Annotated in this window: 56 protein-coding genes and 3 pseudogenes (1 of these 59 running past the window's edge); 6 read left to right on the forward strand and 53 right to left on the reverse strand. The window is 58.4% G+C overall.

Annotated features, from left to right (window positions below):
* On the reverse strand, positions 1-684 hold the 5' end (the start) of the coding sequence (gene eccB / locus AB1Z34_RS01020; RefSeq protein WP_049190399.1) for a type VII secretion protein EccB. Its footprint begins 759 nt before the window's first position; only the first 684 of its 1,443 coding nucleotides appear in the window; its start codon is at positions 682-684; the stop codon falls past the left edge of the window.
* A 114-nt stretch (positions 685-798) separates the two neighbouring features.
* Between eccB and AB1Z34_RS01025 the strand changes: the two genes are divergently transcribed.
* Entirely contained in the window at positions 799-1,953 is a 1,155-nt protein-coding gene (locus tag AB1Z34_RS01025; protein WP_258225644.1) for a hypothetical protein, read from the forward strand.
* 589 nt (positions 1,954-2,542) lie between these two features.
* On the opposite strand, the gene AB1Z34_RS01030 is transcribed toward AB1Z34_RS01025, so the two are convergent.
* The 9 genes from AB1Z34_RS01030 to map all read right to left on the reverse strand — a co-directional run bounded on the left by AB1Z34_RS01030 (position 2,543) and on the right by map (position 10,543).
* Positions 2,543-4,684, reverse strand: a complete 2,142-nt coding sequence (locus AB1Z34_RS01030; RefSeq protein WP_284837547.1) for a DUF6541 family protein — start codon at positions 4,682-4,684, stop codon at positions 2,543-2,545.
* 59 nt (positions 4,685-4,743) lie between these two features.
* Complete coding sequence (locus tag AB1Z34_RS01035) at positions 4,744-5,634, reverse strand: tRNA pseudouridine(38-40) synthase TruA (protein ID WP_367157782.1); 891 nt, start codon at positions 5,632-5,634, stop codon at positions 4,744-4,746.
* Between the two features lie 292 nt (positions 5,635-5,926).
* Positions 5,927-6,397 (reverse strand): 50S ribosomal protein L17, encoded by a 471-nt coding sequence (gene rplQ, locus AB1Z34_RS01040; protein WP_016422080.1) that lies wholly within the window; start codon positions 6,395-6,397, stop codon positions 5,927-5,929.
* 37 nt (positions 6,398-6,434) lie between these two features.
* On the reverse strand, positions 6,435-7,460 hold the full coding sequence (locus tag AB1Z34_RS01045) for a DNA-directed RNA polymerase subunit alpha (RefSeq protein ID WP_016422079.1): 1,026 nt from the start codon (positions 7,458-7,460) through the stop codon (positions 6,435-6,437).
* A gap of 73 nt (positions 7,461-7,533) precedes the next feature.
* Complete coding sequence (gene rpsD / locus AB1Z34_RS01050) at positions 7,534-8,139, reverse strand: 30S ribosomal protein S4 (RefSeq protein ID WP_005509964.1); 606 nt, start codon at positions 8,137-8,139, stop codon at positions 7,534-7,536.
* 24 nt (positions 8,140-8,163) lie between these two features.
* Positions 8,164-8,568 carry a 30S ribosomal protein S11 gene (gene rpsK, locus AB1Z34_RS01055; protein ID WP_016422078.1) on the reverse strand — a complete coding sequence of 135 codons (405 nt, stop codon included), beginning with the start codon at positions 8,566-8,568 and terminating at the stop codon, positions 8,164-8,166.
* Between the two features lie 3 nt (positions 8,569-8,571).
* Positions 8,572-8,940 carry a 30S ribosomal protein S13 gene (rpsM, locus tag AB1Z34_RS01060; protein ID WP_005509836.1) on the reverse strand — a complete coding sequence of 123 codons (369 nt, stop codon included), beginning with the start codon at positions 8,938-8,940 and terminating at the stop codon, positions 8,572-8,574.
* 296 nt (positions 8,941-9,236) lie between these two features.
* Positions 9,237-9,458: a translation initiation factor IF-1 gene (infA, locus tag AB1Z34_RS01065; RefSeq protein ID WP_016422077.1), complete on the reverse strand. Its 222-nt coding sequence runs from the start codon at positions 9,456-9,458 to the stop codon at positions 9,237-9,239.
* Positions 9,459-9,742: 284 nt separating this feature from the next.
* Positions 9,743-10,543 (reverse strand): type I methionyl aminopeptidase, encoded by an 801-nt coding sequence (gene map, locus AB1Z34_RS01070; RefSeq protein ID WP_049190406.1) that lies wholly within the window; start codon positions 10,541-10,543, stop codon positions 9,743-9,745.
* A 137-nt stretch (positions 10,544-10,680) separates the two neighbouring features.
* On the opposite strand from map, the gene AB1Z34_RS01075 reads away from it, so the two are divergent.
* Entirely contained in the window at positions 10,681-11,262 is a 582-nt protein-coding gene (locus AB1Z34_RS01075; RefSeq protein ID WP_367157773.1) for a hypothetical protein, read from the forward strand.
* Positions 11,263-11,438: 176 nt separating this feature from the next.
* Here the strand turns inward: AB1Z34_RS01075 and AB1Z34_RS01080 are convergent, their stop codons facing one another.
* Entirely contained in the window at positions 11,439-11,990 is a 552-nt protein-coding gene (locus AB1Z34_RS01080; RefSeq protein ID WP_005509947.1) for an adenylate kinase, read from the reverse strand.
* Positions 11,990-13,321 (reverse strand): preprotein translocase subunit SecY, encoded by a 1,332-nt coding sequence (secY, locus tag AB1Z34_RS01085; RefSeq protein ID WP_088611995.1) that lies wholly within the window; start codon positions 13,319-13,321, stop codon positions 11,990-11,992. The genes AB1Z34_RS01080 and secY overlap by 1 nt, the downstream gene beginning before the upstream one ends.
* Before the next feature lie 333 nt (positions 13,322-13,654).
* Between secY and AB1Z34_RS01090 the strand changes: the two genes are divergently transcribed.
* Positions 13,655-15,535 carry a 6-carboxyhexanoate--CoA ligase gene (locus AB1Z34_RS01090; RefSeq protein ID WP_367157774.1) on the forward strand — a complete coding sequence of 627 codons (1,881 nt, stop codon included), beginning with the start codon at positions 13,655-13,657 and terminating at the stop codon, positions 15,533-15,535.
* A gap of 103 nt (positions 15,536-15,638) precedes the next feature.
* On the opposite strand, the gene rplO is transcribed toward AB1Z34_RS01090, so the two are convergent.
* The 10 genes from rplO to rplN form a co-directional block, all read right to left on the reverse strand.
* Positions 15,639-16,085, reverse strand: a complete 447-nt coding sequence (rplO, locus tag AB1Z34_RS01095) for a 50S ribosomal protein L15 (protein WP_016422071.1) — start codon at positions 16,083-16,085, stop codon at positions 15,639-15,641.
* Between the two features lie 7 nt (positions 16,086-16,092).
* Positions 16,093-16,278, reverse strand: a complete 186-nt coding sequence (rpmD, locus tag AB1Z34_RS01100) for a 50S ribosomal protein L30 (RefSeq protein WP_005509843.1) — start codon at positions 16,276-16,278, stop codon at positions 16,093-16,095.
* Positions 16,279-16,283: 5 nt separating this feature from the next.
* Positions 16,284-16,901, reverse strand: coding sequence for a 30S ribosomal protein S5 (rpsE, locus tag AB1Z34_RS01105; RefSeq protein WP_005510059.1), 618 nt, complete (start codon positions 16,899-16,901; stop codon positions 16,284-16,286).
* Positions 16,902-16,935: 34 nt separating this feature from the next.
* Positions 16,936-17,334 carry a 50S ribosomal protein L18 gene (gene rplR / locus AB1Z34_RS01110; protein ID WP_005510009.1) on the reverse strand — a complete coding sequence of 133 codons (399 nt, stop codon included), beginning with the start codon at positions 17,332-17,334 and terminating at the stop codon, positions 16,936-16,938.
* Positions 17,334-17,870, reverse strand: coding sequence for a 50S ribosomal protein L6 (gene rplF / locus AB1Z34_RS01115; protein WP_005509895.1), 537 nt, complete (start codon positions 17,868-17,870; stop codon positions 17,334-17,336). Before rplF ends, rplR begins: the two co-directional genes overlap by 1 nt.
* A 15-nt stretch (positions 17,871-17,885) precedes the next feature.
* Positions 17,886-18,284, reverse strand: a complete 399-nt coding sequence (gene rpsH / locus AB1Z34_RS01120) for a 30S ribosomal protein S8 (RefSeq protein ID WP_005509822.1) — start codon at positions 18,282-18,284, stop codon at positions 17,886-17,888.
* A gap of 403 nt (positions 18,285-18,687) precedes the next feature.
* On the reverse strand, positions 18,688-19,584 hold the full coding sequence (locus AB1Z34_RS01125) for a GDSL-type esterase/lipase family protein (protein WP_367157775.1): 897 nt from the start codon (positions 19,582-19,584) through the stop codon (positions 18,688-18,690).
* A 382-nt stretch (positions 19,585-19,966) separates the two neighbouring features.
* The gene (gene rplE, locus AB1Z34_RS01130) at positions 19,967-20,521 is read right to left on the reverse strand and encodes a 50S ribosomal protein L5 (protein WP_005509901.1); all 555 of its coding nucleotides are present in this window, start codon (positions 20,519-20,521) and stop codon (positions 19,967-19,969) included.
* Between the two features lie 2 nt (positions 20,522-20,523).
* Complete coding sequence (gene rplX / locus AB1Z34_RS01135) at positions 20,524-20,838, reverse strand: 50S ribosomal protein L24 (protein ID WP_367157776.1); 315 nt, start codon at positions 20,836-20,838, stop codon at positions 20,524-20,526.
* On the reverse strand, positions 20,839-21,207 hold the full coding sequence (rplN, locus tag AB1Z34_RS01140; RefSeq protein ID WP_016422069.1) for a 50S ribosomal protein L14: 369 nt from the start codon (positions 21,205-21,207) through the stop codon (positions 20,839-20,841).
* A gap of 281 nt (positions 21,208-21,488) precedes the next feature.
* Between rplN and AB1Z34_RS01145 the strand changes: the two genes are divergently transcribed.
* Positions 21,489-22,730 (forward strand): multidrug effflux MFS transporter, encoded by a 1,242-nt coding sequence (locus AB1Z34_RS01145; protein ID WP_367157777.1) that lies wholly within the window; start codon positions 21,489-21,491, stop codon positions 22,728-22,730.
* A 51-nt stretch (positions 22,731-22,781) separates the two neighbouring features.
* On the opposite strand, the gene AB1Z34_RS01150 is transcribed toward AB1Z34_RS01145, so the two are convergent.
* From AB1Z34_RS01150 to AB1Z34_RS01160, 3 genes and pseudogenes are all read right to left on the reverse strand, one after another.
* A complete protein-coding gene (locus AB1Z34_RS01150; RefSeq protein ID WP_070438090.1) occupies positions 22,782-23,564 on the reverse strand; it encodes a formate/nitrite transporter family protein in 783 nt (260 codons plus the stop codon).
* 233 nt (positions 23,565-23,797) lie between these two features.
* A pseudogene (locus AB1Z34_RS01155) lies at positions 23,798-24,322 on the reverse strand (PTS transporter subunit EIIC); the annotation flags it as partial.
* Positions 24,321-24,694, reverse strand: a pseudogene (locus AB1Z34_RS01160) (glycoside hydrolase family 32 protein); the annotation flags it as partial. The pseudogenes AB1Z34_RS01160 and AB1Z34_RS01155, both read right to left, overlap by 2 nt.
* A gap of 27 nt (positions 24,695-24,721) precedes the next feature.
* Between AB1Z34_RS01160 and AB1Z34_RS01165 the strand changes: the two are divergent.
* Positions 24,722-25,618, forward strand: coding sequence for a carbohydrate kinase (locus tag AB1Z34_RS01165; protein ID WP_049193222.1), 897 nt, complete (start codon positions 24,722-24,724; stop codon positions 25,616-25,618).
* A 20-nt stretch (positions 25,619-25,638) separates the two neighbouring features.
* Here the strand turns inward: AB1Z34_RS01165 and AB1Z34_RS01170 are convergent, their stop codons facing one another.
* The 17 genes from AB1Z34_RS01170 to rpsL form a co-directional block, all read right to left on the reverse strand.
* The gene (locus AB1Z34_RS01170; protein ID WP_367157778.1) at positions 25,639-26,298 is read right to left on the reverse strand and encodes a class I SAM-dependent methyltransferase; all 660 of its coding nucleotides are present in this window, start codon (positions 26,296-26,298) and stop codon (positions 25,639-25,641) included.
* 53 nt (positions 26,299-26,351) lie between these two features.
* Positions 26,352-27,701, reverse strand: coding sequence for a magnesium transporter (mgtE, locus tag AB1Z34_RS01175; RefSeq protein WP_101687731.1), 1,350 nt, complete (start codon positions 27,699-27,701; stop codon positions 26,352-26,354).
* Between the two features lie 200 nt (positions 27,702-27,901).
* The gene (gene rpsQ, locus AB1Z34_RS01180; RefSeq protein ID WP_042388398.1) at positions 27,902-28,180 is read right to left on the reverse strand and encodes a 30S ribosomal protein S17; all 279 of its coding nucleotides are present in this window, start codon (positions 28,178-28,180) and stop codon (positions 27,902-27,904) included.
* Entirely contained in the window at positions 28,177-28,413 is a 237-nt protein-coding gene (gene rpmC / locus AB1Z34_RS01185; protein ID WP_005509851.1) for a 50S ribosomal protein L29, read from the reverse strand. Before rpmC ends, rpsQ begins: the two co-directional genes overlap by 4 nt.
* Complete coding sequence (gene rplP, locus AB1Z34_RS01190; protein WP_016422059.1) at positions 28,413-28,829, reverse strand: 50S ribosomal protein L16; 417 nt, start codon at positions 28,827-28,829, stop codon at positions 28,413-28,415. Before rplP ends, rpmC begins: the two co-directional genes overlap by 1 nt.
* A 3-nt stretch (positions 28,830-28,832) precedes the next feature.
* On the reverse strand, positions 28,833-29,573 hold the full coding sequence (gene rpsC, locus AB1Z34_RS01195) for a 30S ribosomal protein S3 (protein WP_016422058.1): 741 nt from the start codon (positions 29,571-29,573) through the stop codon (positions 28,833-28,835).
* A complete protein-coding gene (gene rplV, locus AB1Z34_RS01200; protein WP_005509775.1) occupies positions 29,573-29,935 on the reverse strand; it encodes a 50S ribosomal protein L22 in 363 nt (120 codons plus the stop codon). The genes rpsC and rplV overlap by 1 nt, the downstream gene beginning before the upstream one ends.
* 3 nt (positions 29,936-29,938) lie before the next feature.
* Positions 29,939-30,217 (reverse strand): 30S ribosomal protein S19, encoded by a 279-nt coding sequence (gene rpsS, locus AB1Z34_RS01205; protein WP_005509882.1) that lies wholly within the window; start codon positions 30,215-30,217, stop codon positions 29,939-29,941.
* A 14-nt stretch (positions 30,218-30,231) separates the two neighbouring features.
* Positions 30,232-31,074, reverse strand: coding sequence for a 50S ribosomal protein L2 (gene rplB / locus AB1Z34_RS01210; protein WP_016422056.1), 843 nt, complete (start codon positions 31,072-31,074; stop codon positions 30,232-30,234).
* A 37-nt stretch (positions 31,075-31,111) separates the two neighbouring features.
* Positions 31,112-31,417, reverse strand: a complete 306-nt coding sequence (rplW, locus tag AB1Z34_RS01215) for a 50S ribosomal protein L23 (RefSeq protein ID WP_005509869.1) — start codon at positions 31,415-31,417, stop codon at positions 31,112-31,114.
* On the reverse strand, positions 31,417-32,064 hold the full coding sequence (rplD, locus tag AB1Z34_RS01220; protein WP_016422055.1) for a 50S ribosomal protein L4: 648 nt from the start codon (positions 32,062-32,064) through the stop codon (positions 31,417-31,419). Before rplD ends, rplW begins: the two co-directional genes overlap by 1 nt.
* Complete coding sequence (gene rplC, locus AB1Z34_RS01225; protein ID WP_005509762.1) at positions 32,061-32,717, reverse strand: 50S ribosomal protein L3; 657 nt, start codon at positions 32,715-32,717, stop codon at positions 32,061-32,063. Before rplC ends, rplD begins: the two co-directional genes overlap by 4 nt.
* 31 nt (positions 32,718-32,748) lie before the next feature.
* A complete protein-coding gene (gene rpsJ, locus AB1Z34_RS01230) occupies positions 32,749-33,054 on the reverse strand; it encodes a 30S ribosomal protein S10 (protein WP_003938093.1) in 306 nt (101 codons plus the stop codon).
* A 670-nt stretch (positions 33,055-33,724) separates the two neighbouring features.
* The gene (gene tuf, locus AB1Z34_RS01235; RefSeq protein WP_016422054.1) at positions 33,725-34,915 is read right to left on the reverse strand and encodes an elongation factor Tu; all 1,191 of its coding nucleotides are present in this window, start codon (positions 34,913-34,915) and stop codon (positions 33,725-33,727) included.
* 502 nt (positions 34,916-35,417) lie between these two features.
* Positions 35,418-37,550 (reverse strand): elongation factor G, encoded by a 2,133-nt coding sequence (gene fusA / locus AB1Z34_RS01240; RefSeq protein WP_076773083.1) that lies wholly within the window; start codon positions 37,548-37,550, stop codon positions 35,418-35,420.
* Positions 37,551-37,849: 299 nt separating this feature from the next.
* Complete coding sequence (gene rpsG / locus AB1Z34_RS01245; RefSeq protein WP_049193220.1) at positions 37,850-38,320, reverse strand: 30S ribosomal protein S7; 471 nt, start codon at positions 38,318-38,320, stop codon at positions 37,850-37,852.
* A gap of 3 nt (positions 38,321-38,323) precedes the next feature.
* Positions 38,324-38,695, reverse strand: a complete 372-nt coding sequence (rpsL, locus tag AB1Z34_RS01250; protein ID WP_038627636.1) for a 30S ribosomal protein S12 — start codon at positions 38,693-38,695, stop codon at positions 38,324-38,326.
* 542 nt (positions 38,696-39,237) lie between these two features.
* On the opposite strand from rpsL, the gene AB1Z34_RS01255 reads away from it, so the two are divergent.
* Positions 39,238-39,885 carry an SDR family oxidoreductase gene (locus AB1Z34_RS01255; RefSeq protein WP_049193219.1) on the forward strand — a complete coding sequence of 216 codons (648 nt, stop codon included), beginning with the start codon at positions 39,238-39,240 and terminating at the stop codon, positions 39,883-39,885.
* Positions 39,886-40,186: 301 nt separating this feature from the next.
* Here the strand turns inward: AB1Z34_RS01255 and AB1Z34_RS01260 are convergent, their stop codons facing one another.
* From AB1Z34_RS01260 to AB1Z34_RS01310, 11 genes and pseudogenes are all read right to left on the reverse strand, one after another.
* Complete coding sequence (locus AB1Z34_RS01260; RefSeq protein ID WP_367157779.1) at positions 40,187-44,158, reverse strand: DNA-directed RNA polymerase subunit beta'; 3,972 nt, start codon at positions 44,156-44,158, stop codon at positions 40,187-40,189.
* Positions 44,159-44,306: 148 nt separating this feature from the next.
* Entirely contained in the window at positions 44,307-47,795 is a 3,489-nt protein-coding gene (locus AB1Z34_RS01265) for a DNA-directed RNA polymerase subunit beta (protein ID WP_042388391.1), read from the reverse strand.
* A gap of 432 nt (positions 47,796-48,227) precedes the next feature.
* Entirely contained in the window at positions 48,228-49,193 is a 966-nt protein-coding gene (locus AB1Z34_RS01270; RefSeq protein WP_367157780.1) for a DUF3068 domain-containing protein, read from the reverse strand.
* 223 nt (positions 49,194-49,416) lie between these two features.
* Entirely contained in the window at positions 49,417-49,800 is a 384-nt protein-coding gene (gene rplL / locus AB1Z34_RS01275; protein ID WP_016422047.1) for a 50S ribosomal protein L7/L12, read from the reverse strand.
* 124 nt (positions 49,801-49,924) lie between these two features.
* Entirely contained in the window at positions 49,925-50,437 is a 513-nt protein-coding gene (gene rplJ / locus AB1Z34_RS01280; protein ID WP_016422046.1) for a 50S ribosomal protein L10, read from the reverse strand.
* A gap of 387 nt (positions 50,438-50,824) precedes the next feature.
* Positions 50,825-51,457, reverse strand: coding sequence for a hypothetical protein (locus AB1Z34_RS01285; RefSeq protein WP_069359387.1), 633 nt, complete (start codon positions 51,455-51,457; stop codon positions 50,825-50,827).
* Positions 51,458-51,711: 254 nt separating this feature from the next.
* Entirely contained in the window at positions 51,712-52,416 is a 705-nt protein-coding gene (gene rplA, locus AB1Z34_RS01290; protein WP_016422044.1) for a 50S ribosomal protein L1, read from the reverse strand.
* A 101-nt stretch (positions 52,417-52,517) separates the two neighbouring features.
* Positions 52,518-52,955, reverse strand: a complete 438-nt coding sequence (gene rplK, locus AB1Z34_RS01295) for a 50S ribosomal protein L11 (protein ID WP_016422043.1) — start codon at positions 52,953-52,955, stop codon at positions 52,518-52,520.
* Between the two features lie 338 nt (positions 52,956-53,293).
* Positions 53,294-54,163: a transcription termination/antitermination protein NusG gene (gene nusG / locus AB1Z34_RS01300; protein WP_070546900.1), complete on the reverse strand. Its 870-nt coding sequence runs from the start codon at positions 54,161-54,163 to the stop codon at positions 53,294-53,296.
* A gap of 191 nt (positions 54,164-54,354) precedes the next feature.
* Complete coding sequence (gene secE / locus AB1Z34_RS01305; RefSeq protein ID WP_049170051.1) at positions 54,355-54,663, reverse strand: preprotein translocase subunit SecE; 309 nt, start codon at positions 54,661-54,663, stop codon at positions 54,355-54,357.
* Positions 54,664-55,076: 413 nt separating this feature from the next.
* Positions 55,077-55,385: pseudogene (locus AB1Z34_RS01310) on the reverse strand (IS256 family transposase); the annotation flags it as partial.
* Positions 55,386-55,481: the final 96 nt, after the last annotated feature.

Consider the following 55,481-nt stretch of genomic DNA (forward strand, 5'->3'; position numbering starts at 1 on the left):
CTCCGGGTGGTTGACATCCAGCCGCGAGCGGTAGCCCTGCGTAATCAGCCAGAGGTTTTGGCCATCGGCAACGACGGCACTGTCCGAGTGGGTTCGGGTAAGCTGCTGCGGTTCCCCACGGACTTCTTCAAGACGCGCAAGCGACTCTGCAACAATCCACGGCTGCCCGAGGTCTTGCACCGTCCGCTCGCATAAAGACAGTGCCAACTCCGGCGCACCTGCACTGCCCCTCTTGGCAGCTCCCGAGGCACCAGAGCCTGCCGGCGCGGCCGGAACTGCCGGTGCGCCCTCAATCCCGACAGCAAAACTGATGTCCTCTTTGTCCAACTCGCTACTGCGCACCCGCTTCGGCTCAGCAGGATTGCCCAAAATTAACCGCGCCGATGCGAGATTCGCGACTGGATGCAATCGACCATTGACACGTACATGCAGGCCCTCCGACCCCGATACGACAATCAGCTGCTCATTGGAGCTCGAACCGCCCTGCGGCCGCACCAACGACAGCACCGCAGTGCCGGCGGCCAGTAAAACCACCAGCGCACAGCCGATAAACAGTGCTCGCGTACGCGTGCGCAGAGGATCGTGCAGCATTCGCGAATCCGCACGCACAAGCGCATGCTCAATCCGACGAATCAAGAATCGATGACCGCTGACCTGGCTAGGCGTAGTCGGCGTACGTGGCATGAGTTTCCCCCAAAACTATTCCCCCAAATAATCTCTACCCTGCAGAGTAAGCCAGGCCGCGCTACTGTGCGACCAGGGGAATTTTAGTGGGGAACATATTGGGGGGATTTTCACATGCCATTGTCATTGTGGCTGCTCATTACAGCAATAACCATCACTGCAGGCGCGCATGTCCCTGTGCGCGGCCGCAGCCTTCGCGACCGCCTGCGACGCACCGAACCAGGACAACTCATCGGGCTACGTCTCACGCCAGGCCTGCGCAGCCAGCTAAGCGCTGCGGATATCGTCTCGCTTGCCGACGACAGCCCAGTGACCCTGGATGCGCTGTGCTTTTATCACATTGCGCCGGAAGTCCGCGGAGAGCATGCGCACCGCTACTTCCGAGCAGCCGAGCGCTCCGGCACAGCCCCTGAACCCTGGACACATCTGGTGGCAACTCTTCCGGTGGAAGCCTCCGCTGACAAAGCCCTACGCTTCCTCATCCACCGGCTGGGAACCCTTGGTATTCGCGCACGGCGATTGACGGCACCGGAATGTGCTCTGACTGAGAGCTCTGCGGAGGTCGTGCAGCTACGCCGCACTGGACGCTCTCATCATGTGGCGGCGTTGGGACGCAAACCGCACCTGTGGTTAAGCCGACAACGTGACATCGCTATCACTAATGGTCCGGCGCAGGTCATAGGGGCCGGGAGCAGCGGACAAACCATCACAATGTGTCCCGCGAACCTCCCCCGATTGGAGGTCGACTGCGGCAATCAGGACATTTGTGAGCTGCTCATCGGAATGCTCTCGCTCGGCTATCGAGTCGGAATTCGCACGTCCCGTCCACATTTCTATACTGTGGCTCTTGATTTGGGCGCAGTACTTCTCGCTCGAGCTGGAGACGACACCGTCGATGTGGTTGTTGTCGAAGAGTATGAGCCCGACCTGTGTACTGGAATCGCCAGAATCATCGAGGTCAGTCGTGGAGGTTCCCCCACGGCAGCAGCAGCGGAAATGCCAGCTTCGTGTCCTCGACTGGTGATGGGCGAATTCACCTGGACGCTATCTACCGCCCGCACTACCGATGAACTGCAGCCACTGGCTATGCGGGCAACTAGCGGTTCAGGCCCGGAATCAACGCACCCAAATCTGGCAGACCGCCCGGCGCCTGGGAGCCGTCAGGCTCCCCCTGCCCCGCTGGGTCATTCGGAGCGCCATTTTCTTGGCCACCCGGCTGACCGCCTGCTGCAGGAGGCACATCCTCCTTCGGCATCTGTGCACCGGTGACATTGCCATTGTCGATAGTGGCAGCGCCCGCTGGTCCCGAGCACTCCAGAGTAGACGGGCCATAGGCCGCGCAGTTGTAACCGAATGCGCTCAACTGAGAATTCGCTGGCAGCGTCTTCATCTCACCCGCCGGCGGGAACGTAAGGACCTCGTAAGTAACTCCCCCCGGGTTCCAGGACACAGCATTGGCGGGAACCTTGTTTCCCGTGCCGTCATCGACCATCGGAGGATTGGCAAGATTCACCTGGCAGGCCAAGTAGGCGTCACCGCTCAGATCGTTGAGGAAGCAGCGTGTCGTGCCATCCTCCAACTGAAAGAGTCGAGTATTTGGGCCGTCCGCCGGGGTGTAATCCGCATCATTGACCTGGGTGATTGCAGGAGTTTCCGTCGGCGTCTCTGATTTTGTCGGTGTCGTCGACTCCTCAGTCGATTTCGGCGGAGTCGAGGATTTGGTCTTTGCGGAAGAACTGACGGAGCGATTCGAGACTTCCGGCTTAGCCGGCTCGTCGTCTCCACATCCGGCCAGCGCGAAAGTCATCATCACACCAGCTGCGATCGTTGCCATAAATTTATTCATCCGCATGGTGTCCTAACCTACCCGACCATCGCTCCATCCCCTAGTAGCCGAGGGAGGAATTACTTCCGGAGAACTAGCTCGCATCTCGTCGATGCGTTCTGGCGTAATCACGTCATTGAAGGCGAAGATAGTTACTTCCCTATCCCGATAAACAGGGGTTACCCCTGGAGCTACCCAGAGCCCTTCACCAGGAAACTCTAAATCCTCCTTGGAATCCCAAATACCCGGGGGTGACAAATAGATGAATCCCACGTTCAGCTTTCGGGCTGAGCGATCGACATCGTTCACCCCATCCGGCCGGTCGGGGTCTGGAAAACCGAGGTAATCAGCGTGCCAGTACAGCATTGAGGTAGCAGTCCACTTATTCGCCACTGGCCAGTCATAGTGCGGGAACACTACCGGCAAGTCATTGCGAGCGTACATCCAGCTGGACCCCTCCGGCGGATTGGTAAACGTGCGGTACTTATGTGCCTCCGGCTGCTCGGCCAACCAATCAAATGCCTTCAAGTCAGCCTTGGAAATGATTTGCCATTCCCTAGGGCTCTTGTAGGCGAAATCCGCAGCGCTAGCATTAGACGCCACTCCATAGACCACAAGTACAGCAGAGCTCACCGTCGCTAAGCTCAACCCCAGAACCCGCCCCGTCGATGGCACCTTTGACTCACTAATTCGAGCCGCCCACGCGCAGCCCCACGCAACGGCGATACCCGCAAACGCGGAATACAGGTACGCGGTGACCATCACCAACCGGTGAGGTGTCGAATAGTGAAGATCCGTATACAGCGCGAGAATATCGCCCGGCACGCCACCAAAATGATTGAGCGCGTGGGTCGTCATCAACACCGAAACAAACCAGGCCGGTACTACCCACACCCGTCGGCGCGAAGTATCTGCGAAAACCAAAAACGCCATCCCGATGAACCCAAGGATGATAATTGGCCAGAACGGCCGGAATTCCTCAGTGTGGCGAGTCAGCATTGTGGCGCCTCGATACCACGCATCGAAACGATCGAGGTCGTCTACTTCAGCACTAACCGCGCGCACATCCTCGGTCTGAGAAGTTCCCGTAAGCCACTGCGGCAGGAGAACTGCCACTGCTGGCACGAAGGCGGCTGCAATCACCGCGACGTCGTAAAGCCTGGCGCGAACCGCACCCAGTTCAGGATGCGCGGGACGCGGCAGGCGGTAGCACAACCACCAGATTGCACCGAGCATAACGACTGTAGGCACCGATGCCGGATGGAGCTCTCCGATACCGATTATCGAAAGCGCGGCGCTCAAGATGCGCTGAGGTGCGTGCGGGAGCGACGTAACAAAGGCAAAAACGGTAATCGCTAGTGCAATCGAGACCTGGTACGGCCAGGCCCCCACGAAGACCCCGACGGGCATCAATACCGGAAGCGCTGCGGAAACAAGCGCTGCAACCCCCGCGGCAACGGCGGTGGACAGCTTTCGGCGATCAATAATTCTCCAGGTGAGCGCCGCAGCCGCCGTGGGTATGGTCACGGCCGGAATGATAATGCCGAGGTAATTGACTGCCTCGGTGATTGGTAGACGGACAATCAGTATCCAAAGCGCACCGAACGCATGCCATGCGGCGGGATAGTAGGACACCGCCTGAGTTTCCACATTCTGGATCTCGCCCATCCTAGTGGCCGAGGCCATGCCGTCTTCCGTAATCGAACGGAGCACACTTGCATGCCAGAGTGTGTCCCAGCCTTGCTGGATGGTCGCCATCCCCTCGGACATTGAAGCGATGCGACCGATAGCGCTCCACGTGAGAACCGCCGCTGCGATGATGACCCCGATACTTGCGATTAGCCCATAGCCCAACTCGCGCCATCGACCTGAGGCGAGCGGCTGCGCCTCGGCCGACACCGAGCGACCGACACTACCGCGCCGCCGCCGAATCAAAGCGCTGCCGCCACTCCAGCAAAGCGCGAGAAGTAGTGTCACGGCCCAGCAGATAGACGCACTGACCAAGGTGAAGCGCACATCGATAGCGCCGAGCGCCCACCCTGCGGTGCCTGCGATACCAAACGTCACCGCAGGACCGAGGGCCAGCGCCCACGGAGTACGAACGCCGCTGGCTCTCACTACAACAGCGCCGGGGATTACGAGCAGCGCAACCAAGCTAACAATTGCCCACACCACTACCGAACACTCCTCCTACGGTCACTTTCTTCAGGGAATATTACCGAGAGCTTGTACATTTAAGCCTCGTCCACATCTGTCCGGGCATCACGACGCTCGCGGGTCTGCTCCGCCCTGGCCGCCAAATCAGCATCGCCGGGGTAATCAACACCTACCAGGCTGAGCCCACGCGCCTCTGCCACCGGGACCAATGGGGAACGCTTCTCTTCACTCAACAACTGTTCAGTGAATCCAACCGCACGTCGCCCCTCACCGACACTAAGGCAGGCCCCAACCAGTGAGCGCACCATAGACCAGCAGAACGCGTCGGCAGTCACATGGGCCTCGTACAGCTCTGGTTCTTCCCGCGTAGATACGTCGAACCACTGGAACTGCTGTAAATCTCTAGTGGTCGTCGCATGCGGCTTGTGTCGGCAAAAAGCGGCAAAGTCATTGAGCCCCAGTAGGGCATCAGCCGCCACCTGCATGCGGTTGATGTCCACTGACCGCCGCCAGTGGGCCGTATCGCGAGCACGGGTAGGAAGCGGGCCACTGACGCAACTAGTGACACGGTAGACATAGTGCCGACGTAACGCGGAAAAGCGGGCATCGAAACCCGGGGGCGCAAACGAGGTGCCCCGAAGCGTCACGTCCGCGGGCAATAGTCGCGCTACACGACGAACCAAATTACCCGGATCCCCTGCGATAGAACGTGTGTCTAAACAGGCGACAGGAACATCTGCGTGAGCCACCTGCCCGGAGGCATGGACACCAGCATCTGTACGACCGGCCACAGTCAGTTGCACTGGAGTGCGCAACACCTTCTCCAAAGTAGATTCCAACGTCGCCTGCACAGTCCGCACCGGTTCTCCCGTTGGCTTATCGCGCTGAGAAGCCCAACCGTGGAAATCTGTCCCGTCATAGGCAATGTCAAAACGCAACCGAACCAGGTCGGAGTCGGTGCTCCCCATAGCGGCACGATCGGGAGAATCGCACGGGGTATCCGGAGTCGTTGGAGTAAGTGATGTCACGGTTAACAGATTGTAGCCGGGACCCCGGATTAGAGAATCAGCAGTTTCCACCGCAGGGTCTCCGTATGGCTCTCAATGTTGGTGCGTAATCCGTCGGTGTAACCGGAGGCAGAACTGGGGACGGGCGCTATGCACCGTCGTTAAGCACAAAGAACCCCCGGGAGAGCGTTCAGATATGAACTGCTCAACGGGGGTTCAAAGCTTGACGGTCAGAAGCCGTCGGCGAGGGGAATTACTCCTCCTCTGCAGCCTCAGCCTCAGTAGCCTCGGCCTCTTCGGCCTTTGCCTCTTCAGCCTGCTTGGAAGCAGCAGCGCGAGTTGCGCGAGTTGCCTCAGCAGTTGCGGTCTCTTCCTCAACCAGGGCGATCAGAGAGATCGGGGCGTTGTCGCCCTTGCGGTTACCCAGCTTGATGATGCGGGTGTAGCCGCCGTCGCGATCAGCGAACTGCGGACCGATCTCGTCGAACAGCTTCTTAACTGCGTAGTTGTCGTTAAGCAGCTTTGCAACGTTGCGGCGATCTGCGAGAGTGCCGCGCTTTGCCTTGGTGATTAGCTTCTCAACGTACGGACGCAGCAGCTTGGCCTTGGTGTCGGTGGTCTTAATCTTGCCGTGCTCGATGAGCTGCTTCGCGAGGTTGGCCAGAATCTTCTTCTGGTGCGAAGCGGAGCCGCCGAGACGGGAACCCTGCTTAGGGGTAGGCATAGGTATCTCCTCGTTTTAATGAAGTCGCGTCGGTGAACTACTCGTCGTAGCCAGCGCTTGCGCCATCAGTCCAGTCAGCGTCATCGCCCGAGGCAGCGTCCAAATCAGCGACAGCAGCCGGGTCGAAGTTGTTCGGGGAATCCTTCAGAGCGAGGCCAAGCTCAGCGAGCTTCTCCTTGACCTCATTGATGGACTTGTCACCGAAGTTGCGGATATCCAGCAGATCCGACTCGGTACGAGCAGCGAGCTCACCGACAGTGTGGATCTCCTCACGCTTGAGGCAGTTGTAGGAGCGCATAGAGAAGTCCAGATCCTCAATCGGAGTCTGGTACGCAGCGACATCCTCAGCCTCGCGCGGGCTCGGGCCAATCTCGATGCCCTCAGCAGCCTCGTTCAGCTCACGTGCCAGACCGAACAGCTCAACCAGAGTCTTGCCTGCCGACGCCATTGCGTCGCGGGCGGTGATCGAGTTCTTGGTCTCGACATCGATGATCAGCTTGTCAAAGTCGGTGCGCTGCTCAACACGAGTAGCCTCCACCTTGTAGCTGACCTTCAGAACTGGCGAGTAAATCTGGTCCATCGGAATGCGGCCGATTTCGCCACCGGAGTTCGGGGTCGCCGGCACGTAGCCACGACCACGCTCAACGATCATCTCAATATCCAAGCGACCGGAATCATTGAGAGTAGCGATGTGGTGGTCCGGGTTATGAATCTCCACACCTGCTGGGCACTCAATGTCTGCAGCGGTCACCGCGCCTGCACCTTCGCGACGCAGGTAAACGGTAGCCGGCTCATCGAACTCGCTCGAGAGCACCAGACCCTTGATGTTCAGGATGATGTCGGAGACATCTTCCTTCACGCCCGGGATAGTGGTGAACTCGTGCAGCACACCGTCAATGCGGATGCTGGTGACTGCAGCGCCCGGAATGGACGACAGCAACGTACGACGAAGAGAGTTACCGAGGGTGTAACCGAAACCCGGCTCCAGCGGCTCAATGACGAACCGGGAGCGAGAGGAATCAATGTAGTCCTCAGTCAGCGTTGGGCGCTGGGAAATGAGCATTTTCGAAAATCCTCCAGGTGGCGACCGCTATATGACGCCATAGGGAATGAATGGATGCAAGCGAAGTTGGTTATTACTTCGAGTAGAACTCGACGATCAGCTGTTCCTGAAGCGGAATGTCGATCTGTGCGCGTTCCGGGGTCTGGTGCACGAGGATGCGCAGGGACTCAGGAACAACCTGAAGCCATGCCGGGACGACAGCGTCGACCAGGTTCTCCTGTGCCTCTTCGAACCAAATCATCTTCTGCGACTTCGGGCGCACGTCGATGATGTCGTACTGGCTTACCTGGAAGGACGGCACGTTGATCTTCTTACCGTTAACGGTGAAGTGGCCGTGGGAAACCAGCTGACGAGCCTGGCGACGGGTACGAGCCAGACCAGCGCGGTAGACAACGTTGTCGAGACGCGACTCCAGCAGGACGACGAGGTTATCGCCAGTCTTGCCCGGACGACGGTGAGCCTCGGCGTAGTAGCGACGGAACTGCTTCTCCATCACGCCGTAGGTGAAACGTGCCTTCTGCTTCTCCTGGAGCTGGAGCAGGTACTCCGACTCCTTGATACGAGCGCGGCCAGCCTGCCCCGGAGGGTAGGGACGACGCTCAAAGTTCATGTCGCCACCGACGAGGTCGACGCGGAGACGACGGGACTTACGGGTTGCGGGACCGGTATAACGGGCCATTTCTGTTCTCTCCTTACCCTATTCCTAGACGCGACGACGCTTCGGCGGACGGCAGCCGTTGTGCGGCTGAGGGGTCACATCCGAGATCGAGGACACCTCAAGGCCAGCGGCCTGGAGGGAACGGATGGCGGTTTCGCGGCCCGAACCCGGACCCTTAACGAAAACGTCAACCTTCTTCATACCGTGCTCCATGGCCTTACGAGCAGCGTTCTCGGCGGCCATCTGAGCAGCGAACGGAGTGGACTTACGAGAGCCCTTGAAACCGACGTGACCAGAGGAGGCCCACGAGATAACAGCGCCCTTCGGGTCCGTGATGGACACGATGGTGTTGTTGAAGGTGGACTTGATGTATGCGTGGCCCTGAGCCACGTTCTTCTTTACAACGCGACGGCCGGTACGACGGCCGCGTGCGGACTTCGGAGCTGCCATGTTTTACTTCTTCTTTCCGGCGATCGTCTTCTTCGGACCCTTACGCGTACGAGCGTTGGTCTTGGTGCGCTGACCACGGACTGGCAGGCCACGACGGTGGCGCAGACCCTGGTAGGAACCAATCTCAATCTTGCGGCGGATATCAGCCTGAACCTGACGGCGGAGGTCACCCTCGACCTTCCAGGTAGCTTCAATCACGTCACGCAGCGCAGCAACCTGCTCATCGGTGAGAGCGTCGGTGCGCAGATCCGGAGAGATGCCGGTCTTCTCCAGCAGCTCATTGGCACGGGCAGGGCCGATGCCATAGATGTAGGTAAGAGCGACCTCCATACGCTTGTTGCGTGGCAGGTCAACTCCAGCAAGGCGTGCCATACGGCAATTTCCTTCCGGTTGATGCGGTGGTTTACTCCACTGCCATCCTTCCCAGACCCGGCTTACTCGGTCGGACGCCGAGTCGCGCAGGTGTTATAGAAAGGCTCCAGCCACCGTTGCCGGAGGTATTCTCGCTTACTTCTGTGGAAAAGCTTTCATAAAGAACCACCGCGCCGAACTGCTGAGACACTAGGTCTCAACATCACGCGGCCGTCACCAGAAGCAGCTAGGACGGTGGAGTTTCTGTCTAGTTAGTAAATAAGCCCATAACCACTACCAACAGTGGTCAGGTCGATTTACTTGTAGCGGTAGACGATTCGCCCACGCTCGAGATCGTACGGAGAAAGCTCCACTACGACTCGGTCTTCCGGGAGAATACGGATGTAGTGCTGGCGCATCTTGCCACTGATATGGGCGAGCACCTTGTGCCCGTTGTCCAGCTCCACTCGGAACATCGCGTTCGGCAAGGGCTCGACGACGCGACCCTCAACCTCAATTGCGCCTTCCTTTTTAGCCATGTCCTCCACGTCTCTCTGGCGGATACCCGGGACAATCCCGGCACCAGTTGGGAAATCTCTACTCTGCCTGGTGTTTTAGCAGTTCCGTGCAGGGATAATCATCACTGCAGCGACACTGCGCCCACACCATCGCCCAACTTTACACGCGACCTGCGTTTTTACCAAATACGACCACTATGGGACCGGCTGCAAGCGACGGCAGGCGGATTCGCTCCACGCGCTCAGAATTCATCGCAGCCTTTATGGCAACATTCTGACCTTTCGCGTGGCCCCTCACGCACTAGTTATTCATATCGAGGAGTCAAAATACGGGGGCCGTCCGCCGTGGCGGCAACTGTGTGCTCCCAATGGGAGGCCGGCATTCTATCCGCGCTGACGACCGTCCAGCCGTCGTCAAGCTCATCACTACCCCACTCGCCGCCGAGAATGAGCATCGGTTCAATGGCCAATACGGAGCCTTCGACGATGCGGGGTCCCTTTCCTGCTTTGCCTTCGTTGGGAAGGAAGGGATCCATGTGCATCTCGCGCCCAATGCCGTGCCCGCCGTATCCATCGACGATGCCGAGTTCAATATCGTGGCGCAGTTCAGCCTCACGGGTCGCCATTTCAAGCGCATACGAAATATCGGTGAGGCGAGCGCCCGGCACCATGGCCTTAATACCTTCGGCGAGGACCTCTGATGTCGCAATGTTCAGTTTTTCGACATCGTCACTCAGCTTTCCGACGCCGAAAGTAAGTGCCGAATCGCCGTGCCAGCCATCCAGGATTGCGCCACAGTCAATTGAGACTAAATCACCATCGGCGAGAACCGTAGACGAAGACGGAATGCCGTGGACAATCACTTCGTTCACTGATGCGCAGACAGATGCCGGGAAGCCTTCATAGCCAAGGAAGGACGGCGTTGCGCCAGCATCGATAATGACCTGGTGCGCAATCTCATTGAGATCTGCCGTGGTGACCCCTGGCTTAGCGGCGTCTCGGCAGGCTAGCAATGCACGACCGACGATCTCGCCGGCCGCTTGCATCGCATCCAATTCTCCCTCGGTGCGGGCAGGAACTACTTTGCGGCGGCGTCGAAAACTCATCACGCTGGTTGAGTCTACTCTGCCCCAGAAGGGAACCACCGGCTAGCTGTACCCCGCCACCTACGAGGGCGCCGCTCGGATCGCTGCCACTTCCGAGAAATTTACACCCAAAGATGAGCTGCCCTACGATAACTGGCATGCATTCACTGTTGAAGTCCGCGCAAACTGCGGGCGTTGTTATTGCTGCCAGCTCGCTTTTCCTGATTGGCGCATGCTCAAGCAACCCCGAACCGTCGCCAGCGCCGACTGTCCCCTCCACTTCCCCTGCCGCGGAATCGCCGGAGGCCCCTGGAAGCACCTCGGGTTTCATGGGCACCTCTGCACTGCCTGAGTCGCTCCAAAACTTCACACCTGATGCAATTAAGGAGGCGATTGGCAGCTGCGTCGAGTCGGATGACTCTAAACCCGTCATTTTTGGCAGCGAGAGCGTACATGGCTTCACCTGCGTAATGGCAGTTGGCGACGGTGGCACCGCAATGCTCAGTACGGCCGAGGACCCGGCCACTGTCGAGCGCATTAACGAAAAGGCTGAGTCCGTCGAAAACTACGCACCATACGAGCTACCCGGCAAGCACGCATTTAGCGGCATCAACAAGGGGTCCCCTTTCGTAATGGTTATCGACGAGGATAACCGCATCTACCAAGAGTTCGTTTTCGCGAATATTGGCGCCGAGGCCGCACAACCGCTTATCGACGAAATCATTCAGGACTTCCAGTAGCCCTCACTATCGGCTGCCCCTGCCCCACCCCAGCCCCAACAGCCACACACAAAAGCCGCCCTTCCAAACCTCAACGGTTCGAAAGGGCGGCTTCAACAACCATCTACAACCGGCAAACCCATCGGCCCCAGCCAGCGAAAAAGCTAGAGCGTCTAGTTACCCGGTGTGCCAGGAGCCTAGTTCAGCTTCTCCAGCTCAGCCATCGTGCGCTCGTTAATCTCCTCAACGGATCCCTCAGCGGCAATCTTGATGATCTTCTCCGAGTAGTAATCCAGCAAAGGAGCGGTCTCATTGGTGTACACATGCATGCGGTTGCGGATGACCTCTTCAGTGTCGTCTGCGCGACCACGGGCCAGCATGCGCTCGACTACGACATCCTCAGAAACGTCGAACTGTACGACCGCATCCAGCTCAGTGCCGAGGTTGGACAGCAGACGCTTCAGCTCTTCTGCCTGACCAACAGTGCGTGGGAAGCCATCCAACAGGAACCCCTTGGCAGCGTCGTCCTCATTCAGACGGGACTCGACCATACGCACAGTCACGTCGTCCGGAACAAGGTTGCCGGCGTCGATGTAGGACTTCGCCTCAATGCCGAGCGGAGTGCCTTCACCGATGTTTGCGCGAAACAGGTCACCGGTGGAGATGTGCGGGACACCGAGCTTCTCCGAGAGGATAGCTGCCTGAGTGCCCTTGCCTGCACCGGGAGGACCTACAAGTACGAGTCGCATTACTTCAAGAACCCTTCGTAGTTACGTTGCATCATTTGGCTTTCAACCTGCTTGACCGTCGTCAGCGCAACACTGACCAGAATCAGCAGGGCTGTACCTCCAAACATACCGCCTGTACCGGAGTTCGCGTCGCCAAGCCCCATATCAAGAGCGACATTTGGCAGAACAGCAATCAGCGCCAGGTACAGCGAGCCGACAGTCAGCAGGCGAATCAGGACGTAGGACAGGTATTCAGCAGTCGGACGTCCCGGGCGGAAGCCCGGAATGAATCCACCGTATTTCTTCATGTTCTCCGCCTGCTCGTGCGGGTCGTACTGCACGGAGGTGTAGAAGAAGGAGAAGAAGATGATCATCAGGAAGAACAGCAGAATGTACTGCCAACTGGACGGCGCCAGCAGGTACTGAATGACATTGCGCTGCCACCAGTTGTCCATGTTCGGATTCGACTGACCGGACTGAACAATCTGGGTAATCAGAACCGGCACGTAAATCAGAGAGGACGCGAAGATGACAGGGATAACACCGGCCTGGTTCACCTTCAGCGGCAGGTAGGTGGAAGATCCGCCGTACTGGCGACGACCAACCATGCGCTTTGCGTACTGCACCGGAATACGGCGCTGTCCCTGCTCAATGAAAATAACGCCGATGATGAGAATCAGCACGGCAACAATCACGGTGGCGAACACGACACCGGTGGTGGAGCGCAGAATGTTCGCTCCCTGCGCCGGCATACCAGCGGCGATACCGGAGAAAATCAGCAGCGACATACCGTTGCCGACGCCTCGGTCAGTGATGAGCTCACCCATCCACATGACCAGCACGGCACCGGAGGTCATCACAACGACCATCACCACGAGGTCAAAGACACCCGCATCCTTAACCAGCAGCGACTGCGAGCCACCCAGCAGGGCACCTCGGTCTGCCATGGCCACAATGCCTGCAGACTGCAGCAACGCCAACGCCACTGTGAGGTAGCGGGTGTACTGGGTCATCTTTGTCTGACCCGACTGCCCTTCCTTCTTCAACTGCTCGAAGTGTGGAATCACCACCGTGAGCAGCTGGACGATAATCGAGGCCGTAATGTACGGCATAATGCCGATGCCGAAAATCGCCATCTGCAGCAGAGCGCCACCTGAGAACAGGTTAATCAGCGAGTAAACGCTGGACTGATCTTTCGAAATCTGCTCGAGCTGCGCGTTGACCAACTGGTAGTCGATACCAGGGGTTGGAATCTGCGAGCCGATTCGGTACAGAATGATCATCGTCAGAGTGAAGAAGATCTTCTTACGCAAATCGGGATCGCGCAACGCCGCAATGAGACCGGAAGCCACGTGCATCCTCCCGAGGTCAAGAAATCCGCTTCTCCCACGCTTTTCCCGAAAGACTTACCCGCTTATCCGCCAGTAGTCTCCCGTTTTAGTTAAGCAACGCGGATGACGTATTCCTCAAACCTTTAATTGACAGTATTTGACGTAGTGAGTCTACCAGCGTTTCTCCACATCGTCGCAATACACCTCCATATCACCGTTAGTACAGCGCCCCGCCAATCACCTCTTTTCGCTTGACGACGATCCCAGCGCCCCCTCCCCTCTGAGCCCACGCCCCTCACTGTGCTCCACCCAATTTTCCCAGACAAAACTTGAACAGTGTTAAAGTTTTGCTCTGTGAGTACCTACAGCATCCGCATGCGATCCAGCGCCGATGGCTGCCATATCTCTGGCGCTGAGCGTCTTGCACCGGCCGTCGAACTACCTCAGCTGGCTTCTGCAATGACTAGCCGTGCACTTCACCACGACAAGGGTCGAGCCGACACAATTCACATCACTGTGGACAAGATTGAAGAGTCAGCTATCGGCACCGTGCCCGCGTTGACTCCCTTTCTAGAGTCGAACCCCAGCCCTGAGGACGCACGCAATCTCATTGCTCAACGCCTACACGCTGCAGGCATACAGGCAGCCGACATCGCCGTCGAAATGGCCTATTCACTCACAGGTCTCCGCGGTGCCGCTCTCATCGATGCCTCCTCCGGTGAACGGCTCGACCCAAACCCTACCCGTGGTGTACGGGTTTCCACTTTTGATGCCATCTCGCACCCCAGTAAGGACTGCACCAAGGATCATTTTCACGAGGCGCTCATCCTCGCATCTAAGGTTCACAGCGCCCCGGGTATCGTCGCAGAAATCTGCCTCTCCGATGACCCCTTTTACACGCGGGGATATCTGGCGCTGGACGGAATCTTTCACCGTATCCCCAATATCAAGGACCACGGCAGCACTCTTGGTACTCGCATCTTCATCGTTGAACCCGGCACCGATATCCCCGAGCTAATCGATTACCTGGAGAACGCGCCGGTCTACGTCGAGCTCCCAGCTGACGCCAGTTCCTCGCCGGACGTGACCGCCCCCAACAGCGACCTCTCAGCAATCGCCGCCCAAAGGAACTCGGCCTGGGCCGCTGAAGGGCTTGCCCGCACACTGCGCACTTTCGAAACCGGACAACTGCCACACAGCCGAATTGACGGAACCGACTATCTACTGTTTTCTTCTTCGGACTACCTCGGCCTGTCCACGCACCCTGAACTCATCTCAGCTGCCACCGAGGCAATTGGACATTTCGGCACCGGGTCCGGCGGCTCTCGCCTGACCACCGGCACTAGCATCCACAGCGCACTTGAGAATGAACTGGCGCAGTTCTTCGGTTTCGACGATGCCGTTCTCTTTGCTACTGGCTACCAGGCGAACCACTCAACCATCGCTGCCATCGCCACCGCCGACGTGGAAATCTTCTCCGACGCCGCCAACCATGCTTCCATCATCGACGGATGCCGCAATGCCCGAGCTAAAGTCACGGTCTTTCCACATGCTGACTACCAGGCACTCGACCGTCTCCTCGCAGCATCGAGCGCCCGCCACAAGCTTGTCATCTCCGACTCCGTGTTCTCTATGTCAGGCGAGGTCATCGACGGCCCCGCACTCGAGCGCACCTGTCGCCGTCGCAATTCATGGCTGATGCTTGACGACGCCCACGGCGTCGGCGTTATCGGAGAACAAGGTCGTGGCACTGCATCGCACCTGGGCATGCGCCCGGACATTGTGGTCGGCACCGCGAGCAAGGCTCTCGGTGTCGAAGGAGGATACGTTCTCTGCTCCCCACCAGTTGGCGAACTGCTACGCAATCAAGCCCGCAGTTTTGTGTACTCAACGTCGATGAACCCAGGTTCCGTCGCAGCTATCCGCGCCGCGTTGAAGCAGTTGGAGGCTGGGGACGTCGTCAAGCGATTGCAGCGTAATATTGCGCGCGTCCGCTCCCTGGTTGACGCAAAGTCAGACCCCGCATCTGCAATCATCCCACTGCCCGTTGGCGACGAGGCCGAAGCGATGGACGCCTCAGCACGGTTGGCTGAGTTAGGCGTGTTCATACCTGCGATTCGCTACCCGACAGTTCCCCGTGGTGAGGCAATGTTGCGTTTGACCATTACCGCGCTCCATACGGACGCTGACATTGACCAACTGGAGTGGGCTTTGCGCAACACCGGCCTGCTGTAAGCGGGCGGTTTGCGCTGCCCTCCCCTCCCCTTTCCTCCCCCTCAATACAAAAAGAGCTCTTAACCACTTGGGTTAAGAGCTCTTTTGTTAAAGCTTAAATGCTTTAGGCCTCAGTGACAGAGCCACCTGCAGCCTCGATCTTGGACTTTGCGGAGCCCGAGAACTTGGTTGCGGTGACGTTGACGGAGACGTTGATGTCGCCGTCGCCGAGGACCTTCACCGGCTGGTTAGCGCGGACAGCGCCCTTTGCAACCAGGTCGGCGATGGTGACGTCGCCACCGTTCGGGAACAGACGCTCCAGATCCGAAACGTTGACCACCTGGAAGGTGACCTTCGCCGGGTTCTTGAAGCCCTTCAACTTCGGCAGACGCATGTGAAGTGGCATCTGGCCACCCTCGAATGCTGCCGAAACCTGCTTGCGGGCCTTGGTGCCCTTGGTGCCGCGACCAGCGGTCTTACCCTTGGAAGCCTCACCACGGCCGACGCGAGTCTTCTTCTTCTTAGCACCCGGAGCCGGGGCCAAGTCGTGGAGCTTAATTGGTTCGCTCATGGTTTACCTACTCCCCCGCTACTTCTTCAACCTCGACCAGGTGACGCACAACGTTCACGAGACCGCGCACAGCCGGAGTATCCGGGCGAACGGCGGAATCGTTGATGCGCTTCAGGCCGAGGGTGCGCAGCGAATCCTTCTGGTTCTGCTTGGTACCAGCGGTACCACGGACCTGGGTAATCTTCAGTGCCATGGAAATCACGCTCCCTGACCTGCGCGTGCGCGCAGCATACGTGCTGGGGTGACCTCTTCGAGGGACTTGCCACGACGTGCGGCGACCTCTTCAGGGCGAACCAGCTGCTTGAGGGCATCAACGGTTGCGTGAACAACGTTGATGGAGTTGTTGGTACCCAGCGACTTGGACAGAACATCCTGAACACCGGCGCACTCGAGAACCGGGCGGACAGCGCCGCCGGCAATCAGACCGGTACCCGGAGCAGCCGGGCGCAGCAGGACGATGCCAGCAGCGGTCTCACCCTGAACCGGGTGGGTGATGGTGCCAGCAATCATCGGGACGCGGAAGAAGTTCTTACGAGCTTCTTCAGCACCCTTCTGGATAGCTGCCGGTACTTCCTTGGCCTTGCCGTAGCCGACGCCGACCATGCCTTCGCCGTCACCGACGATGACCAGAGCGGTGAAGCTGAAGCGACGACCACCCTTGACGACCTTGGAAACTCGGTTGATAGTTACTACGCGCTCGATGTACTGCGAACGCTCGTCCTGCTGGCGACGGTCGTTACCGCGGCCACCACGACGGTTGTTGTTCTTGTTGTCAGCGGAGTTACGTCCGCCTTCGCGCTTATCGCGTTCCGACATCACGCATTCCTTCCGTTGGACTTGTAAGTGCGCATTAGAACTTCAGACCACCTTCACGGGCAGCCTCGGCCAGAGCAGCAACGCGGCCGTGGTACTGGTAGCCACCGCGGTCGAAAACGACCTTCTCGATGCCAGCATCCTTAGCGCGAGCAGCAATCAACTCGCCGACCTTGGCGCTCTTGGCCTTCTTGTCGCCCTCGAAGCCACGGAGATCTGCGTCCAGAGTGGAAGCAGCTGCCAGGGTACGACCGATGGAGTCGTCGATAACCTGAGCGGTGATGTGGCGGGAAGAGCGGTGCACGACGAGGCGCGGTGCCTCGGAGGTGCCGCGGACGTTCTTGCGCAAGCGTGCGTGACGGCGGGCGCGGGCGACACGACGACGAGTCGAGATGTCCTTGCCTACCGGGAGGCGCTTTTCGTTGGTGTTGCTCATTACTTACCCGTCTTTCCGATCTTGCGACGGATCTGCTCGCCATCGTAACGAATGCCCTTGCCCTTGTAAGGATCATCCTTACGCAGACGACGGATGTTAGCTGCGAGCTGTCCGACCTGCTGCTTATCAATACCTGTGATCGACAGCTTGGTGGTGCCGTCGACGTCGAAGGTGATACCTTCCGGTGCTTCGATCAGGACTGGGTGCGAGTAGCCCAGGGAGAACTCGAGGTCCTTGCCCTTCTTGGCGACACGGTAACCGACACCGAAGATTTCCATCTTGATGGTGTAGCCCTCGGTCACACCGACAACCATATTGTTAATCAGCGAACGGGACAGACCGTGCAGGGAGCGGCTCTTACGGTGGTCATCCGGGCGGTTGACCACAATCTCATTGTCCTTCAGCTCAACGGTAATTGGAGCCGGGATAGAGACAGACAGCTCGCCCTTCGGGCCCTTGACGGAAACGTCCTGGCCGTTGACCTGGGCAGTAACGTTTGCCGGGACAACGACAGGGTTCTTACCAATACGAGACATTGTGTAGTTCCCCCTTTACCAGACGTAAGCGAGGACTTCCCCGCCAACCTTCTTCTCGTAAGCCTGACGGTCAGTCAGCAGGCCCTGAGACGTGGAGATGATAGCCACGCCCAGGCCGCCGAGGACCTTCGGCAGGTTAGTGGACTTTGCGTAAACACGCAGACCCGGCTTGGAGACGCGACGCACGCCAGCGATCGAACGCTCGCGGGACGGACCGTACTTCAGGTTCAGGGTCAGGGTCTTGCCGACCTTGGCATCCTCGACTGCGTAGTCCGCAATGTAACCCTCAGACTTGAGGATCTCGGCGATGTTAGCCTTCAGCTTGGACGACGGCATCGAGACAGAGTCGTGGTACGCGTTGTTAGCGTTGCGCACGCGCGACAGCATGTCGGCGATTGGGTCAGTCATGGTCATGGTTAGTGACCGCTTCCTTTCTCGCTGCGGTTCCTTCCCACCTCGTGGCTAACTCCAATGACCGCGCAAACAGCAACTGTCACACGGCAAAAGCTTAAGTTGGAGCGATTTCCAATATCGTGATTCCGGCGATTTAAGGGCTACTGTTCGCCAACTCGGTTCAATAGCCGAGTCAGCTCGCCACCCAGGTGACGCCAGAGACGATGCGAGGCGAGGGGCCTACAGCAAAGTTCTTACATTTTTACTGCCGCACCTCTTATAGAGGGCAGACCTGGTGATACTAACAAATACAGGCCGAAATGCAAAAACGCCGCAGACGGACGTTAGTCCGCTCGCGGCGTGAAGCCCCACCAATTAACAGTGGAACTCAATTCCTAGCCGACATGGCGCCGGCTAGAGGAAATTAGTAGAGCTGGTCGGCGATGATGTTACCCATTGCCTTTTCACCAGCCACCGTCGGGTGGTTGGTCATCGGACCCATCACCGGGTCTGCGAAACCGGCGACGAAGCGCTCATCCGGGTTCGGGTTGCAGGTACCGTGGCCGAGGGTTGCCTCGTAGACGTCAATGAAGCCGGCACCTACGTGGTGAGATGCGGAGCGAATGCTGTCACGGAATGCACCCTGGATCTCGCTGGCACCCGGTGCCGGGATCGGGAAGGTCTGGTTCGGGGTGTTCACCAGGCACAGCTGGTCATCAGTGGCGTACTCAGGGTACGACGCCAGGACGACCTGAGCGCCCGGGGCAACCTGGTGGACGCGGTCAGTGAACTGACGCAGCGTCTGCTTGAACGCGGAAGGCGCCTGCGGATCCGGCTTTGCGACAAGCTCGCCTGCCACGTCAACCCACTGGACCCAGTCCATGCCGCCGTACATCAGGACAACCTTCTCGGTGCCCTCTCCGATGTCGCCGTACTGGATGGAAGCCTCCAGGTATGCGAGGAGCTGACCCGGGAAGCCGCCAAGACCGTTACAGGACCAGTCACCCAGGGACTTGTTCAGCTTCGTAGCTGCGATCTTCGGCCAGTTTTCCATGTCGGTAGCGCAGTTGGCGACCAGTACGTTCTGCCCCGGCGCCAGGCCACGCGGGCCACCCTTACCGGCATTAGCGGTGAAGGAGTCACCGAAGGTGACGATCTGCTTGACGCCCTTCGGGCCGGTGTCGCCGAGACCCGGAATCGGAATGTTCGGCATTTCCGGCATTGCTGGCTGTGCGTTGGCAGCACCTGCACCCAAGCTCAGACCCAGAGCCGCAACAGTTGCAATAGCAGCCGAGCGGACGGCCACGGAGAAGTTCTTCATGTAGTTAATCCCTTTGCGTTTTAACTTAAGAACCGCTCTGTGTAGAACCACTGGCTCAATCACACAGAAGCTGAGGTCACTTAAGTCTTGCCCAAATTGATAACGACCACAATGCATTTTGGCGGCCGTCACTATGACGAATGGCAGTTTACAACGAAATCATCACAAACGCCTAACTTTCAACTGAGAAACCTTGTGGCTTTACTAATTTTCAACCCCCAAAAAGGGTCAACTTTCCCACCGGCAACACTGGTAACTTTTACGCAGGTCCCGCACAGCAACCTCACTCCCCCACGGACATAAGCAGTTAACAGAGCAGCAAAAAGCCCCGGAGGCCAAGCGGCATCCGGGGCTTTAGGCAAAAGCTACCGAAGAGGCAAAACTACTTCTTGAACGGGAAGCCCAGCTCGCGCAGCAGCGCGCGGCCTTCCTCGTTGTTGGTAGCGGTGGTCACGACGGTGATGTCCATACCGCGCGGGCGGTCGATCTTGTCAACGTCGATCTCGTAGAACATGGTCTGCTCAGACAGGCCGAAGGTGTAGTTACCGTGACCATCGAACTGCTGATCAGACAGACCGCGGAAGTCGCGGATTCGCGGCAGAGCCACGGTCAGCAGACGATCCAGGAACTCCCACATACGGTCGCCACGCAGGGTGACGCGAGCGCCGATGGCGTCGCCTTCACGGAGCTTGAAGTTAGCGATCGACTTGCGAGCACGACGGGTCTCCGGCTTCTGACCGGTGATCAGAGTCAGGTCGTTGATAGCACCGTTGATCTGCTTCTTGTCCTGAGCAGCAGCGCCGACGCCCATGTTGACGACGACCTTGGTGACGCCCGGAATCTGCATGACGTTCTCGTAGGAGAACTCTTCCTGCATCTTGCCGCGAATCTCATCGCGGTAACGGGCCTTCAGACGAGGGGTGTAATTTTCGCTCATGCTTAGATGTCCTTCCCGGTACGGCGGGAGATGCGAACCTTCTTGCCGTCCTCATCGAAGCGGTAACCGACGCGAGTCGGGGTACCATCTTCGTCGAACAGCATGACGTTCGACACGTGAATCGGAGCTTCCTGAGTGACAATGCCACCCGAGGATGCACCGCGCTCCGCAGCGGAGTTTGCAACGTGCTTCTTGATACGGTTAACGCCCTCGACCAGGACCTTGTCGCGCTTCGGGTAGGCCTCGATGACCTTGCCCTGAGCACCCTTGTCCGGACCAGAGATAACCAGCACGGTATCGCCCTTACGGATCTTCACTTAAATCACCTCCGGTGCGAGCGAGACAATCTTCATGAACTTCTTGTCACGCAGCTCACGCGCGACCGGGCCGAAAATACGGGTGCCCTTTGGCTCACCGTCGGCCTTGATGATGACAGCTGCATTCTCGTCGAACGAAATGTAGGAGCCGTCCGGACGACGGGTCTCCTTCTTCGCACGGACGATGACTGCCTTAACAATTTCGCCTGCCTTGACGTTGCCGCCCGGAGTAGCTTCCTTGACAGTTGCGACAATGGTGTCGCCAATGCCAGCGAAGCGTCGGGTCGAGCCACCGAGAACGCGAATGCACAGAATTTCACGTGCACCAGTGTTGTCGGCAACGCGCAGACGGGATTCCTGCTGAATCACTGCGTTTCTCCTGACCTGGTTGCATTGTGCGTCAGATTTCCGTCCTAAACGCACGCGGTCTTTATGTCTTGCGTTTACGCTTTACGACGGAAGCACCTGCTAGAGGTAGCTTTCCTATCGCTTTGACCTCGTGCTTACTACGGTTCTAGACCGTTGAGAGCAGCACGCAGTCACTTCGCGCAACCTGTGTATTATGGCACGTTCGTGCGGGACAACAAAATCCCTTATTTTCATGCCCCCAACATGGTTTATGCCTTCTGCGGCAACCCTATACTGAGACAGTGACAAATCAACATTCCGAGAGTGCTCAGACAAAGCCAGCACAGACGCTACCGGTATCGCTACTTGCCGGGTTGGCCTTGTTATCCGCCGCCGCCCCGTTCGGCGCAGATACATATCTGGCATCCTTCGTGGAGATTGCACGCGAGTTCTCCACGACCGAGTCGATGGTTCAGCTCACGCTGACAACCTTCATGATTGGCATGGCTGCTGGACAGCTCGTCATTGGCGCTCTCTCCGATAGTTTGGGCCGCAAGAAGCTGCTTCTCATTGCCACTTTGGTGTTCTTGAGCTCGTCAATCCTCTGTGCAGTAGCACCGAATATTGGCACGCTTATTGCAATGCGCCTGTTCCAGGGGTTAGCTGGTGGCTCCACAGTTGTTCTGGCTCGTTCTGTAGTACCAGACCTCTTGACGGGCAAGGCATCAGCGAGAGCTTTCTCCACGCTGATGGGCATTTCCTCCATCGCCCCGGCAATCGCTCCCCTTGTGGGCGGTTTTCTAGGCCCCGCATTCGGCTGGCGCAGCGTGTTCTGGTTTCTCGCAGCCATCAACGTCGCGATGGTCGCGATTGTGATCCTGATGGTTCCGGAAACCCTGCCGCCTGAGCGACGCTCCACAGGCGCTCTGCGCAATCTCCTGTCCAATATTGGCAGGCTGCTGCGGCGGCCAGTATTTGTCGGCTACTTGTTGGCTTTCGCTGGTGGCTTCTCGGTGATGTTTTCCTATATCGCTGCGTCACCCTTTATCTTCCAGGAGCTGCTGGGGCTCACCCCTACTCAGTTTTCTCTCGTGTTCGCATCCAATGCAGCGATGTTGACATTTGTGTCAATCCTCAACGGCAAGATGATCAACCGGCTTCATCCCCGCAAAGGCATTTTAGTTGCCCTTACGGTCATGCTCGTGACGTCGATAGGCCTGATTATTAATGCCCTCGTCGGGATTACCTTCTTCACTACTTGGCTGTTGCTGTTCATTACGGTACCGATGATGCCGCTGATCTTCGCCAATGCCACGGCACTCGGAATTGAGGAGGTTCGAGATATCGGAATTGGCTCAGGTTCCGGTCTCATGGGCTTCACACAGTTCCTCGCGGCCGCCACGGTTTCCCCGTTGGTGGGGCTTGGTTCCAATCTGCCCCTCTCGATGGCTATTTCGATGTTGACCTGTGCATTGATTGCGCTGACCGCGGTGTTGACATTGACGCGCGCCGACCTCCACAAACGCTCACACCGACTGACATAAGAGCCCTGCTCAAGAAACTCGGCACTCTAAGACTCCGGCGCAGCTCAAAAACTAGTCAACATAGCTGGTCTTCGTCTGGTTCAACCAGGCGTAGACCGCGCCGATCCCCAGGCCACCACCTACGAAGTTGCCCAGCCACACGGCCACCCAGTTAACAGTTATGTGCAGACCATCGAAGGCTGCAGGATGCGGATCAGCGAAAAAGGCCAAGGAAAACAACGAGAAGTTCGCAATCACGTGCTCGAGTCCAAGCCCAACGAACACTGCAATAATCGGCAGAATCACAACGAACTTCGAAATGATTTCCTTGGCTTGAAGTGCACCTAGGACAGCCATATTGACCACGAAGTTCGCACCCATGGCCTCTACGAAAGCGCCGAAGAACGGCTTGGCCAGCTTCCCCTCAGTCAAGGTGGAAATCAGATGTGTGTCATCGATCCCACCGAGCTTGGCGCTCTGGCTGAGCACCAGCGCCACAATCGCCGCACCGATGAAGTTGTAGAACGTAGCGACGGCCACCATTCGAAAGGCCACTCCCCACGCCATGCGTCCGCGTGCGGCGGACCAGGACACAAACATCATGCTGCCGGTCGCCAGCTCTGCACCGAGCACCACAATGGCGAACAGCCCAAGCCCGAATAGGCACGCAAAAACCAGTCCCCCGGTCCCCGGCGCGACGCCCTCTGCTACTTGGCCAGCGACCGCTGCAAAGGCCGTCCCGAGCGTCAGGTACATACCCGCCAGGACCGCTCGCACGGCAAATCGTCCGTAGTCCTGCGTCAACAGTTCCTGTTTCTTGTCGCCAGCCGTATCCAGCGTTTCGTATAGCGTCACCGCCGAAGCCTTTCCCTGCGTGCCGTTAATTGCAATTATTCGCATAAAAGAATAACGACAGGCCGGCACGGAATCGCAACCGCTTTACGACGATCACAGCGCCCTACCCCCCTTAGGCGCTGCAACCAGGAACTGCGATTCACCGTCGAAGAGAGGCAGATTTACTTCTTCTCTGCGGTAACAGCAGGTTTCGCAGCAGTTTCTGACTTCGGCTCATCCTTCATGGTTGAGGCAATGGCCGAGGCACCCATGCCGATGTAAAACGGCCAGCGCAAACGTAGGTTCACACCGAAGATGGCCGGCTCGGTAATACCGAATAGCGCCGACATACCGGAGGCGCCTGCCAACCTCTTGAGCTTCTCGCTCTTGGCCAGGAAGTACACCGCCAGTGCGGCACCACCTTGAGCGATATTGGCCATCGATGCCGTCGCGAAAATGAACGAGCCGCCCTGATCCCACAGCATGTACTCGATTGGAGGGAAGGACTGGTGCAGACCAGTGATGACAATTGGCGAGTAGACCAAGCCGAACAAGAAGCCACCCACAGATCCCGCGAATTCGTACAGATTCGCCAGACCAATACCCAGCCATTCACCTGCAGTGCGCAGTACTGGACCAATGGCGGCAAAGGTGATGAAACCAGTGATGAGCAACGTCAACAGTGGTGTCAGCATAAAGTCGACAGTGCCCTTGAGACGCTTATGGAAGAACTTCTCAATCGTTGCCAGAATCCATGAGATAACCAGAATCGGCAAGATGAATCCCACCCTCCGGGCCGGAGGGAGCAAGCGCGCGCACCCGATTCTGCGATGGTATACGGCGTCCGTCTGCCTTCAAGTTTCCGGTATAAAAGAGCCACACATCATCGCCATCAACAGCCGCGCCGCCCGAATAACAACCATGCTTGTCATAGGGCATGTCCGGATACAGCGCATCTGGATGATGACGCCACCGCTCGGCTGTCGTGAGCGACGCGGACGCATGCCCCCACCCAGTTCTCTTCGACGCATGTGGAAAGCATGGATCATGCTGGTAGACACATGCAGTGTCTCGCCGTCCACGAAAAGGCCATTCGGGTCATTCAGTCGGCCCTGCGGCGGTGACAGATGGTAATTCGACCGATAGGTCATACCCCTCCCCCCGATATTATTGAAGTCATGGCTATTTGTGTTTGCGGCGAAGGTCTGGTTGACCTCGTTCCGGTATCTCCTGGCAGCCTCAATAACCACGTGCCGGCGCTAGGCGGAGGCCCCTACAACGTCGCGGTTACGGCCTCTCGCCTCGGTGCGGATGTTATTTTCCAGTCCCGCCTGTCCACGGATGGTTTCGGAAATGAGCTGGTCAAGCACTTGGAAAACGAAGGGGTCGACACCTCTTACGTTCAGCGTGGCCCAGAGCCGACCATTCTGGCGGTAACCACCATCCACGACGATCGCTCTGCAACGTACACCTTTTACACCGACGGCACGGCCACCCCGTTGGTGGAGCCGAAGCACATCGATGCGAATATCGCATGCTTCGGCACCCTGTCACTGGCGCTAGAACCAGGTGCCAGCCGGTACGCGGAATTGCTCAAACAGTTCGCGGCCAATGGCACCCTGGTCGCTTTGGATCCAAATATTCGCCCCATTTACGCAACGGATGCACACCGCGAATTCCTCATGAGCTTGCTCCCCTACGTCAATTTGTTGAAGCTCTCGGACGAGGAAGTCGAGTTCCTTGGCGAAGAGGCGCTGACTAAAGTTCCGGCCGCCGTCATCACCCGAGGTGGCGATGGGCTCACTTTGCTTGCCGACGGAAACCGCATCGATGTCCCAGCCGTCAACGCGAATGTCGTTGACACCATCGGTGCTGGGGACACAATTATGGGCGCGCTGTTGGCACAGTTCGACAAGCGTGGCCTAACAGTCGCTGACCTGACTTCCGTATCACCAGATCAGTGGCGCGAGATTCTGCACTATGCGACCGCCGCGGCTGCCATTACTGTCTCCCGTAAGGGAGCTCAGCCGCCGACGAAAACCGAAGTCGAGGAACTGCTGGCCAAGGATTCCTAGGCGGCACTACTTAGTCCGCTCTATTTAGCTCGCTCAAGCACTGCAACCAGGAACTGAGACTCATCGTCAAAGGGACGAAGATCCCACGTGGAATAACGCTGAATCACGGTGAGCCCAGCCTTCTGCGCAGTGGTTTCAAAATCGGCAAAGTCCCAACCACGGCCAGCGCCGAAGCCGATAATGGCACGACCGTTCTCCGGATTCAGCACCTCCGCGAAGCCCTGCAGTACTTTCGCGCGGTCTTCTGGCGCTACGAAAGTCAGCACATTGCCGGGGCAAATGATGACGTCGAAGGCGGATGCCGTGTCATCGTGGGGTGTGTTCTCCAGCCCGTCGTCAAGCACGTGCGGCAGCTGCGCCAAGTCCCCTACCAACCACGTCGCGTCCGGGAACTGTCGCTTTGCCTCGTCGATGAGATAGGGGTCGACGTCGACACCGACGACTCGATGACTAGCCTTCGCCAGGTAACCGCCGACGCGCCCCTGCCCACAGCCGGCATCCAGGATTCGAGCGTGGCGTGGCGCCATTGCATCCACCAACCGCGCCTCGCCGTCAATATCGCGGCCCTCGCGCACGAATCCCCGCCAGCGGTTGGCGTAGCGGCGGGAATGCTGCGGATCGGCGGCGATAATTTCTTTCCAAGTGCGGTGATTATGGTTGCCATTGTTCATGGCCACCATTATGGCGCGGTTGGTCTCTTTTCTATACCGCCGACGTCCCCTGCGCGACGGGACTAGATTCCCAATACTGACTTAGCGATCAGGAAGTAGATGATCAGACCGGAGGCATCGACGAGAGTTGTAATGAACGGGTTAGCGAAGACGGCTGGGTCAATGCCGAACTTCTTACCAATCAGCGGCATGATGCCACCGACAGTTGCCGCGAGAGTACAAATACCCAGCAGCGTCAGGCCAATCACTAGGCCAATGTCCCAGCCGTAAACCAAGCCAGCCAATAGCAGGCCGAGAGTACCAAGCAATAAACCGAGGAAGGCACCGACTCTCACCTCGCGGAGAATGACTTTGAATATATCGCGGGGTTGGACATCCCCCAGCGCCAACGCACGCGTAATCGTAGTTGCTGCCTGGTTACCGGTATTGCCACCCGTACCGATCAGCAGCGGCACGAATACCGAGAGAACCACCATCTGAGAAAGAGTCTCTTCGAAAGTTTCCAGGACTTGCACGGTCAATGTTGCACCGATAGCAAGCACGAGCAGCCACACCACACGAGAGCGAACAATCTCGAAAATGGGCGTCGCGAGATAGGGCAAGCGCAGAGGCTCAGAACCGGAAATACGAGCTTGGTCCTCGGAGTCTGCCTCTTCCAGAATCCGGAGGGCGTCGTCGACCGTGAGCAGACCGATAACACGCTGCTCGCTGTCGACAATCGGCAGAGCTAGGCGCTTACGATCAGCGCACATGCGGGCTACCTTCTCTTCGGGTTCGGTAGCTTCTGCGTAATCAGCCTTCCGCAAGATAGCCGCAACCTGGATATCGCTGCTGGCACGCATCAATTCACGAAGACTAACCACGCCCACCAGCCGACGCTTCCGGTTCGACACCGGCAGGGTGTAGATCGATTCGGCATCATCCAGATGTTTGTAGACGGTCTCTAGAGCCTCCCCCACCGTCATATAGTCGTGAAGCGACACCAGCTCCGGGCTCATCCGACGCCCAATGGAACCGTCGGGGTAGCCGAGGACGATGTTGGTCAGCTCTCGCTCATCATCCGGCAGATCGGCGAGCAGTTTTGCAGCGACAGACGCAGGCAGCTCGTCGAGCAGCTCTGCTCGATCGTCCGGTTCCATGTCCGCAAAAACTGCGGTGACTTCAGGATCACGGAGGCTGTCAATCAGGTGCGCCTGCAGAGCCGAGTTCAGCTCATCGAAGGTTTCAACCGCCGTGTCTTTCGGGAGTGTGCGGTAGAACAGCGCACGTTCCTCATGGCTGAGGCGGCGCATCTTTCGAGCGGCAGCCTTGGGTTCAATATCAGTTAAGAGCCGCGACAGCGTAGCCACGTCATGTGAGCGAAGCGCGGACTCAAGATCTCGATCATCAATCCTGGTCACGTCAGTAGTCACCGAACTTCTCCCCTCACAAAGCACAAATCCTGGCCAATGCTATCAGAGATAAAAACCCATCAAACCTGGACTGAGCGGACTAGAAATACAAAGGAACATGGCTTTCTAAAAAACAAAACCCCGCCACAGAAAACACTTTCGTGTTTCCCGCGACGGGGTTCTCGTCGTAAAGCCCGAGCTGATTGCTCAGCTGACGGGTCTTACTTAGCCTTCTCGATGATCTCGATCAGGCGGTAGTGCTTGTCCTTGGAGAGCGGACGGCACTCTTCGATGCGGACGCGGTCGCCCACGCCAGCCTCTTCGTTCTCGTCGTGCGCCTTGACCTTAGAGTTCGTGCGCATGATCTTGCCGTACAGGGCGTGCTGCTTGCGGTCCTCGAGCTCGACGACGATGGTCTTCTGCATCTTGTCGGACACGACGTAACCGGTGCGCACCTTGCGTGCGCCAGCCTCGGTGGTGTTCATGTTTTCCTCACTCATGCTGCATCACCATCGGTTGGTGCAGCAGACAGGCCGAGCTCGCGCTCACGCATAACGGTGTAAATGCGAGCAATATCCTTGCGGACAGTGCGGAGACGGCGGTTGTTGGTCAGCTGACCGGTAGCGCTCTGGAAACGGAGGTTGAACAGCTCCTCCTTAGACTCCTTGAGCTTGGCAACCAGGTCATCGTTATCCAGCGAGCGAAGCTCGTGGGCGGGAATGCCGTTCGACATCAGTACTGATCCTCCTTCCGAACGATTCGGGTCTTAATCGGCAGCTTAGCGCCTGCGCGCTTCAGTGCCTCGACAGCAGTTGCCTCGTCCGGGTAGGACATCTCGAACATGATGCGACCCGGCTTGACGTTTGCTACCCACTTCTCGACCGGGCCCTTACCGGAACCCATACGAACACCCAGTGGCTTCTGGGTCAGCGGACGGTCCGGGAAAATCTGGATCCAGACCTTACCACCACGCTTGACGTGGCGGTTGATAGCAATACGCGCTGCCTCAATCTGACGGTTGGTGATGTAGGCCGGCTCGAGAGCCTGGAGACCGTAGTCACCGAAAGTCACCTTGTTGCCGCCCTTGGACATACCAGAACGGGTCGGGCGGTGCTGGCGACGGAACTTAACGCGCTTCGGGATGAGCATGAATTAGCCCTCCTTCTTCTCAGATGCACGCTGACGACGCTTGCCACCACGACGCGGACGGTCGTTGCCGCGACGCTGGCGGTCGTTGCCGGCGTTGATCTCGGACTCGCGACGGCCACCGATCACGTCACCCTTGTAGATCCACACCTTGACGCCAATGCGGCCGAAGGTGGTGTGAGCCTCGTGGGTGCCGTAGTCGATCTCCGCACGCAGGGTGTGCAGCGGAACGCGACCCTCGTGGTAGCGCTCGGTGCGGCCCATCTCGGCACCGCCGAGACGACCGGAGCAGACAACCTTGATGCCCTTGACGTGCGGCTGACGCATTGCAGACTGGATAGCCTTGCGCATTGCACGACGGAAAGCGACACGGTTGGCGAGCTGCTCAGCGATGGACTGAGCGACCAGCTTCGCATCCGCGTCAATGTTCTTGACCTCGAGGATGTTCAGCTGAACCTGCTTGCCGGTGAGCTTCTCGAGCTGGCCGCGGATGCGGTCAGCCTCGGAGCCACGACGACCGATAACAATGCCCGGGCGTGCCGTGTGGATGTCCACACGCACGCGGTCACGGGTGCGCTCGATAACGACATCGGAGATGCCGGCGCGCTCAAGACCGGTGGACAGCAGATCGCGGATCTTGATGTCCTCGGCCAGGTAGTCAGCGTACTGCTTGTCGGCGTACCAGCGGGACTTCCAGTCGCTGGAAATACCGAGGCGAAGACCGTGTGGATGGATCTTCTGTCCCACTATCGGTCACCTTCCTTCTGGCTCTCGACGACCACGGTGATGTGGCTGGTGCGCTTGCGGACGTGGAAAGCACGGCCCTGCGCACGCGGGCGGAAGCGCTTCATGGTCGGTCCCTCGTTGGCGTAAGCCTCGGAGATGACCAGAGTACGACGGTCCAGGCCGAAGTTGTTCTCAGCGTTTGCAGCTGCAGACGCAACAACCTTGGCGACCGGATCAGCAGCACCCTGCGGAGCGTACTCCAGGATGTTCAGTGCCTCGTCGACGGACTTACCGCGAACGGTGTCCAGGACGCGACGTGCCTTCATCGGAGTAACGCGGACGAAGCGCGCAGTTGCGCGTGCAGAAGTAATGTCGTTGCTCATGGCTTATCGACGTCCCTTCTTGTCATCCTTGACGTGACCCTTGAAGGTCTTGGTCGGGGCGAATTCGCCCAGCTTGTGGCCGACCATAGAGTCATCCACGAACACCGGCACGTGCTTGCGACCGTCGTGAACGGCGAAGGTGTGGCCGATGAAATCGGGGAGAATCGTGGAGCGGCGAGACCAGGTCTTAATGACCTGCTTGGTGCCCTTCTCGTTCTGTGCATCGACCTTCGCGAGGAGGTGCTCATCGACGAACGGGCCCTTCTTAAGGCTGCGTGGCATTCTCAGTTCCCTCCTTAGCGCTTCTTATTCTTGTTGGTACGACGGCGACGAACGATTAGCTGGTCGCTCGGACGGTTCGGCTTACGGGTGCGGCCTTCCTTCTGGCCCCACGGGGAAACCGGGTGGCGACCACCGGAGGTCTTACCCTCACCACCACCGTGCGGGTGGTCGACCGGGTTCATGACAACACCGCGGACAGTCGGGCGCCAGCCCTTCCAGCGCATACGGCCGGCCTTGCCCCAACGGATGTTGATCTGATCCTGGTTTCCGACCTCACCGACGGTTGCACGGCAACGTGCGTCGACGCGACGGATCTCAGAGGACGGCATACGCAGAACTGCGTACTTGCCTTCCTTACCGAGAAGCTGAATAGAAGCACCAGCAGAACGTGCCAGCTGTGCACCAGCGCCTGGCTTGAGCTCCACGCAGTGAATAGTGGAACCGGTCGGGATGTTGCGCAGCGGCAGGTTGTTACCAACCTTGATGTCGGCATTAGCGCCGGACTCAACGATGGCACCCTGCTTCAGGTTCTTCGGAGCGATGATGTAGCGCTTCTCACCGTCTGCATAGTGCAGCAGTGCGATGTTGGCGGTACGGTTCGGGTCGTACTCGATGTGAGCGACCTTTGCCGGAATGCCGTCCTTGTCATTACGACGGAAGTCGATGACACGGTACTGGCGCTTGTGTCCGCCACCCTTGTGGCGAGTGGTGATGTGACCGTGAACGTTACGGCCACCAGTCTTCGACAGCGGGCGCAGCAGAGACTTCTCAGGAGTCGAGCGAGTAATCTCGCTGAACTCGGAGACGGAGCTCTGGCGGCGACCCGGCGTAGTCGGCTTGTACTTACGAATAGCCATACTTTTGCTCTTCCTTAACTTCCTCGTCGGCTAGCGGCTAGGCTGCCGAACCGCCGAAGATGTCGATGGGATCGCTGCCGGCCGCGAGAGTCACGTAGGCGCGCTTGGTGTTCTTGCGCTTGCCGTAGCCGGTGCGGGAACGCTTGCGCTTGCCCTCACGGTTGAGGGTGTTGACGGAAGCGACCTTGGCACCGAAAATCTCCTGGACCGCGATCTTGATCTGGGTCTTGTTAGCGTCGGTGTGGACCAGGAACGTGTAAACGCCCTGCTCCATGAGTCCGTAGGACTTCTCAGACACTACCGGTGCAACAATGATGTCGCGGGGATCTGCGATGGTAGCCATTACTTCTCCTCCTTACCGGCGGTGCGAGTGATGAAGTCATTGAGTGCCTGAACGGCGAAGATAACGTCATCGGCCTTCAGAACATCGTAGGTGTTCAGCTGATCCTCAGACAGAATGTGGACACCTGGCAGGTTACGAACCGACTTCCACGAGTTGACGTCCTCGCGCGGCAGAACGACGAGCACGTTGCGGCGCTCAGTCAGACGCTCGACGAAAGTACGAGCTGCCTTGGTGGACGGGGTCTGGCCTGGGACCAGTTCCTCGACAACGTGGATGCGGTCGTGGCGAGCACGGTCAGAGAGTGCGCCGCGCAGAGCAGCTGCAATCATCTTCTTCGGGGTGCGCTGGCTGTAATCGCGCGGCACCGGGCCGTGGACAACGCCACCGCCGGTCCAGTGCGGAGCACGGATCGAACCCTGACGAGCGCGACCGGTACCCTTCTGGCGCCACGGCTTGCGGCCACCGCCGCGAACCTCACCGCGGGTCTTGACCTTGTGGGTGCCCTGGCGAGCTGCTGCACGCTGCGCGACAACAACCTGGTGCATCAGGGCGATGGACACCTCCGCGTCGAACACGGAAGCGGGAAGCTCAACCGAACCGTTCACGCCGCCTTCAGCGGTGTGTACGTCTAGCTTGAGGTTGGTCATGCGTGAGCACCACCCTTCGTGGCAGTCTTAACAACCAGCAGGCCGCCGCGTGCACCCGGAACTGCGCCCTTGATGAGCAGCAGGTTCGCGTCAGCGTCAACCTTCTGGATCTTCAGGTTCTGGGTCGTGACCCGGTCGTTACCCATGCGGCCTGCCATGCGCTTGCCCTTGAAGACGCGTCCTGGCGTGGCGCAAGCGCCAATGCCACCAACACGACGGTGAGCAGCCTGGTTACCGTGAGCGGCACCCTGGCCAGCAAAGCCGTGGCGCTTCATACCACCGGCGAAGCCGTGGCCCTTAGAGGTACCAGTGACGTCGACGTACTCAATTTCGCCGAAGATATCGACACCAACGGACTGGCCGACCTCGTAAGAGGAAGCGTCCGGGGTGCGAATCTCAACGCTGTGGCGACGCGGGGTCACACCGGCCTTCTTGAAGTGGCCGGCCTCCGGCTTGTTGACCTTTCGCGGGTCAATTTCGCCGTATGCAATCTGGACGGCGTCGTAGCCGTCGGTTTCCTTAGTGCGCACCTGAGTCACTACGCACGGCCCAGCCTCAACGACGGTAACCGGAACAACGCGGTTCTCCTCGTCGAAGATCTGAGTCATACCGAGCTTCGTGCCCAGGATGCCCTTGATCTCGTTTTCACTCATTTATCTTGTCTCCGCTACCAAAAGTCCAGGATCACTGAATGTTCACATCGACACTTGCCGGAAGGTCAATGCGCATAAGTGCATCGACTGTCTTCGGCGTTGGATCGAGAATGTCGATCAGACGCTTGTGAGTGCGCATCTCGAAGTGCTCGCGCGAGTCCTTGTACTTGTGCGGCGAACGGATAACGCAGTAAACGTTCTTTTCGGTTGGCAACGGCACCGGGCCAACGACGCGTGCACCCGTACGGGTAACGGTCTCCACGATCTTTCGCGCAGAAGCGTCGATAGCCTCGTGGTCGTAGGCCTTGAGCCTGATGCGGATCTTCTGTCCGGCCACGCTTGTCCTCTCCTCGGTCGGCGCGCCCCAATTAAAGGGGCGTCGACCCTGTCAATGTTTCTCGACGCCGTCAGCAACTATGGCCAGCGCCAGAAATTAAAACTGGGTTGTGCATTACTTCAAAGCGATTTCGTCTTCGATCGTCATGGCAAATTAACTTTTGGCCATGACTCGAGCGGACGAATAACGCCTTGCACTCAAATCCCAGTGGAAAACAAGTCCCCCTCGTGGGGCTCTTCATTTGCCTACTGCCGCTGTTAATTTGCCATGCCACCTCCGACCCCCGCGGTCGGGCGTGTCGCCCATTTTCTCCGTGAGGCACGATCGGGAAGAAACTTCCCTACGTGGTCATGCTCGCCTTACCATAGGCGCTATGTCCAATTTCGTACTGGTTCCCAGCTGGGCCTGATACAACAATTGGCGCGAACGCCTTTGTTAAAGCAACCTCCGTATTAAAGCACGTCCGGGCTACGAATGTAAAATCACGATTCCAAAGTGCAACGTACATCACACCCATTACGGCACAGTCGGCTTGACGACGGCTATTGCGTCGCCCCCACCCCGTCTAGTGTCGGGTATGTACAGATACAAAAAATCCCGACTTCCGCTTACGCGGAGTCGGGATTCTTCTAAGACTTAAGTTAAAGCACTTCCCCTATGGGGAGAAACCTTACTTAACGATCTTGGTAACGCGGCCAGCGCCGACGGTGCGGCCACCCTCGCGGATAGCGAAGCGCAGGCCCTCGTCCATTGCGACCGGCTGGATCAGCTTGACAGACATGTCAACGTTGTCGCCCGGCATGACCATCTCGACACCTTCCGGCAGGGAAACGACGCCGGTGACGTCGGTGGTGCGGAAGTAGAACTGCGGACGGTAGTTGTCGAAGAACGGGGTGTGACGGCCGCCCTCATCCTTGGACAGGATGTAGACGGAACCCTCGAACTCGGTGTGCGGGGTGTAAGCGCCCGGCTTAGCAACGATCTGACCGCGCTCGATGTCCTCACGCTTGGTACCGCGGAGCAGCAGACCACAGTTGTCGCCAGCCTCAGCGGAATCCAGCAGCTTACGGAACATCTCGATACCGGTAACGGTGGTCTTCTGGGACTTCTCCTTGATGCCCAGAATCTCGACCTCGTCGTTAACGTTCAGAACGCCGCGCTCAACACGACCGGTAGCAACGGTGCCGCGACCGGTAATGGTGAAGATGTCCTCAATCGGCATCAGGAACGGCTTGTCGGTCTCGCGAACCGGATCCGGGATGTTCTCGTCGCAAGCTTCCATCAGCTCGACGATGGAGTTGACCCACTTCTCTTCGCCCTCAAGAGCCTTCAGAGCGGAGATGTGGACGATCGGAGCTTCCTCGTCGTAGTCCTGCTCAGCCAGCAGCTCGCGGACCTCCATCTCGACGAGCTCGATGATCTCTTCGTCGTCGACCATGTCGCACTTGTTCAGCGCAACGAGGATGTACGGAACGCCAACCTGGCGAGCCAGCAGAACGTGCTCGCGAGTCTGCGGCATCGGGCCGTCAGTAGCAGCGACAACCAGGATTGCGCCGTCCATCTGAGCAGCACCGGTAATCATGTTCTTGATGTAGTCGGCGTGGCCCGGGGCATCGACGTGAGCGTAGTGGCGCTTCTCCGTCTGGTACTCAACGTGGGAAACGTTGATGGTAATGCCACGTTCCTTCTCTTCCGGTGCCTTATCGATGGCATCGTAAGCGAACGACTCGTTCAGGTCCGGGAACTTGTCAGCCAGAACCTTGGTGATAGCGGCGGTAGTGGTGGTCTTACCGTGGTCAACGTGACCAATGGTACCGATGTTGACGTGCGGCTTCGTACGCTCGAACTTCGCCTTTGCCACTTTTAGTCCTCCTGGAGGTCTAGGTGGCCACGACTCTCGCAGCCACAATTTTGTGGTCACTCAATCCGCCTTCACAACATCAGAAGCCTTCAAGCTGTTCGCTTACGACTTCGGAACGTGCGCGCGCAAAAGAGCACTATTCTTTCACTGTGCCAGTTACTCGATACTAGGGCAGGATACTGGAGTTTTCCAAACCAGACCAACCCCCTAGTTAAGGGTGGGTAACGGCCAGCAACTCATATCGTCATTTACCTGCATAAATGCTAGATATTTGAGCTGCGATTTAGAATCGCCCAACGATATGAATTGCGAGCAGCTACCCCCTAGAGCTTGCCTGTGCTAACACACGCCAACAGTCTGACGATGTCTTAGCACAGTCAAAGCTAGAGGGAATCTACTAAAGCTGCAGACCCTCGCACTGCGTTCCCTAAAAAGAGCGACACTGCAGTGCGTGCAGGGATGGGGTCAGCTCTGATTGAGTGCCCCACCCTGCCGGCGCGATTTAAGCGCCGGTACGAGCTGCAATGATCTCCTCGGCCACGGAGGACGGAACCTCAGCGTAGGAGTCGAAGATCATGGTGTAGTTAGCGCGACCCTGGGTCTTGGAGCGCAGGTCACCAACGTAGCCGAACATCTCGGACAGCGGAACCAGAGCCTTGACAGCCTTGACGCCGGTGCGGTCTTCCATGGAGTTGACCTGGCCACGACGGGAGTTGATGTCACCGATAACTTCGCCCATGTACTCTTCCGGAGTAATGACCTCAACGGCCATCATCGGCTCGAGCAGGACCGGCTTAGCCTTCTGAACAGCTTCCTTCATAGCCTGCTGACCAGCGATCTTGAAGGCCATTTCAGAGGAGTCAACTTCGTGGTAAGCACCATCGAGCAGGGTTGCCTTGATGTTCACCAGCGGGTAGCCAGCGAGGGTACCGTACTGCATTGCGTCCTGAATACCAGCGTCGACAGACGGGATGTATTCCTTCGGAACACGACCACCAGTGACCTCGTTGACAAACTTGTAAGTGGTGGACTCGCCCTCTTCCACCTCGTCAGTAGCCGGAGCGTACGGCTCCAGAGCAATAATGACGCGGGCGAACTGACCCGAACCACCGGTCTGCTTCTTGTGGGTGTACTCGAACTTCTCGACCGGCTTGCGGATGGTCTCGCGGTAAGCAACCTGCGGGTTACCGATGTTTGCTTCAACCTTGAACTCGCGCTTCATGCGGTCAACCAGGACGTCGAGATGGAGCTCGCCCATACCGCCGATAACGGTCTGGCCGGTTTCCTCATCCAGGTGAACAGTGAAGGTCGGATCCTCTTCAGCCAGACGCTGAATAGCGGTACTCAGCTTCTCCTGGTCGGCCTTGGACTTCGGCTCAATAGCAACGTCGATAACCGGATCCGGGAAGGACATGGACTCCAGAACAATCGGAGCATCCTGTGCACACAGGGTGTCACCGGTGGTGGTGTCCTTTAGACCGATGAAGGCGTAGATGTTACCTGCCACTGCCTCGTCAACAGGGTTCTCCTTGTTGGCGTGCATCTGGAACAGCTTACCGACGCGCTCCTTCTTGTCCTTGGTGGCGTTCAGGACCTGCTGGCCAGGCTCCACGCGACCGGAATAAACGCGGACGAAGGTCAGCTTGCCGAAGAATGGGTGAGCAGCGATCTTGAATGCGAGAGCGGAGAACGGCTCATCCTTAGACGGCTTACGGACCATATCGACGTCCTCGTCGCCCATCTGGTGGCCGTGAACTTCACCGATGTCCAGCGGATTCGGCAGGAAGTCAATGACAGCGTCGAGCAGCGGCTCAACACCCTTGTTCTTGTAAGCGGTACCACAGTAGACCGGGTAAACCTCAGAGTTCAGGACCATCTTGCGGATGGCACCCTTGATCTCGTCCATGGTCAGCTCTTCGCCACCGAAGTACTTCTCCATGAGCTCCTCGTCGGACTCAGCGACGGTCTCAATGAGCTTCTCACGGTACTCGTTAGCCTTGTCGACCATGTCCGCCGGAATCTCCTCGACCTGCGCAGGAGTGCCGATCTCAACCTTGCCCGGCCACATGAGGGCCTTCATCTCCAGCAGGTCAACAACGCCGTCGAAGTCATCCTCAGCGCCAATCGGCAGCTGCATAACCAACGGCTTAGCACCGAGGCGGTCAACGATGGTGCCAACGGTGTAGTAGAAGTCAGCGCCCAGCTTGTCCATCTTGTTGACGAAGCAAATACGCGGGACATCGTACTTCTGAGCCTGGCGCCAAACCTGCTCAGACTGCGGCTCGACACCTTCCTTACCGTCGAAGACTGCGACGGCACCGTCGAGCACACGCAGGGAACGCTCAACCTCAACGGTGAAGTCGACGTGGCCCGGGGTATCGATGATGTTGATCTGGTTGTCGTTCCAGAAACAGGTCACAGCAGCGGAGGTAATGGTAATACCGCGCTCCTTCTCCTGCTCCATCCAGTCGGTTGTGGACGCACCATCGTGAGTCTCGCCGACCTTGCGGTTAATACCCGTGTAGTACAGGATGCGCTCGGTCGTAGTCGTCTTACCAGCATCGATGTGCGCCATGATGCCGATGTTGCGGACCTTGTGGAGGTCCTTCTTTACGGGAAGTGCACCTTCAGCCACTTGATTCCCCACTCGTTTCAAATCGGTTTGGCGGTGAGACTCAATCACGGGATTGCAATTGGCCGTCAAATCCGCCGTCGGTCGGGTTTGCTTTATCTATAATGCCACCGTCTTGGCGCGAAGTCGCGCCGTGACGTACACCTATTGCGTAAATTCTACGCAAGACATCGGGTGTAAGCGCCGGGCTGGCCCCTATTGAGTGACCCTTAAAGATCTGTGGACCTCGACCGACGCGCGCCGTTGACATACCGGCAGCTGCTTTACGACGGTGACCACTCGCGGCCTCCGTCGATAAGCGATTACCAGCGGTAGTGAGCGAATGCGCGGTTTGCTTCCGCCATCTTGTGAGTGTCCTCACGACGCTTGACGGATGCACCCAGGCCGTTGGATGCATCGAGGATCTCGTTAGCGAGACGCTCGGTCATGGTGTTCTCACGGCGCTGACGGGAGAACATCAGCAGCCAGCGCAGTGCCAGGGTGGTGCCACGGCCCGGACGAACCTCGACCGGGACCTGGTAGGTGGCGCCACCAACACGGCGGGAACGAACCTCAAGAGCCGGCTTGACGTTCTCGATTGCGCGCTTCAGAGTCAGCACCGGATCAGTACCGGTCTTCTCTTCGCACATCTCAAGTGCACCGTAGACGATGCGCTCTGCAGTCGACTTCTTACCGTCGATCAGAACCTTGTTGACCAGCTGCGACACCAGAGGGGAGCCGTAGACCGGGTCGTTGACGACAGGACGCTTCTGTACTGGGCCCTTACGTGGCATGGCTTACTTCTCCTTCTTTGCGCCGTAGCGGGAACGAGCCTGCTTGCGGTCCTTGACGCCCTGGGTGTCAAGGGAACCACGGACGATCTTGTAGCGGACACCCGGGAGGTCCTTAACACGACCACCGCGAACGAGCACCATGGAGTGCTCCTGCAGGTTGTGGCCCTCACCCGGAATGTAAGCCGAAACCTCGACACCGGAGGTCAGGCGGACACGAGCGACCTTACGAAGAGCCGAGTTCGGCTTCTTCGGGGTGGTGGTGTAAACACGGGTGCAAACGCCGCGGCGCTGAGGGGAACCCTTCAGAGCTGCGGTTGCAACCTTAGCCTTCTTGTCATGGCGGCCCTTGCGGACCAGCTGCTGAATAGTGGGCATGAAGCCTCTTTCTGTTTTCAATCCTCGCTGGACATTCTCACGACCGATGCCAACCGCAGCGGAGTAACCACCTTCCGTGTGAATGCATCACAAGAAAAGTTATTACTCATCCAGTGGTGAGCCCATCGGTTGAACGCAAGAAATGGAGGGATTTTGAACGTGCGAAACCCAGTCAGCCGCTCTCGCTGGCCTACTGGGTAATGTCTCAAGTTCCCAATTCTTTTCTGGGATCGTTGTATAACAGTACGCGAGCTGCGGGTTTAGTCCAAACACCCTGGTAATGGCCTATAAATTTCAAGCACTTTGAGCGCTTGTGGGCTTGGTGATCAAATTTTTGGGTGTTCAGCACGGCGCGCCTCGCCCCAAAAGACGCAGACGTTACTATGCCGGTTTGAATCGATAACGCGGCCAATTCTGCCGTCCGTTCGGTTTGCCCATAGTACTGTCCTGCATCAGCGCTGGAGAAACTTAATCGCCATGTTCACCACAGGCGAATGCCTTCTTCATTGCCAGCAGTGTACTGGCAGCGTATAGGTGGGGACATGTCTAAGAAGGTTATTGTCATTGGCGGCCACGGCAAGGTGGCCCAAATCGCTACTCCCCTACTTATCGACGATGGCTACGAGGTCACGTCTGTTATTCGCAACCCCGACCAGGTTCCGGATATCGAGGCTCTCGGCGCCACACCAGCCGTTTACGACATCGCCAGTCTCTCGACCGAACAGTTTGCGGACCTTCTCAGCGGGCACGACGCTGTGATTTGGTCCGCCGGCGCTGGTGGAGGTTCACCAGAACGGACGTACGCGATCGACCGCGACGCAGCTATTACTTCGATTGCCGCAGCCGAGCAGGCTGGCGTTAAGCGCTACGTGATGGTCTCTTACTTTGGTGCGGGCCACGACCATGGCGTTCCAGAGGATCACAGCTTCTTTGCCTATGCCGAGTCCAAGGCTGCAGCCGACGAAGCGCTGCGCGCTTCAAACCTGGAATGGACCATTCTCGGCCCGAGTGCGCTCACGCTCAACGAGGGCCAGGATTCCATCGACACCACGGCGGACAAGGCAGGCGAGGTCGCTCGTGCGACCGTTGCCAATGTCATCGCGCAGACCGTGTTCAACGAGGCTACCGTTGGTCGCATGATTAACTTCAACGAGGGCAACACTCCGATTGCAGAGGCTCTCAAGATGTAGAGGAGGGAGGCCGGGACGGGCCCCTAGCCCTCCCTCCCCTGCCCCTGCCTCTGTTCCTATCGCCTTTCTTCAGTCTCCAGCCGAGTTTTCCAGTTGGGTTGCCTCGACAAAGAAAAATCCTCCGGCACGACCGTGACGAACTAGCAATCCGCTAGTAAGCCACAACTGTGCCGGAGGATTTTTCCGGTTGCCACCTAACAGTTAGCGCACGAAGCCCCAACTGTCAGGCGAGGTGCTTTGCCAGACAGTGACCGAGGGAATTCTCCCGCTCCCCCAGCCGCTGCCGCAAAGCTATTGATTTCTACTCGAAGGTTCCGATGTCATCCAGCGGAACTGCGGAACCGACCTGATCGATGCCGTAGGTGTCCTCGGCACCGTAGAAGCCCTCGCCGAAGGAAGCGAACGGGGCGGCTGCCTGGCGGGCAGCTTCCTCAGTCGGCTCAACCGTGATGTTGCGGTAGCGCGAGATACCCGTACCAGCCGGGATCAGCTTACCGATGATCACGTTCTCCTTCAGGCCGATGAGCTTATCCGAGCGCTTGTTGATAGCGGCGTCGGTAAGCACGCGCGTCGTCTCCTGGAAGGAGGCGGCGGACAGCCAGGACTCGGTGGCCAGCGATGCCTTGGTAATACCCATCAGCACGCGGCGGCCTTCGATGACGCTGCCACCGGAGGCGACAATCTCGCGGTTCTTCGCCATGACCGTGGAGCGCTCGACCAGTGCACCTGGCAGCAGTTCGGAGTCACCTGGCTTAGACACAATCACGCGGCGCAGCATCTGGCTGACGATAACCTCGATGTGCTTGTCGTGAATGGCCACACCCTGATCACGGTAGACCGACTGGACTTCCTCGATGAGGTGGCGCTGGACGCCTCGGCGGCCCAGAACCTCGAGGACCTCGTGCGGATCGGCAGCGCCCTTGAGCAGCTGCTGACCCTTGACCACGTGGTCACCATCGCGGATGGCGCGACGACGGCCATCGACAGTGATTTCAGCCAGGCCCTGACGCTTGGACAGCTTGTCGTATACGACCTCGTCCTCGCTGTTGGCATCCGGGATGAGGGTGAGCGTGTAGAAGTGCTCGTCCTCCTCCAGGTGCACGCGACCGTTTTCGCGGACCAGTGGAGCCTTGTTCTTCGGCACGCGGGCCTCGAACAGCTCCTGGACACGCGGCAGACCACCGGTAATGTCGCCACCGACACCACCCTGGTGGAACGTACGCATGGTCAGCTGGGTACCCGGCTCACCAATGGACTGCGCAGCGACAATACCGACAGCCTCTCCGATGTCGACGAGCTTGCCGGTTGCCATCGAGCGACCGTAGCACTTGGCACAGACACCGGTTGCGGTGGAACAGGTCAGAACCGAGCGGACCTTGACTTCCTTGACACCGTGGCTGAGAGCCAGGGTGATGTGGTCGTCGTTCAGGTCGGTGTCAGCTGCGATAAGGACATTGCCCTCAGCGTCGGTGACATCGGCTGCCAGCACACGAGCAATCGCGGCGGTCTCGACATACTTCGCACGACGGATCTCGCCGGTCGGGTTGCCGGCTGCGTCCAGAACATCCTCGCCAATCTCGACAATGACACCATCGTGGGTACCACAGTCCTCTTCGCGAACGATGACGTCCTGTGCAACGTCAACCAGACGACGGGTCAGGTAACCCGAGTCAGCGGTACGAAGCGCGGTATCGGCCAGACCCTTACGGGAACCGTGCGAGTTGTTGAAGTACTCGAGAACCGACAGGCCTTCGCGGAAGGAGGTCTTAATCGGACGGGTGATGTATTCACCACGCGGGTTCGTAACCATGCCCTTCATGCCGGCCAGCGAGTGAATCTGGCCCATGTTACCGGCAGCACCCGACTTCACGATCATCGGAATCGGGTTGTCATCAGGGTACAGAGCCTCGACCTTTTCACCGACCTCAGCCGTCGCGGCCTTCCACAGGTTAACCAGCGACTCGTGACGCTCAGCAGCCGAGAGCTTACCGCGGCGGAACTTCTTCTCCACCGTGGCGGCCTTCTCTTCGTAGCCGTTCAGGATCTCCCGCTTGTTCGGGAGAACCAGCACGTCAGACATAGCAATGGTGACACCAGAACGGGTAGCCCAGTAGAAACCAGCATCCTTGAGCTTGTCGACGGTCTGAGCGACCGTAATCATCGGGTACTTGGCAGCCAAGTCGTTGATGATCGCAGCCTGCGGCTTCTTAGCCATAACGCCTTCGACGTATGGGTAGTTCCACGGCAGCAGGTCGTTGAACATAACGCGGCCCAGCGTGGTCGAAGCCAGCCAGGTATCGCCCTTGTTCCAACCGTCTGGGAACTGCTCGGCCTCAATCTCGGCCGGCGGACGCAGGTGGCTGATGCGCACCTTAATCGGGCTCTGCAGACCAATTGCACCGCGGTCGTAAGCCATGATGGCCTCGGCCGGGCTGGTGTAAATACCCTGCTCCGGTGCGTCCTCGGTGGCATCCTGGTGGCCACCCGGCAGCTCCGGCTTCTCCAGCGTCAGGAAGTACAGGCCAGTGACCATATCCAGACGCGGCATAGCCAGCGGCTTACCGGAAGCCGGCGACAGAATGTTGTTCGAGGACAGCATCAGGACGCGAGCCTCGGCCTGTGCTTCAGCGGACAGCGGCAGGTGGACTGCCATCTGGTCACCGTCGAAGTCGGCGTTGAAAGCCTCACATGCCAGTGGGTGCAGCTGAATTGCCTTACCCTCAACCAGGACCGGCTCGAAAGCCTGAATACCCAGGCGGTGCAGCGTAGGTGCACGGTTCAGCAGGACCGGGTGTCCGGTAATGACATCTTCGAGGACGTCCCACACCTCTGGGCGCTGACGCTCAACCATGCGCTTCGCGCTCTTGATGTTCTGCGCGTAGCTCTTGGCCACGAGCTCCTTCATCACGAACGGCTTGAACAGCTCAAGTGCCATCAGCTTCGGCAGACCACACTGGTGCAGCTTCAGCTGCGGGCCGACGATAATAACCGAACGGCCGGAGTAGTCAACACGCTTACCCAGCAGGTTCTGACGGAAACGACCCTGCTTACCCTTGAGCAGGTCGCTCAGGGACTTCAGCGGGCGGTTACCCGGACCAGTGACCGGGCGGCCGCGACGTCCATTGTCGAACAGTGCGTCAACGGATTCCTGAAGCATGCGCTTCTCGTTGTTGACGATGATCTCCGGAGCGCCGAGGTCGATCATGCGCTTCAGGCGGTTGTTGCGGTTGATGACACGACGGTAGAGGTCGTTCAAGTCCGAGGTCGCAAAGCGGCCACCGTCGAGCTGCACCATCGGGCGCAGCTCCGGCGGAATCACCGGGATGCAGTCGAGCACCATAGCGGCTGGGTCGTTGCCGGACTGCAGGAATGCAGTGACAACCTTCAGGCGCTTGAGGGCGCGCATCTTCTTCTGACCCTTGCCGTCGCGAATAATCTCGCGCAGCTCCTCGGCCTCCTTGGCCAGGTCGAAGTTGCGGATCAGGGTCTGAATAGCCTCAGCACCCATACCACCGGTGAAGTAGTCCTCGTAGCGGTCGACGAGCTCGGTGTAAATACCCTCGTCGATAATCATCTGCTTCGGCTCGAGCTTGATGAAGGTGTTCCAAATCTCGTCGAGACGATCCAGCTCGCGCTGGGCGCGCTCACGGATGTGGCGCATCTCGCGCTCGGCTGCAGACTGAACCTTCTTACGGGCGTCAGCCTTGGCACCGGCTGCCTCGAGCTCAGCCAGATCCTCTTCCAGGGTCTGGGCACGCTCGGCCAGCTCCTGGTCGCGGTCGTCCTCAACCAGCTTCTTGTCCACGAGCATGTCTGCTTCGAGGGTTTCCTGGTCGTTGTGGCGAGCCTCTTCATCCACAGAAGTGATGATGTTGGCGGCGAAGTAGATGATCTTTTCCAGATCCTTCGGAGCCAAGTCGAGCAGGTAGCCGAGGCGGGACGGCACACCCTTGAAGTACCAGATGTGAGTGACCGGAGCGGCCAGCTCAATGTGGCCCATGCGCTCACGGCGAACCTTCGACTTGGTCACCTCAACGCCACAGCGTTCACAGATGATGCCCTTGAAGCGAACGCGCTTGTACTTACCACAAGCACACTCCCAGTCACGGGTCGGGCCGAAGATACGCTCACAGAAAAGGCCATCCTTTTCCGGCTTCAGCGTACGGTAGTTAATCGTCTCGGGCTTCTTGACCTCACCGCGAGACCAGCGGCGGATGTCGTCGGCGGTAGCGAGCCCAATCCGGAGCTCGTCAAAGTTGTTGACGTCGAGCACCTGTTTTCCCTTTCCCTCCGCATCGAAGTAATGCGGAAACCAAATTCTCTGCGGAGGTTTTTGTACGTTGTCGTCTGTGTTGGGTTATTCGCGAGTTAGGGCTTCCCGACCCTGATACTCACGCAATGTTTCGTCGTTAAGCGAGAAACTATGCGGAGTCAGCGTCGGAACGCTCATCGCGGGACAGGTTAATGCCGAGGGATGCGGTCGCGTGGTCGAGTTCCTCATCGTCGGAGGAGCCCAACTCAACCGGAACGCCGTCGGCCGAAAGGACCTCAACGTTCAGGCAGAGCGACTGCAGTTCCTTCAGAAGCACCTTGAACGACTCCGGAATACCCGGATCCGGAATGTTGTCGCCCTTCACGATTGCCTCGTAGACCTTGACGCGGCCAACCACATCATCGGACTTGATGGTGAGCAGCTCCTGCAGGGTGTAGGCAGCGCCGTATGCCTGCATTGCCCACACCTCCATCTCACCGAAGCGCTGACCACCGAACTGGGCCTTACCACCCAGCGGCTGCTGGGTAATCATGGAGTACGGACCGGTGGAACGAGCGTGAATCTTCTCGTCGACCAGGTGGTGCAGCTTCAGCATGTACATGTAGCCCACCGAAACCGGGAACGGGAACTTCTCGCCAGAGCGGCCGTCGAACAGCGTGGCCTTACCGTCAGCGTTGACCAGCACCTCGCCGTCACGGTTCGGGCGGGACGACGCGAGCAGACCAGCGAGCTCCTCGTTCTCAGCACCGTCGAACACTGGGGTTGCGACCAGGGAGTCGGACGGAACGTCGTGCAGGTCTGCCGGAAGACGCTTAGCCCAATCCGGGTCGCCCTCAATGCTCCAGCCGGCCTTCGCCAGCCAGCCGAGGTGAACCTCGAGGACCTGGCCGATGTTCATACGACGCGGAACACCGTGGGTGTTCAGAATGATGTCGACCGGGGTGCCGTCCGGCAGGAACGGCATGTCCTCCTGCGGCAGGATCTTGCCGATAACACCCTTGTTACCGTGGCGACCTGCCATCTTGTCGCCGTCCTGGATCTTGCGCTTCTGCGCAACGTAGACGCGGACCATCTCGTTGACACCCGGTGCCAGGTCGTCATCGTCTTCACGGGAGAAGACGCGGACGCCGATGACCTTGCCGGACTCACCGTGCGGAACACGCATGGAGGTGTCACGGACCTCGCGGGACTTCTCGCCGAAGATAGCGCGCAGCAGGCGCTCCTCCGGAGTCAGCTCAGTCTCGCCCTTCGGCGTGGTCTTAGCGACCAGGATGTCACCGTCGCGAACGTCAGCACCGATGCGGACGATACCGCGGTCATCCAGATCCTTCAGCATCTCCTCGGATGCGTTCGGGATGTCACGGGTGATTTCCTCCGGACCCAGCTTGGTGTCGCGGGCATCAATCTCGTGCTCCTCGATGTGAATCGAGGTCAGGATGTCCTCCTCAACCATGCGCTGGTTCAGGATGATGGCGTCCTCGTAGTTGTGGCCTTCCCACGGCATGAATGCCACGAGCAGGTTCTTACCAAGTGCCATCTCACCGTTGTCGGTACCCGGACCGTCAGCGATGACCTGGCCGGCCTCAACACGCTGGCCTTCGTCAACCAGTGGCTTCTGGTTGTAGCAGGTGCCCTGGTTGGTGCGTTCGAACTTGCGCAGCAGGTAGGTGTGGCGCTGGCCCTCATCGTCCATGATGGTGATGAAGTCAGCCGACACGGTCTCGACCACACCGGTGGCCGAAGCGACAATGACATCGCCGGCGTCGTAAGCAGCACGCTGCTCCATACCAGTACCGACGAACGGAGCCTCCGAACGCAGCAGCGGCACAGCCTGGCGCTGCATGTTCGCACCCATCAGGGCACGGTTAGCGTCGTCGTGCTCGAGGAACGGAATCATGGCGGTAGCCACAGAGACCATCTGACGCGGGGAAACATCGAGGTAGTCGACCTCATCGGCGCGGACGGACTCGACGTCACCACCCTTCTTACGAACAGACAGAGTCTCCTGAACGAAGTGGCCGTTCTCGTCGATCGGGGTGTTGGCCTGCGCGACGACGTAGCGGTCTTCCTCATCAGCGGTGAGGTAGTCGACCTCGTCGGTGATGACACCATCGCGGACGCGACGGTACGGAGTCTCAATGAAACCGAACGGGTTCACGCGTGCGTAGCAGGACAGCGAACCAATCAGACCAATGTTCGGCCCCTCTGGGGTCTCAATTGGACACATGCGACCGTAGTGGGACGGGTGAACGTCTCGAACCTCAAGGCCAGCACGGTCACGGGTCAGACCACCCGGGCCCAGTGCGGACAGACGACGCTTGTGGGTCAGACCCGACAGCGAGTTGTTCTGGTCCATGAACTGGGACAGCTGGGAAGTACCGAAGAACTCACGGATAGCCGCGGAAACCGGGCGCACGTTAATCAGGGTGGTCGGCTGGATCGACTCCACGTCCTGAGTGGTCATGCGCTCACGAACCACGCGTTCCATGCGGGACAGACCCACGCGGACCTGGTTCTGAATCAGCTCGCCTACAGTACGCAGACGACGGTTACCGAAGTGGTCGATATCGTCGGTCTCAACCGGGATTTCGACACCTTCCGGCGAGGTCATAACATTCTCGCCGTCGTGCAGGCGCACAAGGTATTCGATGGTGGTAGCAATATCCTGCTCGGTCAGAACCATCTCGCCGGAGGCATCAGCGCCCAGACCCAGCTTGCGGTTGACCTTGTAGCGACCGACCTTAGCCAGGTCGTAGCGCTTCGGCTTGAAGAAGTTGTTCTCCAGCAGAGCCAGCGCGGACTCGCGCGTCGGCGGCTCACCCGGGCGCTGCTTGCGGTAAATCTCCAGCAGAGCCTCGTCGGTGTTTGCAACACCGTCCTTCTCCAGGGTGGCCATCATGATCTCAGAGAAGCCGAAGCGCTCCTTGATCTCCTCGGTGGTCCAGCCGAAAGCCTTCAGCAGAACCGTGACCGGCTGGCGACGCTTACGGTCAATACGAACGCCGACGGTGTCCCGCTTGTCGACGTCGAACTCCAGCCACGCACCGCGCGACGGAATAATCTTCACCGAGTGCAGCGGGCGCTCGGTGGACTTGTCGATGGTCTCATCGAAGTAGACGCCCGGAGAACGCACCAGCTGAGAAACAACGACACGCTCAGTTCCGTTGACGATGAACGTACCCTTGTCCGTCATCATCGGGAAGTCACCGATGAAGACGGTCTGGCTCTTGATCTCGCCGGTCTCGCGGTTGGTGAACTCCGCGGTGACGTAGAGGGGAGCCGAGTAGTTGATGTCCTTATCCTTGGACTCATCCACGGTGTTCTTGACGGAGTCGAACCATGGGTCCGACAGCGTCAGGGACATCTTCTGGGAGTAGTCCTCGATTGGAGAGAGCTCTTCTAGAATATCTTCGAGACCGCTGGTAACCCGAGCGTCTTCTCCGAGCTCCTCCTGGCGACGAGCACGCCACTCAGGCGTGCCAATGAGCCATGCGAAAGACTCACGCTGCAGGTCGAGCAGACCAGGAACCGCAATCGGCTCCTGAATCTTTGCAAACGAGTACCTCTTCGAAGCTCCGGGAATACCGGTTACTGCCTTGGTCTGGCGGGAGACTGCCAAGATGCGTCCTTCCAGCACCTCACGCGGTGGAGCACACCGGCAACCGGTGGTGCGCTCCGCCCGCTTGGTTTATACGCGATTCAAGTTGCAGGAATTATTTCTGTTGCGCACCGGGATACTTTGCGTCTAACCTTTGGTCACACACGAAAGTGATTCCCCCGCCACTTGGCCTCCAAGACCAGCCTTTAAAGGCGAGCCCCGAGCCCTAACGGCGGCGCCGCAGCAACTCCTTTAACAGCTAGATGCACGAAAAACGGTGCTACATAATAGCCCCGCGCTCCGAGCGCAAACTATAAAAGAGCTGGCGACAGATACACTAATTCCAGCGCAACGATTTAGCCTATATCAAAAACTGGCAGTTGTCTAGTACAACTTGACAAATCGGGCGTGTCGCATTCACCCGTTACCGATATAACGATGAGGCCTGGGCGCTATGGCCGTCGTAAAGCGTTACTCTGCTTTACGACGGGTCGAAGGACGCACGATGCCCACGATTGCGATGAACACCAGAATTGAACCGGACGCAATGAGACCGATTGACCACGGCTCTAGAGCTGGGCGCTGGAAATTCTGTATTGCGCCAAAGAGAAGCTGATTGGAAAGGCCTTCGTCCATCTTGCCGTTGAAGCGCAGGTAGTCCATGATCGGCTCGCCGTCGCGGGTCTCCCACCAAAGGTGGATGTCCTCGGCCATATCGATGACCGAGCCAGACTTGGGCTCAACCCACAAATCACGGGTGCCCTGGTACTGGAGGAAGCCGGACTTGTCATCCTGGGTTAGCTGAGAGACATAAGAACGGTACTTCTGGGCGAGATTCGTCTTCTCAATGTCCTGACGGAAATGCAGGACACGGTTACCACCGCGCTCCTCTTCCCCGACAAACTTTGCTGGTAAGGAATCGTGGAGGAGATCATCAAAGATCAGGTATTCCTTTTCCTCCGTGTCGGCCGGGAGCTTCACCCAGTTCCCCTCGAAAGCCACTGACCGTGGAACGCCCGCCATGCGGTCGACAAGCGTCGCAGGAGCCAGCGCCTCGCCGGTGAGTCGGTCGATGGTCACCGTCCAGATATTGGCCTCGATAAGCTCCGTCAGCGGGTCGGTGCCGATAACCTCAGGGGGAAGCTCACGCATTTCAGTCACGCCGACACGGAGCGAAACCTTGCCCGCATCCGCGGGTTCGATGAGCACGCCGTGAAGCTGTCGCTGCAGCGGCGAGTGCACTTCTTCCCGCTTGCCCTCTTCGTTAATCCTGGTGGATACGCCGTCTTCCGCCCGCAGGGTATACGACACCGGCGGCAGGTCAAGCGGCATTTTGGGATCAACATTGAGCACTTTGGGCAGCAAAATGCCAGCAGCAAGCAGTGCGGTGCCTAGACCCAACAGAAGGATAGACAGAATTCTCGGCCGTGAGAGCATGTTAGATACTTTACAGGCCAATAAGGGTAATCAAGACAATGAGTGGGCTGGTTTTTGCCTCAACTCCCTGTGACGGGTGAGATTAGTGAGGTTTTGCCCGGGTCAGGCGGGTTAGCAAAGGCCCCAGAAACAAAAGAACCGCCAACCCCGGGCACGAAGCCCAGAATTGGCGGTCATAATTGGTAGCTTTAGGCCACTACCGGGGCCGAGGCAAGTAATTGAATTACTTGAGGGCAACCTTTGCGCCAGCCTCTTCCAGCTTAGCCTTAGCAGCCTCAGCGTCGTCCTTGGAAGCACCCTCCAGGATAGCCTTCGGAGCGGACTCAACCATCTCCTTAGCCTCCTTCAGGCCCAGGCCGGAGACGATCTCGCGGACAGCCTTAATAACGCCGATCTTCTTAGCGCCAGCGTCCTCGAGGACGACGTCGAACTCGTCCTTCTCCTCAGCAGCAGCCTCGCCGCCAGCAGCGCCTGCAGCAGCAACTGCAACCGGAGCAGCAGCGGTAACGTCGAACTCTTCCTCGAAAGCCTTCTTGAACTCGGTGAGCTCAACGAGGGTCATTTCCTTGAAAGCCTCGAGCAGTTCCTCAGTGGTGTACTTAGCCATGGATATTCTCCTATGAGTGTGGTGCGGCCGCTCCCCTCAGAGATCCCTGGGGTCGAAGCCGTCAAAGTGATATTGAAAAGTTTTTCGCGTGATTTAGTTCGCGTAGATCGCGAGCCGCTCGGGATTACTTCTTTTCCTCGAGTGCCGCAGCAAGGCGGGCAACCGAGGAGGTCGGAGCGTCGAGCAGGCCAGCGACGTTCGCCAGAACGCCGTTGAAGGCACCAGCCAGCTTTGCCAGCGTGGTCTCACGGTTATCCATATCCGCAAGAGCCTCGAACTGTGCTGCATCCATTGCAGCACCGTCCATGTAGCCGCCCTTGATCACGAGGTTCTTGTTGTCACCGGCGAACTTCTTAATCGCCTTAGCCGCATCCACAGCCTCGCCCTTGATGAAGGCGACTGCAGTCGGGCCGTTCAGGTGCTCATCAAGACCCTCAATCCCTGCCTCGTCGGCAGCGATCTTGATCATGGTGTTCTTGGCGACGGAGTACTTAACATCAGCACCGAGGGCGCGACGCAGTTCCGTGATTTCCGCAACGGACAGGCCGCGGTACTCAGTCAGCACGATAGCGTTGGACTCTTCGACGTCCTGCTTCAGCGCTGCAACAGCTGCAATCTTCTCAGCATTTGCTGCCATGTGTACTCTCGCCTCCTTCCTGGTCTTTGCAATTTTCCGCTCGGCCAAGTGAAGGATTCTGTTGCGCAAATACAACAAACGCCCCAATCCTCGCACAAGGATGGGGCGCACAATTCTTTTGGCATGTTCCACTTCAACTCCGCCAACCCCAAGGTCAACAGGTGAAGTCAAACTGCGCAAGCGCTTCCAAGTCCTCCTGCGTGGGCCGCTCACTGTATTCCTACAATGAAACCTTCAATCCGCTTCTTTCAAAGCGAATGACCGACGGTCTTCGGTGAAACTTGAGTACCAACCTCCATCTTCCCAACCCGATGTTGGTACCGATTGGAAGCCAGTCAAACTTCGTGAAGAAACTTTATACCAGACCCTGGCAATTAACCAAATCGCCTATCCAAACCGCGCCGCACCTGGCTCTCCGAAGCGGCCGAACTCCAGGTCCTTCTCACGTTGCTGGACAATCATCTCGAGCTCGGCAAAGTACGCATTCAGGTCGTCGTCGGCAAGCCAGAGCACTTGGTCGGCGTAGTCGAGCACCACGCGCACCATGTCGTCGGGATGTGCGTCCAATCTGGCGGCGTCGAGAATATCCACGGTGAGTGTCAGTGCCACGCGCACAACCGGCGGGATCTGCGATGCCAGGCACTGCTGCGCCACGACATTACGCAGCTCGACGGCCTCCATCCGCGCAATGATGCGCAACAGCCGCACGACCACGACCTGCGCCGCCCGAGCTTGTAGAGCTTCCTCCTCACTCATCCCCGGAAGCACCACAGAGTCCTGGATATTGCGGCGAAGGACCTCAGCTACGCGCTCGTCCTCCCCTAGCCCCGTCAGTACCTCGCCCAGCAGAGTCTGTCCTGCGATGCGCAGGCAGGGCATGTCATAGGCGTCGTCGCCCAACGAGTCGAGATACGAGATGAGCTGCGGTTCAATAATTCCGGAACCGTCGTCGAGCTGCGCCAGGCGATTAATCTCGCCGAGCGCCTCCAGCCCTTCTTCGGGTTCCAAAATTAACGTCATAATCGCGATTTTAAGCAACAAACTTTGGCTGTGAGTCCATTTCGCCTGGATTAGTTGTTTGGATTAGCAATTCGCTTTACGACGTCTACCGCGCCCAAGCCCCCACCGCGCTATCGATACCCCTTATGCCAATGCAAAACCGCCACCTTACACACTGTGGGAAAGTGCGCGCGGCGGCGGTTTTAAAGAGCTTTGCTCAGAGTCACTCTCGAGTGACTCGTGAAGAGCACACTCGCCTATCGGCTGATGCTGATTTAGGCGGTGTAGTCCTTGATCACGCTGGTGTCAACCGGGATGCCCGGGCCGTTGGTGGCGGAGACGGTGATCTTCTTCAGGTACTTACCCTTAGCAGCGGACGGCTTGAGGCGCATCAGCTCGTCGATAAGCGCACCGTAGTTCTCGGCCAGCTTCTCAGCGTCGAAGGAAGCCTTACCGATAACAGCCTGCAGGTTTGCAGCCTTGTCGACGCGGAAGGAAATCTTACCGCCCTTGATCTCGGTGACAGCCTTAGCGACATCCGGGGTAACGGTGCCGGTCTTCGGGTTCGGCATCAGACCACGCGGGCCGAGGATGCGAGCCACGCGACCAACCTTGGCCATCTGGTCCGGGGTAGCGATAGCAGCGTCGAAGTCGGTCCAGCCGCCCTGAATCTTCTCGATCAGCTCCTCGGAGCCGACGAAGTCAGCGCCAGCCTCTTCAGCCTTGGTGGCGTTCTCGCCAGCAGCGAAGACGACAACGCGGACGGTCTTACCGGTGCCATTCGGCAGGGAGACAGTGCCGCGAACCAGCTGGTCAGCCTTGCGCGGGTCAACGCCCAGGCGGATAGCGACGTCGATGGTGGCGTCGTAGTTCTTGGAGGAGGTCTCCTTGGCCAGGTTAGCGGCCTCGAGCGGAGAATAGATGCGGCCGGCGTCGATCTTCTCGGCGGCGGCGCGGTATGCCTTAGAGTTCTTGCTCATGAAAAGTCCAATCTCAATTAAGTGAAATGGTTGGATTGTGGTGTGTAGCGGGCCGAAGCTGGCCCTACCACTTGATGAAGGAGCAGCTAAACGCTGACGGTTTACTTAGCGCCCTCGACGGTGATGCCCATGGAACGAGCGGTACCGGCGATGATGCGTGCACCCATCTCGATGTCGTTAGCGTTCAGGTCCGGCTTCTTCAGCTCGGCGATTTCCTTGCACTGCTCCCAGGTCACGGAACCGACCTTGTTGGTGTGCGGAACGCCAGAGCCCTTCTGAATGCCAGCGGCCTTCAGCAGCAGCTTAGCTGCCGGCGGGGTCTTCAGAACGAAGGTGAAGGAGCGGTCTTCGTAGACGGAGATTTCAACCGGGACAACGTTGCCACGCTGGTTCTCAGTTGCTGCGTTGTAAGCCTTGCAGAACTCCATGATGTTGACACCATGGGCACCCAGTGCCGGACCAACCGGCGGAGCCGGGTTAGCCTGACCAGCCTGAATCTGCAGCTTAATAATCGCAGAAAGCTTCTTCTTCGGAGCCATCGGATTAACCTACTTCCTAGTTACCGGGGCACGCCGCCCCGATGAAAAGGCGACTCACCCCGTCCGGATGCCGACGCTTTACGACGACCCTTGCGCCCTCGACCATCATGGCCACTGGCGCTGGTCATTGAGTTGGTGCCAGCCACCGGGGATACGAATTACTTGGCGCATCTGTGCTCAAGGCACAAAAATGCACGCCTGGCTACGTTACCGCAGCGTATGGCGTGCATCAAAATCCGTTACCGGATTGGTTGCGCGAGCGAGCTAGCTGGTGCCTTGCTCGGCGCTTGGCTTGGCGGTGCTCTCCGCTTGGCTCTGCGCCTGGCTTGAGGTCGGGCCTAGTTCAGCTTCTCGACCTCATCGATGCCCAGCTCGACCGGGGTCTCACGGCCGAAGATGGAAACCAGAGCCTTCATGCGGCCGGTGTCCGGGTCGATCTCGGAGATGGTCGCAGCCACAGATGCGAACGGACCGGACAGGATGGTGACGGACTCGCCGACCTCATAGTCGATGGCGACGGCCTTCTTCTCCGCCTGCGGCGCCGCTGCGACAGCCAGCTCACCGTCGGCATTTGCAGCTTCTTCAGCGGCGTCCGCGGTGATGGTCTCCTTCGGCATGAGGAACTTAGCGACCTCGCGAATCTTGACCTTGGACGGCTGGCCCTCGCTACCGACGAAGGAAGTAACACCCGGGGTGTCGCGGACGACGGACCAGGACGGGTCATCCAGGCTCATACGAACCAGAACGTAGCCCGGCAGCAGCTTGCGCTTAACGATCTTCTTCTTGCCGTCGTCCTTGCGCTCTTCGACTTCCTCAACCGGAACGATGACCTCGTGGATCTGCTCATCGACACCCATGGTCTGGGCGCGCATTTCCAGGTTGGTCTTCACCTTGTTCTCGTAGCCGGAGTAGCACTGGATGATGTACCAGTCGCCCGGACGACGCTTGAGCTCACGCTGGAACTCGCGCAGGCGCTTACGGTACTCGGCATCTGCGTCAGCAGCTGCCTGTGCCTCAGCGTCAGCGGCAGTCTCCTCTGCCGGCGCTGCTTCTGCTGCAGCAGTGTCAGCTGCGGCTGCGTCGGCTGCGGCTGCGACTGCACCCTCGGCCGAAGCTTCTACCTGAGCCGGTGCGTCCTGCGCATCCTGCTCAGTTGCGGCAGCATCCGCGGACTGGGCGTCGGAGAAAATATTCTGACCATCATTCATGTCGTGCTAACCCCTCTTGTATCTACATCAACGGTTCGCGACATTGGCATCTTCGCCTAAAGAGTCCTAAGAGCCAATATGCCATCCGCAATCACTTCGCACAGCCAGACACCAGCTGCGCTAACGAATAATCCCGCCGTCCGGAACTCGGAGGCGGGATGAAAAGCATCACTGCGAAACAGTATAACCGATTACTTACCCAACACCGATCGGACACCCAGACCGGCCAGCGTGTCCACACCCCACACGAGAACGATCATGGCAATCAAGAACAGAATCACGATGATGCTGTAGGTGACCATCTGGCGGCCGGTCGGCCAAATCACCTTGCGCAGCTCGTCAACAACCTGCTTGATGAAAACCAAAGGGTTACGAGTCGAAAGCTCGTTGGTCTCCTTCTCACGCGCAGGCTTCTTCGCCACGGTGGTCTGCGCGCCCGTCGCCTGGCGCTTACCGGACGGGCGAGCCGCCGCCTGGAAAGTCTGGTTTTCCTCAGACACGATGCTCCTTCGCTACTTCGTGCATATGAGACCTAAAGATACTGCACAGTGAAACTCAAACGTGAATTCTTCAAGGGCAAACTCCGGGGAAGTTCTCCGGAGCCAAGCCCCCACTGTGCAGAGCAAGTCTGGTTCAGTGCGTAAATTCTAGCCGATAATCCACACTATCGAAGAAATGCCCTTCGTGGGAACCGCAGGCTTCGAGATTCGATTCTGACAACCCCAAAGAGCTACGGGCTGCTAGCTCGGTCTGCTCGCTGGGGCTGCTCGCTTGGCTGTTCGCTTGGGCTGCAGATATGAAACTGTATGGGTTTATGACGCTTTCAAGCCATTTTTCGAGCCATTTTTGTCATAAACGCAGTCAGTAACTGGGTTAAGTAAAGAAAAGTGTGTCTTTTCCGGGCGTGTTGCGGTTATTTGATCCAGCCTTTTTGGATGCCGAGGTTGTGTTGGTAGCTGGTGTCGATGGCGGTGTCGTATTCTGCTGGTGCACCGATGTCATTGGTAGTGGCTGTGGTGTTGTGGGTGATCAGGTCTGTTGCTGTGGAAAGTGCGTCTTGACCCCATCGTTGGTCCCTGGCGATCTTGACCGGATCGTCAGGGACTTCTGTATGTAGATACAGCCACCAATCCATCACTGTGCGTTGATGCGGTAGTGATAGTCCGCGGTGTCTGCGGGCTAGTTCTTTTATGGGGGCGTTGATGCCACCTTCGAGGCTGTTTTGAGGTTACCCTCGTTTAGTGGACACCCTATTTGTGCGGATCTTGTGTCCGTAGGAGAGGATGTTCATTGTGAGTCAACAGCGCAAGAAGTACAC

The sequence above is a fragment of the Corynebacterium sp. 045007 genome (assembly GCF_040743205.1).
GTDB classification, from domain to species: Bacteria; Actinomycetota; Actinomycetes; order Mycobacteriales; family Mycobacteriaceae; genus Corynebacterium; species Corynebacterium jeikeium_D.

Coding starts and splice junctions, on each gene's coding strand:
- rpsL (WP_038627636.1), bottom strand. CDS start 38,695: ATGCCCACTATTCAGCAGCTGGTCCGCAAGGGCCGCCATGACAAGAAG.
- rpsS (WP_005509882.1), bottom strand. CDS start 30,217: ATGCCACGCAGCCTTAAGAAGGGCCCGTTCGTCGATGAGCACCTCCTC.
- rplD (WP_016422055.1), bottom strand. CDS start 32,064: ATGACCAACCTCAAGCTAGACGTACACACCGCTGAAGGCGGCGTGAAC.
- rplQ (WP_016422080.1), bottom strand. CDS start 6,397: ATGCCTACCCCTAAGCAGGGTTCCCGTCTCGGCGGCTCCGCTTCGCAC.
- nusG (WP_070546900.1), bottom strand. CDS start 54,163: ATGAATGATGGTCAGAATATTTTCTCCGACGCCCAGTCCGCGGATGCT.
- rplL (WP_016422047.1), bottom strand. CDS start 49,800: ATGGCTAAGTACACCACTGAGGAACTGCTCGAGGCTTTCAAGGAAATG.
- rpsQ (WP_042388398.1), bottom strand. CDS start 28,180: ATGAGTGAGGAAAACATGAACACCACCGAGGCTGGCGCACGCAAGGTG.
- rpmC (WP_005509851.1), bottom strand. CDS start 28,413: ATGTCGAACGGCATTCCCGCCCACGAGCTTCGCTCGCTGGATAACGAT.
- AB1Z34_RS01285 (WP_069359387.1), bottom strand. CDS start 51,457: ATGACGTTAATTTTGGAACCCGAAGAAGGGCTGGAGGCGCTCGGCGAG.
- rpsK (WP_016422078.1), bottom strand. CDS start 8,568: ATGGCAGCTCCGAAGTCCGCACGCGGCCGTCGTACCGGCCGTCGCGTT.
- rplW (WP_005509869.1), bottom strand. CDS start 31,417: ATGGCTACCATCGCAGATCCCCGCGACATCATTGTTGCACCGGTAGTG.
- infA (WP_016422077.1), bottom strand. CDS start 9,458: ATGGCTAAAAAGGAAGGCGCAATTGAGGTTGAGGGTCGCGTCGTCGAG.
- rplJ (WP_016422046.1), bottom strand. CDS start 50,437: ATGGCAGCAAATGCTGAGAAGATTGCAGCTGTTGCAGCGCTGAAGCAG.
- AB1Z34_RS01075 (WP_367157773.1), top strand. CDS start 10,681: ATGCATTCACTGTTGAAGTCCGCGCAAACTGCGGGCGTTGTTATTGCT.
- rplV (WP_005509775.1), bottom strand. CDS start 29,935: ATGAGCAACGACATTACTTCTGCACGCGCAACTGCGCGCTTCGTCCGC.
- rpsD (WP_005509964.1), bottom strand. CDS start 8,139: ATGGCCCGTTATACCGGTCCCGCAACCCGTAAGTCCCGTCGTCTCCGC.
- rpsM (WP_005509836.1), bottom strand. CDS start 8,940: ATGGCACGCCTTGCTGGAGTTGACCTGCCACGCAACAAGCGTATGGAG.
- rplP (WP_016422059.1), bottom strand. CDS start 28,829: ATGCTCATCCCGAAGCGCGTTAAGTTCCGTCGCCAGCACCGCCCGACC.
- rplF (WP_005509895.1), bottom strand. CDS start 17,870: ATGTCTCGTATTGGTAAGAACCCTGTCGTTGTCCCGGCAAACGTTACT.
- rplC (WP_005509762.1), bottom strand. CDS start 32,717: ATGAGTGAAAACGAGATCAAGGGCATCCTGGGCACGAAGCTCGGTATG.
- AB1Z34_RS01270 (WP_367157780.1), bottom strand. CDS start 49,193: ATGCTCTCACGGCCGAGAATTCTGTCTATCCTTCTGTTGGGTCTAGGC.
- map (WP_049190406.1), bottom strand. CDS start 10,543: ATGAGTTTTCGACGCCGCCGCAAAGTAGTTCCTGCCCGCACCGAGGGA.
- AB1Z34_RS01080 (WP_005509947.1), bottom strand. CDS start 11,990: ATGCGACTCGTACTTGTAGGTCCTCCCGGTGCAGGCAAGGGCACTCAG.
- AB1Z34_RS01045 (WP_016422079.1), bottom strand. CDS start 7,460: ATGCTCATTTCCCAGCGCCCAACGCTGACTGAGGACTACATTGATTCC.
- rplR (WP_005510009.1), bottom strand. CDS start 17,334: ATGAGCAACACCAACGAAAAGCGCCTCCCGGTAGGCAAGGACATCTCG.
- rplO (WP_016422071.1), bottom strand. CDS start 16,085: ATGAGCGAACCAATTAAGCTCCACGACTTGGCCCCGGCTCCGGGTGCT.
- rplK (WP_016422043.1), bottom strand. CDS start 52,955: ATGGCTCCGAAGAAGAAGCTTTCTGCGATTATTAAGCTGCAGATTCAG.
- AB1Z34_RS01025 (WP_258225644.1), top strand. CDS start 799: ATGCCATTGTCATTGTGGCTGCTCATTACAGCAATAACCATCACTGCA.
- AB1Z34_RS01125 (WP_367157775.1), bottom strand. CDS start 19,584: ATGAAGAACTTCTCCGTGGCCGTCCGCTCGGCTGCTATTGCAACTGTT.
- rplE (WP_005509901.1), bottom strand. CDS start 20,521: ATGAGCGAAAATTACACCCCTCGTCTGAAGGCCCGTTACCGCGATGAG.
- AB1Z34_RS01255 (WP_049193219.1), top strand. CDS start 39,238: ATGTCTAAGAAGGTTATTGTCATTGGCGGCCACGGCAAGGTGGCCCAA.
- AB1Z34_RS01165 (WP_049193222.1), top strand. CDS start 24,722: ATGGCTATTTGTGTTTGCGGCGAAGGTCTGGTTGACCTCGTTCCGGTA.
- rplB (WP_016422056.1), bottom strand. CDS start 31,074: ATGGCTATTCGTAAGTACAAGCCGACTACGCCGGGTCGCCGCCAGAGC.
- AB1Z34_RS01170 (WP_367157778.1), bottom strand. CDS start 26,298: ATGGTGGCCATGAACAATGGCAACCATAATCACCGCACTTGGAAAGAA.
- AB1Z34_RS01035 (WP_367157782.1), bottom strand. CDS start 5,634: ATGGGGAGCACCGACTCCGACCTGGTTCGGTTGCGTTTTGACATTGCC.
- rpsH (WP_005509822.1), bottom strand. CDS start 18,284: ATGACCATGACTGACCCAATCGCCGACATGCTGTCGCGCGTGCGCAAC.
- rplA (WP_016422044.1), bottom strand. CDS start 52,416: ATGAGCAAGAACTCTAAGGCATACCGCGCCGCCGCCGAGAAGATCGAC.
- rpsE (WP_005510059.1), bottom strand. CDS start 16,901: ATGTCGGAACGCGATAAGCGCGAAGGCGGACGTAACTCCGCTGACAAC.
- rpmD (WP_005509843.1), bottom strand. CDS start 16,278: ATGGCACTGAAGATTACCCAGGTCCGTGGTACCGCTGGTACCAAGCAG.
- rpsG (WP_049193220.1), bottom strand. CDS start 38,320: ATGCCACGTAAGGGCCCAGTACAGAAGCGTCCTGTCGTCAACGACCCG.